Genomic DNA, 54875 nt, shown 5'->3' on the forward strand with positions numbered 1-54875 from the left:
GAATCCGGGTCTGGCCATGACAGGCTCCTAGCCGATGTTGGACAACTTGAGCAGGTGACGCAGGTCGTCCAGCACGTGCTTGCCATTGACCTTGGCGTCGTAACGCAACACCAGGTTGCCGTGCGGGTCGACGATCCACAGTTGCGGGCCAAGCTCACCGACCTTGTTCAGGTAGCGCTGGGCATCCAGCGGGTAGCGTTGCAACTGCGGGTACTCACGGCCGAGCAGCGCCTGGTAGTCAGCGCTCAACGGCTGCGCGGCAGCCAGCGCATGGCTGGCACGGCCGGCATCACGGCCCAGGCCAACTTGTATCTGCCGGGCCAGGTACACCAGGCGCTGGCAATCTTCGGCGCAGGCCTCGGGCGTGCTGACCAAGACTTGCCAGCGCGCGTCCTGGCCATCGATGCCGATATCGCTGCGGCTCTCGCCGTTGCCGATCATCGCGCCGTGGTAGCTGCGGCCGTCTGGCACCCAGAACTTGAGCTTGTACATGCTGGTGGCCAGGATCATCGGGCCGAGCACTACCAGCAGAATCAGAATCAGCTGCAAACGCCCGCGGGTTCTGGGCTTGCTGCGTTCAGGCACGTCCAGTGGACGGGTGGCGGCGGCCATGGTGGTTCTCCTTTTTGTTGTTGTGCCAGCCAAAGTAGAGGTAAAGCAGCACCAGCGCGGTGGCCAATGCAAACCACTGCACCGCATAGCCCAGGTGCTTTTCCGGCCCCAGTGCGACGACCGGCCAACCCAGGCGATAGCTGGCCGGCCCGGGCTCCAGGCGCAGCTCATGGGCGTAGCCTTCGCGGCCCAATTGCTGCCACAGCTGGGCGGCATCGATGGCCGTCAGCAAGTGCGGCCATTGGCCGCCGGCGGGGTCCGGGTGCAGCTGGAAGGTGCTGCCCGGCGCTACATACACCGACGCGTCCAGCGCCAGCGGCTGCGCCGGGGTGGCGAAGTGCACCGGCACGCGGCGGTCCGGCCACGGCAACCAGCCGCGGTTGACCAGCAACCACAGCCCACTGACCTGGTCATGGAAGGGCTGCAACAGCTCGACGCCGGCCTCGCCGTCGCGCATTCGGTTATCCAGCAGCAGGCTGTGTTCACCATCGAAACGGCCGTACAGGTGCACACGGCGGTAGGCGGCATCGTCGCGTTGCTGCAACTGGGCAGTGGAGAGCGGCGTGTCGAGGCTGCGCTCGGCATAGGTCGCCAGCAGCGCGCGCTTTTCGTCGGCGCGGCCCAATTGCCAGCAGCCAAGCGCGATCAACCCCGGTAGCAGCGCAAGCACCACCAGGGTCGGGACCCAACCTGGGCGAAACGGCCTCACAGGCGCCTCGCTATACTTATCCACATCACCGCATCCCCCCGGAGAAGCGCCATGCTCAAGGCCGCGATTGTCCTGATGCTGTTGGCCACGGTTGCCAGCCTGTTCAGTGGCCTGGTGTTCCTGGTCAAGGACGACGAAAACTCGACCCGCTTGCTGAAGGCACTGACCGTGCGCGTGACCCTGGCGGCCCTGACCATCGGCCTGGTGGCCTACGGCTTCATCAGTGGCCAGCTGGTGTCACACGCCCCCTTCTGAACCTGTATCGCCTTGACTGGCCTGCACATGTGTCAAAGCACATACACAAAGATGAACAGCCCCACCCACACCACATCGACGAAGTGCCAGTACCAGCTGGCCGCCTCGAAGCCGAAGTGTTTGTCGGGGTTGAAGTGCCCGCGCAGGATGCGCACGAACATCACGATCAAGATGATCGTGCCCAGCGTCACGTGGGCGCCGTGGAAGCCGGTGAGCATGAAGAAGGTCGCGCCGTAGATCCCCGAGCCCAACGTCAGCCCCAGCTTGGTATAGGCCTCGTGGTACTCGTAGGCCTGCAGCGTGATGAAGCTGATGCCCAGCGCGATGGTCAGCGCCATCCACAGTTTCAGCGCACCCCGGTGGTCACGCCGCAAGGCATGGTGGGCAATGGTGATGGTCACACTGGAGCTCACCAGCAAAATGGTGTTGATCAACGGCAAGTGCCAAGGGTCGATGACTTCCTTGGGCGGCGGGAACAGTTTCGGGTCAGGCGTGTGCAGCAGCGGCCAGGCAAACTCGAAGCTGGGCCACAGCATGTGCGCAACGCCTTTGGCCCCTTCACCGCCCAGCCAAGGCCCGGCCAGTACGCGGACGTAGAACAGCGCGCCAAAAAAGGCCAGGAAGAACATCACCTCGGAAAAGATGAACCAGCTCATGCCCCAGCGGAACGAACGGTCCAGCTGCGGGCTGTACAGCCCGCCACGGCTTTCTTTCACCACCGCCCCGAACCAGCCGAACAGCATGTAGGCCAGGCACAGCGCGCCGACGAAGAAAATCAACGGCCCATGGGAGTCGGGGTGCCCGGCTTTCATGTCGTTGAACCAGGTGCCAAGGCCGAACACCGTGATGAACATGCCGACCGTCGCGATGATCGGCCACTTGCTCTGCGCCGGAACGTAGTAGTGCTCATGACTTGCCATTGCTGTTCTCCTTCCCTTAACGGGCGCCCTGAACGTCCTGGGCCGCAACATGCGCGACCGGCGGGTGGCGAGCGGTGATGTCGAACAAGGTGTAAGCCAGTGTCAGGTGCTTCACGCTGGCCGGCAGATCGCGGTCGACGATGAAGCGCACCGGCATCTCGATGCGTTCGCCGGGCTGCAGCACCTGCTGGGTAAAGCAGAAGCACTCGGTCTTGTGGAAGTACGCCGCGGCCTCGGCCGGGGTGATGCTGGGTATCGCCTGGGCGCTCATCGGCCGGTCGGTCGGGTTGCGCGCGACGAAGATCATCTGGTTGACCGCACCTGGGTTCACGTCGATCTGGTCGGCCGTGGAGTAGAAATCCCAGACCATGTCGCTGGCGTTGGTCGACATGAACTGCACCCGTACCGAGCGCGACGGGTCGCTGACCTGGCTGCCTTCGTACTGGCCGCCGGTCTTGCCATTGATGCCAAAGGCCTTGCACATCACGTCGTAGATCGGCACCAGGGCGAAACCGAAGGCGAACATCACCACCGTCAGCATCAGCAGGCGCATGACCAGGCGTTTGAGCGACAGGCCGTTCATGGCTATTTCACGTCCGGTGGCGTCTGGAAGGTGTGGTAAGGCGCAGGCGAGGGGATCGACCACTCCAGGCCCTCGGCACCGTCCCAGGGTTTGGCCAGCGCCGGGGCGCCGCCGCGGATGCACTTGATGACGATGAACAGGAAGAAGATCTGCGTGGCACCGAACATGAACGCGCCGATCGAGGAGACCATGTTGAAGTCGGCGAACTGCAGGTTGTAGTCCGGAATACGCCGCGGCATGCCCGCCAAGCCCACGAAGTGCATGGGGAAGAAGGCCATGTTCATGCCGACGAACGACAGCCAGAAGTGCAGCTTGCCGAGGGTTTCGTCATACATGTGGCCGGTCCATTTCGGCAGCCAGTAGTAGGCCGAGGCGAAGATGCCGAAGATCGCCCCAGGCACCAGCACGTAGTGGAAGTGCGCGACCACGAAGTACGTGTCGTGGTACTGGAAGTCGGCAGGCGCGATGGCCAGCATCAACCCGGAGAACCCGCCGATGGTGAACAGGATGACGAAGGCGATGGCGAACAGCATCGGCGTCTCGAAGGTCAGCGACCCTTCCCACATGGTGCTGACCCAGTTGAACACCTTCACCCCGGTCGGCACGGCAATGAGCATGGTGGCGTACATGAAGAACAGCTCGCCCACCACCGGGATGCCGACCACGAACATGTGGTGCGCCCAGACGATGAACGACAGGAAGGCGATCGCCCCCGTGGCATAGACCATCGAGGTGTAGCCGAACAGCGGCTTGCGCGAGAACGCCGGGATGATCGAGCTGACCGCGCCGAACGCCGGCAGGATCATGATGTACACCTCGGGGTGGCCGAAGAACCAGAACACGTGCTGGAACAGCACCGGGTCACCGCCACCCGCGGCGCTGAAGAAGCTGGTGCCGAAGTGGATGTCCATCAGCATCATGGTCACCACACCAGCCAGCACCGGCATCACGGCAATCAGCAGGAACGCGGTGATCAGCCAGGTCCAGACGAACAGCGGCATTTTCATCAAGGTCATGCCGGGGGCGCGCAGGTTGAGGATGGTGGCAATGACGTTGATTGCGCCCATGATCGAGCTGATGCCCATCAGGTGGATGGCAAAGATGAAGAAGGTCACGCTGGCCGGGGCATAGGTGGTCGACAGTGGCGCGTAGAAGGTCCAGCCGAAGTTCGGCCCGCCGCCGGGGCTGAACAAGGTCGAAACCAGCAGCAGGAAGGCCGCAGGCAACAGCCAGAAGCTGAAGTTGTTCATCCGCGGCAGGGCCATGTCCGGCGCGCCAATCATCAGCGGGATCATCCAGTTGGCCAGGCCGACGAAGGCTGGCATCACCGCACCGAACACCATGATCAGCCCGTGCATGGTGGTCATCTGGTTGAAGAACGCTGGCTCAACGATCTGCAGCCCCGGCTGGAACAGCTCGGCGCGGATCACCATGGCGAACGAGCCACCGAGCAGGAACATCATGAAGGCGAACCACAGGTACATCGTGCCGATGTCCTTGTGGTTGGTGGTCAGCACCCAGCGCATCAGGCCCTTGGCCGGGCCGTGGGCATGCTCATGGCCGTGGGCGTGGTCGTCGATCACTGCACTCATGTCCTGTCTCCTGCAATCCATTGATTGCCGCGAGTAACCCGGTTCATTGCGCTTCTGCCTGCTTGAGCGCCAGCACATCCTTCGGCGTGACCATGTCGCCCTTGTTGTTGCCCCAGGCGTTGCGCTCGTAAGTGACCACGGCGGCAATGTCGACTTCCGAGAGCTGCTTGCCGAACGCGGCCATGGCCGTGCCGGGCTTGCCGTGGAAGACGATGCTCAGGTGGCCTTCCTTCGGCCCGGTGGCAATCTTCGAGCCCTTGAGGGCCGGGAACATCGGCGGCAGGCCCTGGCCTTCGGCCTGGTGACAGGCCACGCAGGTGGTGTGGTAGACCTTGTCGCCGCGCTCGACCAGCTCTTCGAGGGTCCACTCCTTGCTGGTCAGCTCCTTGAGTTTGGCCGCCTCGGCCTTGCGTTCGCCAAGCCAAGTGTCGTAATCGGCCTTGGACTTGACCTCGACCACCACCGGCATGAAGCCGTGGTCCTTGCCGCACAGTTCGGTGCACTGGCCGCGGTAGATGCCGGGCTTCTCGATGCGCGTCCAGGCCTCGTTGACGAAGCCTGGGATGGCATCACGCTTGACCGCGAACGCCGGCACCCACCAGGAATGGATCACGTCGGCCGCAGTTACCAGAAAGCGCACTTTCGCACCCACCGGCAGCACCAGCGGCTGGTCGACTTCGAGCAGGTAGTGCTCGTCCTTGGGGGCCTTGTTGTGAATCTGATCGGCGGGGGTGGCCAGGTTGCTGAAGAACTCCACGTCCTGGCCCAAGTACTTGTAGTGCCACTTCCACTGGTAGCCGGTGACCTGGATGTCGATGTCCGACTCACTGGCGTCGTAGATGTCGATCAGGGTCTTGGTCGCGGGGATGGCCATGGCCACCAGGATCAGGAACGGCACCACGGTCCACATGATTTCGACCCAGGTGTGCTCGTGAAAATGCGCTGCCTGTTGGCCTGTGGAACGGCGGTGGACGACCATGGACCAGAACATCGCGCCGAACACCACGATGCCGATGATCACGCAGATCCAGAAGATGGTCATGTGCAGGTCGAAGACGGCGTTGGAGACTTCCGTCGCCCCCGGGTGCATGTTGACGGTCCAGGCGGCGTTGGCCTGTCCGAAAACCGTCCACAACAGGAGGCCCATCCAGACATGTGGATGTCGCATCATTGCGGGTTCCCCTTCTAATTCTTGTAGTCCCGAAGGCGTGGCCTGCGGCAAGAGGGAACGGCGGTCAAGACTGCCTGGCTTCGACGACCGAGCCCCTGCAAAAGCAGACGGGCCTCATCAACGAATCACGTTCAACGGGAGTATAGACAGCGACCAATGGCACGCAATGCAGCCTGTGAAATGAACTTCACGAAATTGCCCAATGCCCTGAAAACCGCGCGCTTGATAGGATATGGCGCAATAGTGGCATACCGATATGCCAGAGCAAGCACACGTTTGCGCGGTTTATAACAAATACGTCTTAGGTATTCTGTATACCGAGCTAATTTAGTGTCTTCCGTTTGACACGTAATGTCCCTGGAGTTGTCATGAACATCGCTGCTGTACGCGAGCAGATTAGCCAAGCCCATCAACACGAACTTGAAACCGGCCAACTGAAAGAACGTCTAGAGCTACAACTGCCGCACTTGCACCCCTCGATCCAGCTACCTGAGCAGGACGCCCAGGGTAGTTTGGCGCGTTTCGTCAGCGCCTACATCGACCAGGTTCCAGAGCTGCTGGAGGCTGCCCACGAGGTAGCCCGCGAAGCGGGGATCGAGTCGCAGATCAAACCGGTACTGAAAATTGCCGAAGCGTATTTCCAGCAGCCGCCCACGGTAATGCAAGGGCATGTCGGGCTGGATTGCCTGCTGGACGAGGCCTACCTGGCGCATCGCCTGGTGGAGGAGGTCAACGACCTGTACATCCGCCACTTCAAGCAGCCGTTGATTCCGTTCGACACCACGATGGCCAACCTGATTGCCCATCAGCTGATCGGCGAGACCTTCGCCAACCAGCTCGATGAAGTGGTACATCATTCGGTCGACGAGATGCTCAATGACGAGAGCTTTGCGGTGGAATCGGTGGAGGCTTATCGCGAGAAACTGAGCAGCCCGGAAACCGGCAACGCCTGGAAGCGTTGGCCGTGCCTGTCGCGTCAGCTGGGTGTGGAGCTGGGCCAGCCTGCCTGATACTCCTGTCCCGGCCTCTTCGCGGGGCAAGCCCGCTCCCACAAAGTGGATTGCATACCCACGGTGGGAGCGGGCTTGCCCCGCGAAGAGGCCGGCTCAGGCAACACAACAACTAAATACTAAGCCCCAACCCCCGCCGTCGTCCGCAGCCGCCCCTCGATGCGCCGCTTCAAGCGCCGCTGCTCGATCAACAAGCGCGACCCATTGGCTGCATTGCTCCGGCCCCAGTCCTCAAGCAGTTCCAGGCACGAGTGGTCGATATAGCTGAGGTTACCCAACGGCACATGCAAGGTGGTCCCCGCCGGCACCGTGTCCAGCACCTGGGTCAACGCCGGCACCTTGAGGAAGGTCGCAGCACCACTCAGGCGCAGTTCCATGTGCCCAGGCTTGCCCAGGCTCACCAGGTTGATTTTCAACCGCGCCGCCTTGAAGGCCAGCTTGAGCAAGGTCAAGGCAAAGCCCAGCAGTACGCCGGTCAGCAGGTCGGTGAAAATGATCGCCAAGGCCGTCGCCGCATAGGTGAACATCGGCATGCGGCCATACCGGCCCAACCCACGAAACGCCTTGAAGTCCACCAGCTTGATGCCGGTAAACACCAGCACACCCGCCAAGCTCGCCACCGGGATCTGCTGCAGCACACTGCTCAACACCACGACAAACGCCAACAGCCACAAGCCATGGAAAATCGCCGAGGCTCGGGTCTGTGCGCCGGCCTGGACATTCGCCGAGCTGCGCACGATCACCCCGGTCATCGGCAGGGCGCCGAGCACACCGCACAGCATGTTGCCGATGCCTTGGGCGGACAGTTCGCGGTCGAAGTCCGAGCGCTGGCCGCTGTGCATACGGTCCACCGCGGCAGCCGACAACAGGGTCTCGGCACTGGCAATGAACGCCAGGGCGAATGCCGCCACCAGCAAGGTCGGGTCGGCCAGGTTCATCAGGTCATCCAGGCGGATCCAGTCGATGGCCTCGGAAAGGTCTGCCGGCACCTGCACCCGGTTCACCGGCAGCGCCAGCCACAGGCTGATAGCGGTCATCGCTGCTACGCCCAGCAAGGCACCGGGCACGAACCGCAGCTGTTGCGGCCGCAAGCGCTCCCAGCCCCACATGATGGCGATGGTACCCAGCCCAAGTGCACCGGCTTGCCAGCCGGCCCCCGCGCTTTCCAATGGCAGGGCTGCGGCCAGGGTTGCCGGAAACGCCAGCAGGTTCTGCATGCCCGAAGGCTGCGGCGCCGTGTCGAACATCACATGCACCTGCGACAGCACGATCAGCACACCAATACCCGCCAGCATGCCGTACACCACGGCCGGTGCCGTGACGCGGAACCAGCAGCCCAGGCGCAAGCGCCCCGCCAGCAATTGCAACAGCCCGGTCAGCAGCAGGATCGGCCCGAGCATGGCCACGCCGTGCTGGCGCACCAACTCGAACACCAGCACCGCCAAGCCGGCGGCAGGGCCACTGACCTGCAGCGGCGAGCCCGCCAGGAAGCCCACCACGACGCCACCGATAATGCCGGTGATCAGGCCCTTGGCAGGCGGCATCCCCGAGGCGATGGCGATGCCCATGCACAAGGGCAGGGCGACCAGAAATACCACCACCGACGCCAACAACTCTCGCGGCAAGGCCGCTTTCAACTGTGTCATGTTCACCGTGTTTCTCCATTTGTCTGTTGCACGGCCATTCCTCTGGCCGTGAGCACGTTGGCCCCTGAAAGACGCGCAGGCGCGGGCCGCCAGCGAGCATGCCGGCAAGGCAATCAGGGAATTCAAGGCAGCCGAAGGCCGCGCCACACCCCTACAGGGTGCAGCCGGCTATCAAGGTTCTAGCGGTGGAAGGGTCGCTTAGTAGCGGCCTCTCGGGGTAGCGCAGGGGATCGGCTCGCCCGCAGCCAGGGGCAGGAAGCTGTCGCTGGCAGCGTCATAGGCTTCGATCTTGCTGGTCTCGATGTCGTAGACCCAACCATGGATATACAACTCACCCGCCGCCAGGCGCGAGGCGACCGAGGGGTGAGTGCGCAGGTGATGCAGCTGGGCGATGACGTTTTCTTTGGTCAGCACCTGCATGGTCTCGTGCTCGCTGCCGCAGGAGCAGTTGTTCTCGACCACGGTGCGTGCCACTTCGGCATGGCGCAGCCAGGCGGAAACCGTCGGCATCTTGGTCAGCGATTGCGGGTTGAGTACCGCACGCATCGCGCCGCAGTCCGAGTGGCCGCAGACGATGATGTGGTGTACACCCAGTGCCAGTACCGCGTATTCGATGGCGCTGGAGACGCCGCCGTTCATCTGACCATACGGGGGCACCACGTTGCCGACGTTACGGGTCACGAACAGGTCGCCTGGCGAGCTTTGGGTAATCAGCTCGGGGACGATGCGCGAGTCGGCACAGGTGATGAACATGGCGCGTGGCGTTTGCGCGGTGGCGAGCTTCTTGAACAGCTCTTGCTGCTCGGGGAAGACGTCATGGTGAAAGCGCAGAAAGCCGTCGACGATGTGCTTCAGGGCGGCATCGGCGCTCTCGGCGGGTACATCCGGAACGACCTTGGATGGGTCCTTGACGGGCATGATTCATCCTCTTGACGGTGTGAAGGTAAGTCCATTTTACCGGTGAAAGATTCAGGCTATGCAGGGATTTAGATGACGCGCACAGGCCACAGATCACAGTCTTCGTTGACTGATTGCCTACGCTAGCGGGGAAAACTTAACTGAAACTTAATTCGGAGGCTCTAGAACAGGCGTTCCAGATAGGTAAGGCGGGATTTGAATAATAGCAAAAAAACATCAATTGCCTAGTACCATTACTGTAATTATTCACTTGGATTAGTGGTACTAGGGTTACCTGTAGGAGCAGCCTTGTGCTGCGAAGAGGCCAGTAGCCTGCAATGGATGTTTGGTGCGGCTACCGGCCTCTTCGCAGCGCAAGGCTGCTCCTACAACGGCTCGATCGAGCGGCTGGGTTACAACGGCGTTTTTCGCCAAACCAGCCAAGGCTCGACCACCTCGTCCAATTGCGCTTGCGGCACGGCCCCGAAATAACGGCCATCGAACGACAAGCGGCTGTAATCGGAGAGCATCAGCACCTCGTCGCTGCCCAAGCGGAAGTGCGCCAACGGTGGCTGCGGCATGGGGCGGCCACTGGGGTCTTGCTGCAACGGCTGGCTACGCACCTGCAACTGCCCGTTGACCCTGACCCCCTCGGCAGTGATCTGCACGTCGTCACCCGATACCGCGACCAGCCGCTTGAGCAGGTGCATGTATCCCCCAGGGCAGGTTCCCCCAGCCAGGTAGCCGCGCGCGTGCGCTAGCTGAAACACAGCCTCCTGCGGCGGGCAAAACATCACCAGGTCGCCTTTTTCCGGTGCCTTGTCGACCACCCAGTAAATGCCCGGCGGAAAACTGCTGGTGACGTTGAGCCGCGCGCCGCCCCACAGCACCAGCGGCACTGCGCAAAACGCCAGAATGGCCACGACAGCGGCCACGCTCAACGGCCGTTTCATGCCGGCAACTCGATGGTGCGGTCGCTTTCACGCGGTGCCGGCACCTTGGCGCGGGCCAAGAAGACCGGGTCCTGGAAGTACAGCGGTTGCTTGCCATAAAACGCCGGGTAGCCTGCGCAATACACCACCATGTCGCCGGCTTCCTGGATATTGCCCTGGCCATCCTTGCGTGGGCCTGGCATGCGCAGGGCCTCGTCGGTGGTCAGCAGCGGTCGCTGCACTTCCTGAAGGGTGCGCGACACCTGGCCCAGCAATGCGCTGGAACGTCGCCCGCTGGTGGTCACCTGCTCTTTGACGATGGTGGTCTGCCCGGTGAGCTTGGACAGGTGCTCCGCCGTTTCCACCCGGTTTGGCGGGTAGGCGTTCTGGATGTGGCAGTTGGAGGTGATGCTCTCGTTCTGCCCGTAGAACTCCTGCAACTGCGACAAATCTTGGATGATCAGGTAGCACTTGATGCCATAACCGGCCACGAAAGCCAGCGACTCCTGCATGATGTCCAGCTTGCCCAGGCTCGGGAACTCGTCGAGCATCATCAGCAGCCGGTGCTTGTAGTGCGCCTTGGGCCGGCCGTCCTCGAAGTCCATCTTGTCGGCCAGCAAGCGCACGATCATGTTCACCAGGATGCGCACCAAGGGGCGCAAGCGCGCCTTGTCGTTGGGCTGGGTGATGATGAACAGGCTGACCGGGTCGTCGTGGTTCATCAGGTCGCGGATCTTGAACTCTGAGCGGCTCACGTTGCGCGCCACGATCGGGTCACGGAACAGCGACAGGTACGATTTGGCGGTCGACAGCACCGAGCCGGCCTCTTCGGCAGGCCGGTCGAGCATGTCGCGTGCAGCCGACCCCACCAGCGGGTGGTTTTCGCCATCGAGGTGGCCGTAATGGGTCATTTCCGCCCACAGCTCGCTGATTGGCCGCGACGGGTCGGCGAGCATGGCGTCCAGCGCCGGCAGGCTGGCGACACCACCCTCGTCCTGCGAGCGGTAGCACAGGTGCAGGATGCAACCCACCAGCATCGCCTGCGAGGTCTTCTGCCAGTGGTCGTTGAGGCCCTTGCCGTCCGGGTCGACGATCAGCGTGGCCAAGTTCTGCACATCGCCCACTTCAAACTCAGTGCCCAGGCGGATTTCTTCCAGCGGGTTCCAGCCCACGCAGCCATTGGCGGTGGCCGGCTCGAAACGCAATACCCGGTTGCCGGCATGCTGCTGACGCCAGCCAGCGGTGAGCGCCCAGAGTTCGCCCTTGAGGTCGGTGATCACCGCGCTGTGCTTCCACGACAGCAACGTCGGAATCACCAGGCCAACGCCCTTGCCGCTGCGCGTCGGGGCGAAGGTGAGGATGTGCTCCGGGCCGTTGTGGCGCAGGTAATGCAGCTTGTTGCGCTTGTCCAGCCAGGCGCCTACGTACACGCCATCATCAGCCAACAGGCCGGCGCTCTCGATATCCTTGCGCTCGCCCCAACGCGCAGAGCCATGAAGGAACTGATTGGCCTTGGAGCTGTTGCTGCTGATCATGCGGATCACGACCATCGCCATCATGCCGACGCCGCTGACCAGAACCCCCAGGGACCCGGCGCGCAGCAGGGTGTCCTGGTACTGATCGGACCAGTTGGCGGCCCACACCAGAATCATCCATGGGGCGTAGACGCCATTCAGGTTGGCCCCCAACGCCGCATGGTTATTGAACAGGTAGGCGAAGTACTGGGTGGCAGTAGCCAGGCCGGCCAGCAGGCAGAAAATGGCCAGGATGGCCTGCCCCGTGTTGCCGCCACTGCGCTGGCCGCCGCGGATCTGCGGGCCCACAGCGTTGTTATGTTTCATGGGTTCGCTCCGTGAACGAAAGGATGGGATAGGGAAGGTGCTGGTTCATGGCGAGGTTGTGCGCGAACGCCCGATGTCCTGGGCCTGGGTACGCCGCTGCGCCTCAGAAAGCGTGCGCTCGGCCTGACGCTGCAAGCTCCATTGCTCGACCAGCTCTGGCTGCTCGGCGCGCAGTTGGCGCACCGCCAACTCCTCGATGCGTGGGGTGTACAGGCCCATGCCGTGGTGCAGCTCCTGCACCCGCTCCAGGCGGCCTTGCAACTGCTGCAGCCGCGCCTGGCAACGCTGGTTGCCCTGCTCCCAGGCGGCGCGGGTGGAGGGCAGGGCCAGCCAGCCCGGGCGCGAGGCCTGGTTCTGCTGCAATTGCGCCTGTTGGCGGTCCAGCATGGCCTCCAGGCGCTGCTCCAGGGCCCCGGCCTGCTCGGCCTTTTGCTCGACGCATTCGCCAAGGGCCTGGTTGTAGCGTGCTTGCACCGGGCTGGCGTCCAGCAGCGCGGTCTGCTCGGCGGCCAGCGCCTGAGCTTGCGCCTCCAATGCCTGCCCGGCATCGTCGAGCGGCGGCTTGGGCGGTTTAGGCTCGTTCATGGGCATCTGCTTCATATCAGGAAGAGGTATCCGGCCTTGGCCATTGGGATGCGAATCAGCCACAGCGCCAGCAGGTGCAGCGGGTAATAGGCGTAGAACAGCCAGCGCCAGCGCGGCAGGTCAGGCCTGACCCAGCGGGCGGCCAGCAGCACCGGCAACGCGGCCAGCGCCCAGGCATTGCCGTTGATCGGCGTTAACGCCGCAAGTGCAAGCACGGCCCCCACAGCAGCCAGCAGGTTCGGGCGCCGCACGTACCACCCCACACACAGCCCCAGCAGCACGGCCGGCCACCAGAATTCGACCCAGGCACCGCCCACGACCACCACCAGTAACGCCAGCCCCCAGAACAGCGGCCGCCCTTGCGCAGCACGGTCGCAGGCCTCGGTCGCCAGGGTAATCACCAGCAACGTGAAGAGGATGTTCAGCGGGTAGCCGCCGTACAGCAGCCCCCCGAGGGCAATGAACGGCGGCGTCGCCAACACCCCGAATAGAAACAGGCGCAGCGCAGTGCGCCGGTAAGCTCCATTTTCCACTGTTCCCGGCCGCGCCAGGTTGTACGCCAGCACGACCACGAACAGCGGCATCGCCAAGCGCCCTGCCTCGAACAGGTAAGGCAGGGTCTCGTTGAACAGGTACTTGTTCACGTGGTCGCCGGTCATCAGCAACAGCGCCAGCCACTTCAGCGCTTCCACCGTACCGTCGGCGAGTTGCAGGCGCGGCATCGAAATCACCGACGCATGGCCTGGGAAAGCCCGGTATCGAGCTCCAGCTTCGGCGCCACATCACGGGCCAGGTCGCCGATGCCTTTCTCGTGGACAATCGCCGTGCTCTTGCCTACCTGGAAGTTGCGGCTCGGGTCGACGTCACGGCGGTCATGAATGACGAACTGGTCGGTCTGGCCGACCTTCTGCAGGATGTGGTGCTCGTCCATGTCGACGACCATCCCGCTGACGGCCTTGCGCCCACTCTCCGAGGCTTCACCGATGCTGGCCGACGGGTTCAGGCCGCGGGCTTTGTCTTCCATGGCCTTGAACGAGTCGCTGCGCTGCTGGGCCTGCGGGTCTTGCTGCTGGCCCTGCTTGGCGCCCTCAGGGACTGGCACCGCTTGCAGGTTCAGGCTCTCGATATAACCAGCGCTGGGCCGTGAAGCCTTAAGCTCGCCAGACAGCGTAGCCACTTGCTGCTGTGAAGTGGCGGCCCTTTCCGACATGAGCTCGGCATACAGCCCTTTGCCCTCTTCTATCGCCTGCTCGCGCGTGTCAATGCCCAGGAAGCGTTTCGAAGCGGACAAGGCATCTTGCCCCAGCGATTTAAGACGATCACCGATCCCCTCAACGGCTCTGGAAACGCTGTTGCGGCTAAGCCGATCATCGTTCTCGAAGATTACCCCGCGGCCATTGGTCTCGTGATCGAAGGGGCGAGCCTGGCGGTCAAAGACGTTGATCATGCCGCGTTCCATCGGGAAGGGCATATTGTCCACTGTCTGGAACGAGCCATCCGCGTTGCGGCTGAACGCGTTCTCACCCTTCAACAGGCGCGAGTCGATGAGCGCTTGCTCAACTTTCTCCGGGCTTTTGATCAACGTGTTGTACTGCTCGATGCGCTGAACATCCTCCTGCTGCATCGGCTTCATTTCTATACCGGCCGACTGCAGGCGATCGTGCATCACCGCCAATGGCCCGGCTGCCAGCACATCGTCCTTGTAACCACCGCCGACCTGCGAATGCGCGCCGGCAAACTTCAACTCCTCGATGCGCGAGTTGTCGTCGTTACGCAGGGCACTGGTCAGGGGGAACGTGTCGCGGTACTCGTTCATCGCCACCAGGTGGGTGGTCGAATCGATGTTCTTGCTGATCTCCAGGTTCTTGCCCAGATGGGTATCGGTATTCGACAAACCGTCAGTGGCGACCGTGTCGAAGATACCCAGCTTGTTGACGTGCGCCTGGCCTGGGGGAATCAAGTATTCCCCGGTCGCTTTGCCCTGGTCATCGAGTTTGGGGACGCCACGTTCGATGAACTCGTTGGCCAAGGCGCGGGACTGCGATGCACCGCGGCTGAAGCCGACAATGTTGACGTCGATCTGCTGGTCCGGGTACTTGTTGTGAAAGGCCACGATGGAGTCGTAGGCCTGGTCGATACGCTCCTGGGCACCCCGGCCGGTTGCGCCTTCGAGCAGCGAACGCCCGCTGGTACTGGATTGGCTGCCAACACCATCGAAGTAGATCTTCTCCGATTGGCCGGAGCGCTCCTTGGCGTCGTACTGCTGCGGTTCATGCCCCGAATTGCGCGCCAGGTTGGTACCTTTGGCGGTGTCCAGGTCATACAGGCGGGCAACGTTGGTCTGCGTGCCTTCAGGTGTATTCAGGTCTTTATTGTTACCGGTGCCGTCGAAGTACACCGTAAAACGCATTGCATCGCTCATTTCATATCCCTATGGATCATCCCGCCGCCAGGACAGGACGAACGCTCCAAGACATTCTCGAACCCGTATCAGGCACCCGGTTTGTTTAGGGTCACGATCAGATCGTGGACACCATCACCGGCGCTTCGGGTGTAGCGTTCGAAGAATGCTTCGCCCAAGTTCAAGAGTGGGGACCCTCGCAGCGACTGCCCGGCAGCACGGATCGCCAAAGCACCAAAGCTTTCGCCCATGGCGGCAACACTCTTGGTGCGGTCAGCGGGATTGTCGTAAGGCTTCTGGTACCAGGTCGAAATCTGATACTCGACGTTCTGCGCCTCCAGTGCCTCATTGAGGTGTTTGGCCAGCGCGAAGAGCGACTCCTTGATCAGGGTGGGGTCAATTCCCTCAGCCTTCATCACCGCTTCTACAGGTAGGGCAGCAGCGCCAATCAAGTCCTCATGGGTATAACCCTTCATCGGCGGGAACACGCCTTCGGGGAGTTTCATGCCCGGGGTGTAGGGCTGGTACTGGCCTTGATTGTCTTGCATGGAAAGCTCCTTGGCTTGAAGTTCAGAAGAGGTGGCAGGCAGGAGCATGCAGGCTCCCAGCACGAGGGGTACGAGCGCGCCAAGGCGCAGCCGCGGCCAGAGGCGGCTGGGGCGGCGCGATGCCTTGTCGGTAACGGGGGTGCCCATACCGAGAGTGGGTAGGTTCAATCTTTCTCTCCTTGCATCCGCCTCGCGGCGGGTCCCTGTATCGTTTCGAGATGCGGCTACTGTGACCAGCGAATCCATCATTTGCTCCCCATCACCAGCCCACGTGGCACGTAGGCTGACGTGCCCACGGGTTGCGGCATGACCGGCTGCTGCACGACAGCCGCCTTCACCGCCTGCGCGGTGTCGACCACTGCCACGGACGCCTCGGCCGGTGCGCCGGAGAATACCGCGCTCTGCGCCACCTGCTGGGTGGCAAAGCGGGCATCCAGCCAATCGGCCCAGTAGACGGCGCGGCGCATGATCTGTTGGCGGTAGCGCGCATTGATGGCGGGGGTGCGCGAGTGGTAATTCGCCACCCGCGTCCACAAGTCGCCGCGGTCATTGCGCACGTGGCCACGGATGCGCCAAGCGGCCAGCTCATAGGAGTAGCAGCCGCCTTGCTCGACATCCTCAGGGGTGATGCCGTAGCGCGAGAGTTCGCGCAGGTAGGCGGTATTGAACTGCATGGGGCCGACGTCGTAGGTGCCATTGTGGTTGCGCACCCACTGGCCAGGCTTGCCACCTTCCTGGCCGGACACGGCCAGGACGATGTTCACCGGCAGCTCGTATTTGACCGCCGCCATGATCGAGCAGGCGATGGGTTCGCTCAAGGCCGGGGGCGGAACGTCAGCGACGAATGGCATCGTGGCGCGCCTCAGATGACCTTGCCGAACTTGTTATTGATCGACTTGGTCTTTCCCGAGTCGGCGGCCTCGCATTTGTCGAGGAAGGACTGGCGAGCGTCCGAGGTCTGGCTCAGTTTGATCTTGCCCTTCTTCTTTTTGACGATGCTGAAGTAGTCATTGACCGGGCCACTGCAGTTATCGACCACACCCGCCCCCTTGAGCTTGCCCCACATGCACAGCACAGTGGCGCAGGGGTCTTTGGCCTGGGCGGGCAGGGTGACGGCGAAACTGGCGGCTAGCACGGCGGCTGGAAGAACCTTTGCAATTTTCATGAGCACTCCTTGTTCAAGTCCTGTCCTGTTTGCTTTCGCTGAAGTTTTTCACTTCAGCATCGGGTTCGAAGTCACGGCTGGGCGATCGGGTGTCCAAGTTCGAACGGCTGCTGGAACCGGGATCGGAGATTTCATTGGCAATGCGCCCGGCAAGCGACTTGTCGATGCGGGACTGCGCAACCCGCCCCACGCCAGAGGCCAGGTTGGCGCCCATTTGCAGGGCTACGCGGCCTGCTGATGCCATCTTGCTGGATGCTGCGTTGCTGCCCCCCTCTGCAGTGCCACCCTTGCCACCGGTGGCACCCGTGCCACCCTGTGAACCCGAACTGCCCTCGGCAGATCCGCCGCCGCCGGCTGATGCCGCCTCTGCAGCGCCAGAGCCGGAGCCCCCTGCTGAAGATGACTCTGATGCCCCACCCGCGCCAGATGCGCCGGATGCCCCCTCGGACGAACCGCCACCGGAAGATGCACCGGATGATTCAGCACCTGACGATGATTCAGAGGATCCACCCCGAGAGGACGATTCGCCTCCCGCAGACGAGGCCGCCTGGGCAAGGCCTGATGAGGCCGAAGATGCCGAGGAGGCCAAGCCCATTACCGAGCCGAGCGGGCTGGCACCGCCATTGGAGCTGCCGCCGCCAGTGCTCCCTCCACTTGAGCTACTGGGTGACCCCAGCATCCCCGTCATACGCGACGCGATATCCCCACCGGCGGAGGCCGTCGACTGCGCGCCCTTGAAAGCGGAATGCAAGGCCTGCGCGGCGCCCATCAGGTTCGCCCCACCCGTCATCATCGCCGAGGCGCTCTTGCCCATCATCGACGCAGCGGTGGTTGCAGCCCCCACTACGGCGCCAGCACTGAAGTTGCCGATGCCGGTAGAAGCACTTCCGGCGCCGCCCACCAGGGCTGCAATCATCGGCGGTATCTTGTTCACCAGTATCAACAGCAGCACCGAGGTCACCATCATGACCGCGAGTTCCTGCACGGCAACTTTGTCACTGATACGGGCGGCAAAGGTCTGGATAAAGCTCTTGCCAATCGCAACCAACAGCACCATGGCGAACAGTTGCGCGCCAAGCCCCAGTACTGCGCGGAAGTAGTTAAGCGCCATATCAGACGTCCAGCGTGAGCCGCCAAAGCCCAAGAAGAACACCCCCGCGTACAGCAGGAACCAGCTTGATGCCAACAGCACCAGCAGGTTGATAGACACGATGGCCAGCACCAGCAAAATACCAATGGCCATGAACTCCATCGTCAGCTGGCGGCCCATTTGGTGCCAGCTCAGTTTGCTGGTTGCCTTGACGGTCTTGTCATAAAGCTCGAACCCCAGGTCGACGATGGAGGACGGCTTCAGCTCGGTATTGCCGATGTGCCCCGCAGTGGCGCCGAGTTGGCTCATCGACTTGACGATGCTGTCGGCGATTTTCAGCCCGCCCATCGCGTTCTGCAGCAACCACCAATACAACCCAAACACCACCATGAAACGGATGAGTTCGGAAAAGAACTCGCCGATGTCGGCTTTTTTCATCAGCAACATGCCGAACGTCCAGACCATGGAGATGGACGCCAGGGCAAAGAACAGCCGCGTTGCAGCGCCTTGGATCGCTGGCAACCAGGTGCTGGTGGCGCTATGGAACCTCTCAAGCACCTCATCCATGACACCTGAGCTGCCTAACTGCCCTGTCGCCGCATGGGCAAGCGTCGGAGTTGCGAGGCAAACAGCAACCAGCAGTACACTCAGGAACAGTTCCCGACGCGTGCCAATCATGTGCGTAATCCCACCTTAGTATTTGCCTTCCGGGCTTTTCTCAAACTTCCACTCGGTCATTTCCTGCGCCGCGTTGAAGCTTCTGCACCCGTCGATGAATTCGTTTCGATTGGCCTCTTTAGAGAGGCTCGACAGGTTCTTTTCATAGGTGCCTTTGGCGCAGTTTTCGGCCGTTGGCTCAGGGACTTTTTCCTCGGAACAACCGGCCAGGTTGAACAGCACGCCCACGGCGATGGCGAGTTGCAGAATTTTGCTCTTCATGGTGCTTTCCTCAGTATTTGCCTTCAGGGCTTTTTTCGTATTCCCACGTCGTGACGCGTCTTGCCTGGGCCTCACCGCGGGCCTTTTCATCCAACTCAGCCGCCGCGCGGTTGGCAGTCGCAGACTGCTCAGCCAGCATCAGGCTGCGCAACTGCAGTAGTTGGTTGGTCTGTTGACTGGCCAACTGGTTGGCATATTGAATCGCCTTGACCTGACCATCTGCCGTGCTGGCCGCTTGCTGAAGGCGCTCCAGCTGCCTGGAATCGGCCTGCAAGTTCTCTTGTTGCTGCTTGATGCTTTTGAACAACGCATCGTTAGCCGTTTTTTGCGATTCGGAGGCCATTGCTTCATGCTCGGCGAGCTCCGCCTGGTCCTCCTCGGTGCAGGTGCCGAGGCCGAAGCAGGGTGAGCTTTTGTAGTAACTGGTGTCGCGGTACTTGCTCAGGTACGAATCAAGGCTCCCCGCCTGAGTCGTGTAGTAATTGATCATGCTCTGGGCTTCCATCAACTTGTTGATGGTCGAATTGGCCTGGTCCCAGATATAGGCAGCCGGTGCGGCCGTGTTCTTCAACATATTCTCGTACTGGTCGAGCTGCTTCTTGTACTGCAACGCCTGGGTCGTGTACTGCTCGATCTGTGTTTTGTATTCTTCGATCTGCTTGGCCGTCTGGGCAATGTTCTCGGCTACCCCCAGCTGGCTGATGCCCGCGTGTATCCCGTCCACAACAGGGATACCGGCATGCGCCTGCAGGGTGAACCCCAGACCGGCCAGCAGCGCAATGGTGGGTTTCAACAAGGCCGTGTGCTTCATGTTGCTCTCCTTGGCAAATGGTTCAGTAATCGAAGGACTGGTAAGGCTTCGAGAACGTCAGGTCCTTGGTCACCATCACGTTGAAGCGATAGCCCGGACGGATTTCGAGGGTTGGCGCGATGTTCAGGTTCTTCGAAATCATCTGCGCGGTCACCTCGCCCAACTGCTGGCCGAGCGCCTCGCTCATGGCGCTGCTGGCGGTCTCACGGTCACTGCTGTCACTGCTGGCACGGTCCTGGCTGAGGCTGATGCCGGCGACGATGCCGGACATCAACAAGGCCGAGCCGAAGATCCGTACATAGTGGTTGTTGACCTGATCGTTGAAGCCGGAATAGCCGGCGCTGTCGCTACCCGGCATCGAACCGATGTCCATCGCCTTGCCATCCGGGAAGATGATGCGCTGCCAGGCGACCAGTACCCGCGACTGGCCATAGGCCACGCTGCTGGAGTAGGAACCGACCAGGCGCGAGCCCTGTGGCAACAGCAAGTGCTTGCCGGTAGCGGTGTCGTACACAGCCTGCGCGACCTGAGCGATGATCTGCCCAGGCAACTCGGAGTTGATACCGGCAATCATCGTGGCAGGGATCACGTAGCCCGCGCGCAGCTCGTAAGGGCTACGGGGTGATTCCATGGTCACGTCCATCTTCCAGCGGTCGCTGTTCTCCGTGGTGCCGAACTGGTTGTAGTCCTTGCCAGCGTTGCTGGCGGCTTGCACCAGGAACGGCGAATCGCCCTGCGCACCGCCGCCACCGCCCCCGCCTGAGCTGATCGCCTTCAACTCGGCCATGCGCGCCTTGTAGGCTGCGGTCGGGTCACTGCGCGAGGCCTCTTGCATACGCTGGCGTGCGGCAGCGATGCGGGCCAAGGCGTCCTGCTGGCTGGACGGGGCGCCGGCAGCGCCGAGGCTTGAGCCAGCGCTGCGCGGGGCCTCTACCCGGACGGTACTCTGCGCCCGGACGGCCTCCTGGAACTGCTGCATCTTCATTTGGCGGATGCGTTCCAGTTCTTCACCGTTGACGCTCGGCGGCATCTCGCGCGGCGGCATAGGCGGGGCATCGAGGTTGCTCGGGCGTACCACCTGCAAGCTGGCGGGCTGCGGTGCGGGCGTGTCGTCCAGAGTCGGCATGGCCGGCGGCTCAACTTTACTGGGGATGATCCCATCTTGGTCCATGCCATTGATCTGCTGGGCAAACATGCTGCTGTTGCCGGCTTTTTCCGCTTTCTTTTCCTCAGGCTTGTCCTGCTCTTCGGCACGATCGGCCGCCACCAGCAGCATGATCAGCAGAAACACCATGGCGGCGGCGCCAATCAGATAAATCGGCCAGTTGTTGACCCGACGCACACCGCTGTTGCGATGCAGTTTGCCGGGCGATGCGTCCGGCGACATGACATCGTTCTTGCTACTCATCACACGTCACTCCTTGCGTACCCAGGCCCCGGCGGCCAGCACCTGGCCGTTCTGCACCGCGTAAACACGGCTCAAGGACTCACGCCCGACCAGCAGGGTGACCCGATAGAGGTCGCTGTCCTTGGGCGCATCGACGATGTAGTTGACCTGCAGCGGCGCAACCGTACGCGCCGTTGCGGGTACCGGCTGAGCCTTAGGGTCAAATTCCTGTACCGAGAAACCGGAGGCGCGCAATGCGCTGACCAGGGATACGCCGTAGCCGTCAGTGGTTTCCTGGGCGATACGCAAGCGCGTGCGGGCCGGCGCGTGCACGACTGCCAGTTGGCGCGCGGTGGCGCTCGCCAGCTGCTGATTGATCGCCGGCGTGGTTCGGTCGGCAAAGTTGCCGTAGGGCCCGTGAGCACAACCCGCCAGCCACAGGCAAACGAAGGGTGCGGTCCATGCGCGCATCGTTATTTACCCCTCTGGATGGTGACGCGGTCCTGCGACTTGCCGACGCCAGCAATCAGGATGGCCTTGTCGAATACGGTGTCGACGATGTAGCGGTCGCCCTGAACCCGGTAGTTGACCATCACGGTCTCATCATCCTTGAACCAGCCACCGTCCTTGCGCACGACCACCAGGGCCGGCGCTTCGGTCTGGCCCATGGTGCGTGGCATCTGGATGATGGTCTTGCTGCCGTCGTTGTACACACGCACCGGCTTCCAGGAGGTTTCACCGCTGACGCTGTAGTCGAAGTTCAGGTTGCCCAGGTATTCGCCGGTCTCCGGGATGGTCGCCTTGCGGCGCTCGGTGGTTTCGCGGTTCTTGATCAGGTTCCACTTCGCCAGCGCTTCTTCCGGGTAGGTGAAGGCGACTTGCGGCATGTATTCGGTACGGTGCGAACGCAGCTTGAAGTGGTAGGTGCGGCGGTTGGTGGTGACCACCAACGAGGTCTCCAGGCCCACATCCATCGGTTTGATGATCAGGTGCTGGACTTCGCTCTCGCCCACGCCGGTAATCGCCGGCTCGACTGTCCAGCGCGCGGTGTCGCCGAGGTTGATCGAGTTGACCTGCTCACCCGCCTGCAAGGCGATGTCGCAGACCTGCAGCACGGCGCAGACGATGCTCGGCTGCTGGGCGCCGAAAATGAAACGTGCGGTGCCGTCACCGCCATCCACTGGCTTGATGCCGGTGGCACTGGCTTGCTGCCAGCGCTGGGAAATCGCCAGTGCGGCCTTCTCCTGCGCGGTCAGGGTCGGGTTGGCATCGGAAAAGTACAGATCGGCGGCGCTGGTGCCCGGCGCAGCCTGCGCGAACGCGGGCAAAGCCGCCGCCAGCATGGCGCAAAGGTAACGGTTCATGGTCGATCCTTCAGAGTTGCTTGGACCAAGAGAAGTCACGGACGTAGGTCCCGATCGGGTTCATCCGTACTTGCTCCTCGCTGGTCTGGGTAGTGGGTTCGGCGGTGTAGGTGGTGACCAGGGCGCGCCAGGTGGCCTTGCCCTTGAGCATGCCCTGGCGGTCACGGGTGACTTCTTCCCAATCCACCTGCCAGGTCTCCGGGGTCTGCTGCATGACCGAACGGATATCGACACTGACGGTTTCTTCGGCGGCACGTACGAACGGGCTGGCCTCCTTGCTGCCGTTGAGCCACTCGTTCATTTTCTGGGTCGCCGGGTCATTCGGCCCAAGCAGGGCGTATAGCCGGAAAATGGACTTGCGCAGCAGTGCGACGTCGGGGGTGACCGTGCGCGCATCGGCGATAAAGGACGCTATCTGCGACTTGATGACCCGCAGGTCGACCGGCACCGCGACCTGCGCAGGCGCTACAGCCATTGGCTGGCCAAGCTTGTCGACCTCCACCACGTAGGGCACGAACTTCGACTGGCTGCCGATGTGAATGATGCCGCCGACACCGGCGAGGGCGACCATCATCGAGAGGATACCCACCACCTGCCAGGACTGGCGGGAGGTCACCAAACTGCCGACATGGTCATTCCAGGTGCGGCGGGCCGTCAGGTACGGATTGTCGAGGACGGCGCCCTGGGGCGTCTCTGCTTTGGCGGTAGCATTGGCGGGACGCTTGAAAATGAGTCCCTTGATGCTGTCTGCGAGGTTCATGCGGCGACTCCATAATCATTCAGTCTCAGGCCCCTGGCAGCCAGCCATTCCGCCACCCAGGCATTGCCATATTTGGCTTCCAGGCGCTTGATGGCAGCCACGGACTCTTTGTCGGAAGAGCCGACGAAAGCCAGGGCCAGTGGGCCCAGCGCCAGGTCGTAAAGGCGTCGGCCGTTTTCCGACACGTAGTAGTACTGGCGCTTGGGAATAGCGGTGGCCAAAATCTCGATCTGCCGGGCGTTGAGGCCCATGCGGCGATAAAGGGCAGCGGTGTCCTCGTCGCGGGCATAGACATTGGGCAGGAAGATCTTGGTAGCGGTGGACTCGACGATGACGTCGAGAATCCCCGAGTTCGCCGCGTCCGACAGGCTCTGGGTGGCCATCAGCACCAGGCAGTTGGCCTTACGCAGTACCTTGAGCCACTCACGGATCTTCTCGCGGAAGACCGGGTGGCCGAGCATCAGCCAGGCTTCGTCGAGGATGATCACCGCCGGCTGGCCTTTGAGCGCGCATTCGATGCGGCGGAACAGATACAGCAGTACCGGCAGGGCGTACTTGTCGCCCAGGTTCATCAGCTCTTCGATCTCGAACACGGTGAAGTCGGAGAGCGACAGGCCATCTTCCTCGGCATCGAGCAAGTGCCCCATGGTGCCGTCGACCGTGTACTGGCGCAGGGTCTCGCGCACGGCTTCGTCCTGCACGATGATGCAGAACTCAGACAGGGTGCGGGAGCCGTCGCGGAACATGGTCATCACCGCGTGGCCGATTTCGTTGCGCTGCGCTGCAGTGGTTTCAAGGCCATTGAGCGCCAGCACGGTATCCAGCCACTCCATCGCCCAGGCGCGATCACCTTTGGTTTCGAGGAACTGCAACGGGCAGAAGGCCAACTGTTCGTCGTCTGCCGCCACGGTGAAGTGGCGCCCGGAGCGGCCATTGCTTTCGGCGCGAATACCGGCCGCCAGCGGGTACATCGACATGCCCTTGTCGAAGGCGAAGATCGACATGCCCCGATAGCGGCGCAGTTGTGCGGCGATCAGCGCCAGGTGGGTCGACTTGCCCGCACCGGTCGGGCCGAACATGAAGGTATGCCCCAGATCGCGTACATGCAGATTCAGGCGGAATGGCGTGGCACCACTGGTCACGCAATGCATCAAGGCTGGCGACAGCGGCGGGTAGAGCGGGCAGGGCGCATCGGCGCTGCCGGTCCAGATGCTGCTGGTGGGCAGCAGGTCGGCCAGGTTCAAGGTGTTGATCAGCGGGCGACGCACGTTCTCTACGCCGTGGCCCGGCAGGCTGCCCAGGTAGGCGTCGAGGGTGTTGATGGTCTCGATGCGGGCGGCGAAGCCCAGGCGCTCGATGGCCTTCTCGACACTACGTGCGGACTCTTCGACACGCACACGGTCTTCGCCCATCAGTACCACCACGCTGGTGTAGTAACCCTGCGCAACCAGGCCGCTGTTGACCTCGGCGATGGCATCGGCCGCGTCCTGCACCATGGCCAGGGCATCCTGGTCGATGTTGCTGTTGTTGGTGTTGAATACCTGGTCGAAGAAGCCACGGACTTTCTGCTTCCACTTCTTGCGGTACTTTTCCAGGTGCTGCACCGCTTCATGGGTATCCATGAAAATAAAGCGGCTGGACCACCGGTACTCGCAGGGCAACTCGGCCAGCGCCGAGAGAATGCCGGGTGCCGACTCCAGCGGGAACCCTTCGATGGCCACCACCTGAATGAAGTTGCGGCCGATCTTCGGCACCACGCCGCCCCAGAGCTCCTTGCCACCGATGACAGCATCCAGGTACATCGGGTTGCTCGGCAGCAAGACGGGCTGGCTCACGCCGGTGACACAGAACTGCACCCAGCTGAGCAAGTCGTCATGGGTGATGTGCGCGCCTTCCTCGGTGATTTGACGGTTACCCTTCAGGCGGGTCAGCTTAAGCACTGCGGCCAGGCTGCCCTCGACGCTCAAGCAGTCGCGCTTGAATTGCTCGATCAAGTTGCGCGTGCGCAGCTTGGCGTCCGGTGGCGCGGTGTCGTCGTCGAACATCAGTTCGACGAACTTCTGCTGGGCCAGCATCGGCGGGAAATAGGTGAGGCTCAGTACGAAGTAGCCTTCGTACATGGTCCCCAACGACTCGAAGTAGGCGCGGCGCTCTTCGTCCATGGCTTCGGTCAGGCTGTCAGCGAAGTGTGAGACGCCTTGGGCGGAGTAGTTCGCCGCCGGGCGGCGAACCGCATCCACGTGGATCATCCAACCGTTGCCCAAGCCAGCCAAGGCTTGGTTGATCCGCAGCGAAACCAGTTCACGCTGGGCGTCGGTGCTGCTGGCGTTGTCGTCACCCCGGTAAAGCCAGGCGGCCATAAAGGCGCCGTTCTTGCCCACGATCACCCCGTCGTCGACCATCGCCGCGTGGTTCAGCAGGTCGGACAACCCGGCCTCTGTCGAACGGTGCTTCTTCAGCTTGAGCTCCGCATCCACCTGCAGCAGACGCTGGATCAGCAGCAGCACCAGCAGAGCACCGAGGGCTGCGATGGCGTACGCAATACCTTCGATCATTTGTATTGACTTCCCTGACTTGGAGGATTGTCCCTGAACGGTGTGCTACGCGCCGGGTAGTAAGGCTTGTAGCGGCGGTGACGAAGGTAGACGTGGCGCATTTTGGAGTCGGACTTGGCCATTACGCGGAAGACGAACAGCGAGCCGAACCAGAGCACCAGGCCCACAACGGTTGCCCGTACTTCCTGGGCGCTGAAAATCAGCGCGAAGGCGAGCAACCCGGAGAACATCACCAGCTCGCGATCCCCGCCCATGAACAGGTTGTCCCGGTTGCCGGCCCGCCGGATGGGAATCGTGCGCAGTGCCATACTTCAGACCTGACCCTGTACCAGGCTGTGCTGAGGCAGCAGCTGTGCCAGCTCGGCGCTGGAGGTGAAGAAGCTCTGCATGATGTTGTTGGCACCCACGATCAGCGCCATTACCAGCACGAGGAAGATCAGGCTACGGAAGAAACCGTTGAGGTCGCCGCCGAAGATGAGCACACCACCAGCTACCACGATGCCAATGATCGACAGGGCAAACGCTACCGGGCCGGTCACCGATTTACGCAGGTTTTCCAGCCAGCTTTCATAGGGCAAACCGCCGCCGGTGCCAGCCGCAAAGGCATTCTCCGGCGCAACCATCACCGCCAGCAGCAGGAAGCTGAAGGCCAGGTAGCCAAACGTTTGGGCATTGAAACGGAACAGCGAAGTGTTGGCGTGCATGTGCAGTGTTTTCCTTAAAGATTGCGCATGATGTAGCGGCCGTTGTCGTACCCGGAAACCTCGAGGATTTCCTGAATGCGGCGGCCTTCTGGGGTTCTGGCGATGGAGATGACGACGTGAACCGCTTCGCCAATTAGCGGTTCGATTTCGGCCGGGGCCGATTTATTGCGGGAAACCAGGGATTTGAGGCGGGTCAGCCCCTCGCTGGCGCTGTTGGCGTGCAACGTCGCCGCGCCGCCAGGGTGGCCGGTGTTCCAGGCATCGATCAGGTCGAGCGCTTCTTCACCGCGCACCTCGCCCACCAGGATGCGATCCGGGCGCATGCGCAGGGAGGTCTTGAGCAAGTGGGTCATGCTCACATCGACGGTGGTGTGGTACTGCACGAAGTTCTTGGCCGCGCACTGGATCTCGCCGGTGTCTTCGATGATGAAGACCCGCTCGCTGGGGAACTCCACGACCATTTCGTTGATGACGGCGTTGACCAGGGTGGTCTTGCCGGTACCTGTACCGCCGATGACCAGGATGTTGCGGTGATCGCGGATGGCGCGCTTGATGGCGTCGCACTGGATCGGAGTCATGATCCCCGATTCGACATATTGGTCCAGGGTGTAGATGGCCACCGCCTTCTTACGGATGGCAAAGGTGGCCGCACGCACCACGGGCGGCAGTTGGCCGGCGAAGCGAGAACCGTCCAGCGGCCACTCGCCCTCGAGCAACGGCTTGCTGCGGGTCACTTCCTTGCCGTGGAAGCCGGCCACGGTCTTGATGATGGACTCGGCCTGGGCCGGGCGCAGGTCGCCGATGTGCCTCATCGGCTTGCCCAACTGCTCCAGCCAGAGTTTGCCGTCGCCATTGCACATCAGCTCAACGGTCTGCGGATCGTTGAGTGCATCGATGATGAGGGGGCCGGCATCGCGCTCCAGTTTCTTTTTGGCGCGCTCTTTCAGGCTGGCAGTTTCTGCGATTTCCACACTTGATCGTCCATGAAAATAGATACCACCCCAAGGTCTTGGGGAGGGCACTCCAAATATTTTTCTCGTGCAGTTCTTTGAACTAATGGCGAAGTGGAATGTCACCGCCCGCGAACTAACCTGCAATTGCAGAATTTGTTCGTGTTATGCGAGCCACTTCACAAGGGCGCGCAGGTTACCCGGCAACAATTACTAACGAAAGAGTCGATCTCTTACAGCTTTGTAAGCTTTCTCTTACACGCTTGGGACTAACGTCCCATTGACTAGTCAGACAGGAATGGCTGCAGGCACCGTAAAATCTGGGCTTAACAGAACATCTATATTAATTTGATATTTAAGTGCCACTATCTTTGCCAGTATTAAATGGCTTGAAAAATTTGACAGAGTTCACACTTGCACGCGACGTATTCTTACGTAAACGCTGGCAGGGAAAGTTAATCCAGTATGAATATAGGCCCGGCAGGCACCGCAACTTCACCGGCTCCGCTGAAGTGCCACTGAGTAATGGCAATTAGATGCCACTTTGATATCTAGTGTGCCACTTCGGCGTTACTGTCGGGCATTCAGAACAATGTCAACTGGCCACCAGGCGGGCAGAATTTCGAGCAATCGAGCGCCTGTGCTTCGCGCCCTTCGAATGCCAGTTTGCGCATGGCTTTGGCGAACCGCTGCGCCAGCAGCTCGGCGAAAATGCCCTCGCCACGCATGCGTGCACCAAAGCGACTGTCATACAGTTCACCGCCGCGGCTCTGGCGAATCAGGCTCAACACATGGGCCGCACGCTGGGGGTAGTGGTCCTGCAACCACTGCTCGAACAGCGGTGCCACTTCCAGCGGCAAGCGCAACATCATGTAGGCAGCGCTTTGCGCACCGGCCTCCTTGGCGGCCTCCAGCAAGCGCTCCAGTTCACTGTCGTTGATCATCGGTATCATCGGCGAACACAAGACCCCCACCGGCACACCCGCCTCGCGCAACACCCGGATCGCCCGCAACCTCGCCTTGGGCGATGCCGCACGTGGCTCAAGCACCCGCTTGAGGTCGTCGTCCAGCGTCGTCAGGCTGATCATCACCCGCACCAGCCGCTGGCTGGCCATCTCGGACAACAGGTCGAGGTCACGCAGCACCAGTGACCCTTTGGTGACGATGGTCACCGGGTGGCGGAAGCGCAGCAGCACTTCAAGCAAGCGCCGGGTCAGCAGGTGGTCACGCTCGATGGGCTGGTAAGGGTCGGTGTTCGAGCCCAGGTTGATCGGCGCGCAAACGTAGCCCGGTTTGCTCAACTGCTGTTCGAGCACGTCGGCAGCATTGGTCTTGGCGATCAGCTTGGTCTCGAAATCCAGGCCTGGGGACAGGTCCCAATACGCGTGCGAGGGGCGGGCATAGCAGTAGATACAACCATGCTCGCAACCTCGATAGGGGTTGATGGACCGGTCGAAGGGCAGGTCGGGCGAGGTGTTGCGGCTGATGACGGTCTTGGCGGTTTCGACCCGCACCTCGGTGCCTTGGGTCAGCGGTACTTCCTGGTACCAGCCGTCATCCTCCGCAACCGAATGGTTCGGGGCAAAGCGATTGTGTGGGTTATGCGCCGTGCCACGGCCTTTTTGCGGTGCTGGAGGAATCATCATCCATCCCTATACTGTATCCATATACAGTATAGGTGGTATGCGGTTTATTCCAGCGCCTCTGGTCAGGTCAGGCCGTACCAACGTGCATAGGCGGCATGGCTGGGCAGGCGCCCGAGGAAGGCTTCGATGCCATCACGCAGCGGCTGCGAGGCACCGGGTTCGAACAGAGTCTCTTGCAGCGCGCGCCCCGTTTCACGGTCGAGCAAGCCGTGTGCTTCGAAACGCGTGAACAGGTCGAAGGCATGCACGTCTGCCCACAGGTAGGCGTAACAACCGGCATCGTCGCCTTTGACCAACCGATCGAAAGCCTGTGCGGGGCGCTCGAAATCCTCCAACGGCCAATATCCGCACCGCTCACGGGCTTCTGCGAGTCGTCTGGCGAGGGATGTGCCATCTCGCAGGGCGCTGTGCAGGTCGAGGTCAAACAGGGCCATGCTCAGGTCCAGGCCAATGGTCTCGATACCTTGCTGCTTGAACTGGCTCAAAAACGCCTCGGCCTGGGCCTTGCTCAACTCACTGCCATCTGCCCGAGGCGCTGCGATGCTAGTCAGGTAAGGCGCGTTCCACACCCAACGCTCAAACAGTCTACCGATCAGCGCAATGCCATCCGTGCCCAGTGGCGTCACCATGGACATGAAGTGGGTAGGGGTACGGACCAGCAACTGGTAAAGGGCGAGGCCAAACTCGTGGTACAGCTTGCGAAGCGACAGGTGATCCAACAGCGGCTCAGCGCCGGCCAGTGCTGCCGGGATATCGCTGTAAACCACTACCACTGCCGGCTGGAAAATACCCTCGGCATTCACCCGTCGAGTGCGCAGGGGGTCGGTAGCAACTGAAGCGCCGAACTTGCCCTCATGCTGCACAGCGTCCAGATAGAAATACCCCACCAACGCATGGTCCTGCCACACTTCGAATGCTTGCACGCTGCAATGCCAGGTCGGCAATTGCGTCAACCGCAGGTCGAGCGCGAACAGATGCTGTGCCAGGTCACTCAATGCCGCGACTACCGCGCTCAGGGGGAAGTGCTGGCTAAACGCTTCGCTAGGCAACCTCGCTTTCGGCTTGCTGTTCAGGTAACTGACATCCCACGGTCGAACAACTCCCATACCCTGCGCAGCAGCCTGCTGCTCCAGGTGCGAACGCCATTGCAGCATCGCCGGGCGCACCGCCTCTGCCAGACGCTGTAGAAAAACGCGAACCTGAATGACCGAGCCTGCGCTCTTTTCCAACAGGGTCAATTCTGAGTGATTAGCCAGGCCAAGCAGGCGCGCCCTTTCGTCCCGGAGTTCGACAAGCCGCAGCAGATGGGTAGCATTGTCCTGCGCAACGTCTTCGCTCACACCAATAGTATGGATTTCATGGTAAAGGTCTTTACGCAGCGAGCGATCATGCGCGTGCTGCAGCACCGCCTCGATGATGACCTTGTCATGATCAATCACCCAGCCCTGCACGCCAGCTTTATCGGCACGTGCCGCCAACTGGTCGCGCAGTGTTTGAGGAAGGCCGTCCAGTTCGGCCTCGCTCGTGATCAACAACCCTGGCCACGTGATGTTATCCGCAAACGACCGGCACGCTGCCGCGATCTGCGCCTCCAACTCAACCAGACGGGCCTTGTCGGTCGCGGCTAATGCAGCGCCTGCGGTAACGAACATGTCGAGGTGCCAACGCAAGGTTGCGCGCTTTGAAGCATCCAGGTTTACCCCATTGCCGCTGCTGGCCAGGCGTGCATACAACGCTTGCAACCTGCTGTCGCCAAATCGCTGAGCGTTACGTGCACTCACCTTGCTGTGACAGTCGAAAATCGCCTTGTCCCAGCCCTTCTTACCCATGAGCGGGTAAACGGCATAACACACAGCCCACAACTGGGCATCCAGCTCGTCCACCGCCAGTACCAGGTCATCCCAAGTTGGCCGTGCTTGCTGATGCTCGATAATGCGCGCGATACCTTGTTCATGCGCCAGAAGCACTTGCTCGACAGCCTCGAGGATGTGCTCCCGTGTTATCAACGGGTAGTCGACGGGGATGTTGCCGCCTTGAAGGAGTGGATTGTCCATGAATACTCGCCTTACTGACTGGGTTGAGTGGGCGAGTATTCATGGCGGTCGGGCCGGCAGTGGCCTAACTATTCACCACTCCATTAGCTGCGCAAGCCTGGTTGACGCGGTTATCTGACCAGCCCGTACCACCGCAGGTAGGCGGCATGGCTGGGCAGGCGTCCGAGGAAGGCTTCGATGCCATCACGCAGGGGCTGCGAGGCACCGGGTTCGAACAGTGTCTCTTGCAGCGCGCGCCCCGTTTCGCGGTCGAGCAAACCGCGCGCTTCGAAGCGCGTGAACAGGTCGAAGGCATGCACGTCTGCCCACAGGTAGGCGTAAAAGCCGGCATCGTAGCCAGTGACCAAGTGATCGAAGGCATGCGCGGGGTGTTCGAAATCCGCCAAAGGCCAGTAGCCGCAAAGGCCGCGGGCTTGCTGCAGGCGCTGCTCAAGCGTTCTGCCGTCATGGGGCGCGCCGTGCAGGTCGAGGTCGAACAGCGCCAGGCTCAGGTCGCGGCCGATTTCCTCGATGCCTTCTTGCTTGAACTGGCTCAGGTATGCCTCAGCCTGGGCCTCGCTCAGCGCACTGCCATCTTCACGCTGCGCCGCGATACCCGCCAGGTAACGCGCATCCCACACCCAGCGCTCCAGCAGCTTGCCGAACAGCTCCACGCCGTCATTGCCCAGCTCGGTCACATTGGACATGACGTGGTTGGTGGTGCGCACCAGCAAGTGGTGCAGGGCATGGCCGAACTCGTGGTACAGCTTGCGCAGCGACAGGTGATCGAGCAACGGCTCGGCGCCCGCCAGTGCGGCGGGGATATCGCTGTTCACCACCACCACCGCAGGCTGGTAGATGCCCTCGGCATCAATGCGCCGGTTACGCACATAGGTGGTGAACACGGCGTCGGGCTGTTTGCCAGTGTGTTGCACCGCGTCCAGGTAAAGCAGGCCTATGTGGGCGTGGTCCTGCCAGACCTCGAAGCTTTGCACGCTGTCGTCCCAGGCAGCCAGCTGCCTGGGACGCAGGTCGAGCGCAAACAATTGCCGGGCCAGGCCAGTCAAGGCCGTGACCACTGCACTCAACGGGAAGTAATCACGAAAGGCCTCATTGGCGCTGGCGTCGCCCGCTGTGGCCTGTAGATAGCTGATGTCCCAAGGCTGAACATGCCCCAGGTTTTGCGCCGTCGCCTGCTGTTGAAGCTTCGTGCGCCACTGCGCCATTGCCGGCTTCACTGCCGCTGCCAGGCCCTGGAGAAAATCGCCTACCTCGCTGAGCGACCCGGCGCTCTTGCTGCGCAGGCTCAGTTCGACGTGGTTGGCAGCACCCAACAGGCGGGCTTTTTCGTCCAGGCATTCTGCCAGTTGCTGCAGATGGGTGCCGTTATCCTGCGCCAGATCGGTACTGACGCCACGGGTATGAAACGCGCGGTAGAGCCGTTCACGCAAGGGGCGATGGGCCGCCTGGCGCAGCACGGCCTCGGTGGACGCGCTTTCGCAGGCGACCAGCCAGCCTTGCTCGCCGGCTTCCTCAGCGCGCACCGCCAGCTCCTCACGCAGCCTGGGTGGCAGGCCACGCAGTTCGTCTTCATCATCGACCAGCAGCCCTGGCCGGTCGAGGTTGCCTAAGAACGCTTGGTGCAGGTTGCCGATCTGCGTCTGTAACTCGACCAGGCGCGCCTTGTCGGCTTCGCCGAGCGCAACGCCACTGCTGGCGAACTTGTCCAGGTGCCAACTCAGGGTGGCGCGCTGCTGCGCAACCAAGTTCATGCCATGGGCACTGCTGGCCAAGCGTGCGTAGAGTGCCTGTAGGCGGGCGTTGATTAATTTTTGATCGAAGCGTGCGACCGCTCGGGCGTAGAAGCCCATAATCGCCTCGCCCCAGCTCGGCGCCTTACCCATCAGTGGCATGACGGCATAGAGCACCGCCAGCAATTGCGCATCCAGCTCATCGACTGCCAACACCAGGTCATCCCAAGTGGGCAGCGCCTGTTGCCGTTCGATGATGCGGGCGATGCCTTGTTCGTGCGCCTGCAGCACATGATCGAATGCCGCCTGCATGTTCTGCAAAGTGATCGCGGAATAATCGACGGGGGTCTTGCTGCCTTGCAGGAGAGGATTGTCCATGACGCATCGCCTTGCTCAGTGGGGGAGCGGGCGAGCATGCCTACCTGGCAGGGCGGTAGAGGCTTGATTATCTACCACCCGGCCAGGTAGGCCGGCCTTATTCGGCCGGTTTCTTCAGCTTCGGATTGGGGAAGAACTGCACGGTCTGCACCTTCGCCGGCGCCGGCTTGGGCGCCAGGTGGTTGACCCGCGTGCCGAGCTCCGAAGGCACCGACAGCCCTTGTTCATTCAGGGTATCGGTGAAGCCGCAGGCCACGCATTCGCGGTGCGGCACGCCATCTTCGTTCCACATCATCAGCTTGTCGGGCTCGCTGCACGCCGGGCAGACCGCCCCGGCGATAAAGCGCTTCTTGGTCTTGTTCACAACTACCTCACTCATGCCGCCGCGTCCTCGCTCAGCCCGCAGTGGCGCAGCAATGCATCAATGGAAGGCTCACGGCCACGGAAGTCGACGAACAGCACCATCGGCTCACGCGAACCACCCCGCGCCAAGATCGCCTCGCGGAAGGCACGGCCAGTCTCGGCATTCAGCACGCCTTCTTCCTCAAAGCGCGAGAACGCGTCGGCCGACAGCACCTCAGCCCACTTGTAGCTGTAGTAGCCCGCGGCATAACCGCCCGCGAAGATGTGCGCGAAGCTGTTGGGGAAACGGTTGTACGCCGGTGGGCGCATCACTGTCACCTCGTCGCGCACGCCTTCGAGCACGTCCAGCACGCTGCGGCCATCGCCGTGGGTGGCGTGCAGCTCGAAGTCGAACAACGAGAATTCCAGCTGGCGCACCATCATCATGCCCGACTGGAAGTTCTTCGCCGCCAGCATCTTGTCCAGCAGGTCTTGGGGCAGGGCAGCGCCCGTTTCGTAATGGCCGGAGATCAGCGCCAGGCCTTCCGGCTCCCAGCACCAGTTCTCCATGAACTGGCTCGGCAACTCGACCGCGTCCCAGGCCACGCCATTGATGCCAGACACACCGGCATGTTCGATACGGGTCAGCAGGTGGTGCAGACCGTGGCCGAACTCGTGGAACAGGGTGGTGACTTCATCGTGGGTCAACAGCGCAGGCTTGCCGGGCGCGGCAGGGGTGAAGTTGCACACCAGGTTGGCCACCGGGCTCTGCAGCGCGCCTTCAACGGTGCGGCGACGGTCACGGGCGCCGTCCATCCAGGCGCCACCGCGCTTGTTGGCGCGGGCATAGAGGTCGAAGAAGAAGCGACCGACGTGTTGGCCGTTTTCCTTGATTTCGAACAGGCGTACATCCGGGTGCCAGCTGTCGAAGCCTTTGAGCTCGGCAATTTCGATGCCGTACAGGCGCTGAACGATGCTGAACAGGCCCGACAGCACCTTGTCGATCGGGAAGTAGGCACGCAGGGTTTCCTGCGACACGCTGTAGCGTTGCTCGCGCAGCTTCTCGCCAAAGTAACCGGCATCCCAGCTGGACAGCTGCGGGCAGCCCTGCTCGGCAGCGTAAGCCTTGAGCTGCTCCAGGTCCTGGGCAGCGAACGGCTTGGAGCGTTTGGCCAGGTCACGCAGGAAGCTCAGCACCTGGTCGCTGGACTCGGCCATCTTGGTGGCCAGGCTCAGCTCGGCGTAGTTCGAGTAGCCCAGCAGCTTGGCCAGTTCCTGACGCAGGTCGAGGATTTCCTGCATCACCGGGCCATTGTCGAACTGGCCGGCATTAGGGCCTTGGTCCGAGGCGCGGGTGCAGTAGGCGGCATACAGCTCTTCGCGCAGGGCGCGGTCGCTGGCGTAGGTCATCACCGCGTAATAGCTGGGGAATTCCAGGGTGATCAGCCAGCCGTCGAGGTCTTTGGCCTGGGCCGCGGCCGCCATCTGCGCCTTGGCCGAATCGGTCAGGCCGTCCAGCACGGCTTCGTCGGTGACGTGCTTGGTCCAGGCTTGGGTGGCATCGAGCAGCTGGTTGGAGAACCGGCTGCCCAGCTCGCTGAGCTTGCTCTGCACTTCGGCATAGCGCTGCTGCTTGTCGGCCGGCAGGTCGATGCCCGACAGGCGGAAGTCGCGCAGGGCATGTTCAAGGATGGTCTTCTGCGCCACGTCGAAACTCGCCGCTTCCGGGCTGTTGACCACCGCCTGGTAGGCTTCGAACAGCGCACGGTTCTGGCCCAGTTCGGTAGAGTAGGCGCTCAGCGCTGGCAGGCAAGACTCGTAGGCCTCGCGCAATTCCTTGCTGTTGCACACGGCATTGAGGTGGCTGACTGGGCTCCAGGCAGCGCCCAGGCGGTCATTCAGTTCGTCCATGGCCAGCACCAGGCCAGCCCAGGTAGGGTTCTTGCCCTGCTTTTCGAGGATATCGGCAATGGCTTTGCGGTTGTCGGCCAGGATCTCTTCGATCGCCGGCAGCACGTGTTCGGCGCGGATCGCCGAGAAGGGCGGCAGATCGTAGGGCTGCAGAAGCGGGTTGGTCGCACTCACGGTTTGGATACCTTGGCAGAAGAAACACTAGACCATCTTAATTACAATCGACGCCGACCGCAGCAGGCAGCCTGCCTATCGGCACAGATGAGAGACCCTATCATGGCCATTCGAAGCTTCCAGCAACACACTCCAAAAGTTGCACCACGGGCCTTCGTCGACCGCTCGGCGGTGGTGTTGGGTGACGTGGAGATTGGCGAAGACAGCTCGGTCTGGCCATTGACTGTAGTACGCGGCGACATGCACCGCATCCGCATCGGCGCACGCACCAGCGTGCAGGACGGCAGCGTGCTGCACATCACCCATGCCGGCCCGTTCAACCCGGATGGCTTCCCGCTGATCATCGGCGATGAAGTGACCATCGGTCACAAGGTGATGCTGCATGGCTGTACCCTGGGCAACCGGATTCTGGTCGGCATGGGCAGCACCATCATGGACGGCGCCATCGTCGAGGACGAAGTGATCATCGGCGCCGGCAGCCTGGTACCGCCCGGCAAGCGCCTGGAGAGCGGCTTCCTGTATGTGGGCAGCCCGGTAAAACAGGCCCGGCCGCTGACCGACAAAGAACGCGCGTTCTTCCCGTACAGCGCCAGCAATTACGTCAAGCTCAAGGACCAGCACCTGGCCGAAGGCTACGACCAACCAGAATGACTTGAGTGGAATCGCTTACATGCACCAGCAGAACATCCTCTTCGACCTTGATGGCACCCTGACCGACCCGCGGTTGGGAATCACCCGCTCCATCCAGTACGCCTTGGCCAAACTGGGCATCGATGAACCCGACCTGGCCCGCCTCGAACACTTCATCGGCCCGCCCTTGCTGCAGGCGTTCATGCAGTTCTACGGCTTTGACGAAGCTAAAGCGTGGGAGGCGGTCAATTTTTATCGCGAGCGTTTCCGCGTCACTGGCCTGTACGAAAACCAGGTGTTCGAGGGCGTACCGGAGCTGCTCGAGGCCCTCAATGGCCAAGGGCGCACACTGTATGTGGCCACGTCCAAGCCTTGGGAATTCGCCCGCGAGATTGCTCGACACTTTGCGTTCGACCATCACTTCAAGGTGATTTATGGCAGTGAGCTGGACGGCACCCGTACCAACAAGGTCGAGTTGATTCGTCACTTGCTCGACGAGGAAGGGCTGGACCCGGCGCAAACGCTGATGATCGGCGATCGCAAGCACGACCTGATCGGGGCCCGCAGCAATGGGCTGCAGGCGGTGGCGGTGGGGTATGGGTTTGGTAGCGAAGAAGAGTTGACGGCCCAAGCGCCGGCGTTTCATTTCGCTACGTTGGCCGAGATGCATCGGGCCTTCATTAACGCCTGATAATGATTGGGGCTGCTTTGCAGCCCATTCGCAGGGCAAGCCCGCTCCCACAAGTTTTGCACTGCCATTCATAGCGATGCGGTACCCGTGGGAGCGGGCTTGCCCCGCGAATGGGCCGCACAGCGGCCCCAACATCTCATTGGGTAACCACAAACCGCGCCAACGCCGCCTTACGCGCTTCAACCGGCAACCGCCCAAGCGCCTCAACGCGCTCATAAAAACGCCCCCAATCCCCACCAACCTCACCAAACACCGCCGCAAACGCCGGCACCCATTGGTCATACAGCCCAAACGGCAGCAGCTTGGCATTGCTCATCGGCCCATACATCCAGGCGTCATATCGCGTGTCGCCCGCCCACTGGCTATCACGCACAGCTCGGTACTCGCGCCGCAACCGCTCGAACTCCGCCTGCTTCGCCACACGCTTGTGCGCGTCATCCAGCGGCCCGGCATACATCACCTGGAGCCGTTCACGGCTGGCCAGCACCAGCCGAATGAACTGGTCACGCTGCTGCGCCTGATCATCCTCGATCGCTGCAAGCCCACGCGCTGCGCGCCATTGCCGCGATCCCTCCTGCTCGACGAAGGTGGCAAACGATTCGTTGAACGCCGTGTCGTCCTGCACATAAAAGCGCTGATGGGCCAACTCATGGAAAATCAACGACGCCAACCGCTCATCCCCCCAGCCAACCATCGACGACAACAACGGGTCGTCGAACCAGCCCAGGGTCGAATACGCCTCGACGCCGCCCACATACACATCCATACCCGTCTGGCGCATCAACGCCGCCGCGCCCCGCGCCGCCCCCTGGCGGTAATAGCCGCGATAGGCCACGCAGCCGGCAATCGGGAAGCAATGCGTGACCGGCTGCAACGACAGTTCAGGCGTGGCGAATACATTCCATACCACGTAGGGGCGCCCCAGGTCGGCGTAAACCCGGTAGCTGCGGTTGTCCGGCAGTTTCAGCTGCTGGCTGGCGAATACACGGGCCTGTTCGGCATGCTGCAGCCGCGCACGTAACTGCGGGCTGCTGGCCGGGTCTGCTAGCACCTTTTCCACCGGCTGACGCGCGCGCAGTAGCTGCCATTGGCCTTCTGCTAACTGGCCGTAATAGCCGACGCTGCTGCAACCGTTCAGCAGAACGGCCGCCAACACGGGAACAAAACAGGTGAAAAGGCGGTCGAGTGGCCCAGGGCCTGAGCGCTGCAAAAGAAAAAGTCGAAGCATCTGGGACTGTCTGACTCGCTCATGGCCAATTCGCTCCAAGACTATCTCGCCAGGGGGGAGTTTCGCCATGCGTCCATTGTTTGCCGCCAGCACACTCATGCTGTTATCTGCGTGCTCCACCCTGCCGGACCCGGATCCGAACCAGGCCTGGGTCGACCTCACCCCCGTGGACGAGACGTCGCTGCACGCCGTGCAGGTGGACGAACGCGACTGGGCTGACACACGCTATTTCGAAGTCGCCCCCGGCAGCCACGAACTGACTGTGCGCTACCAGTTCCCGGTCACCCCGAGCAATATCGGCCCGGTCAACGAGCCGCTGTGGCGCGATTGCCAGCTCAACCTCACCTTCAAGGACTTCAGCGCCGGCCAGCGCTACCAGCTGCAGGCGGGCAGCATTGGCTTCCGCCCCTGGATCAAACTTTATGACCACCAGCAAAAACTGGTGGGCCAAGGCCTGCCAGCGGGCTGTCAGCGCACCTGAACCTCGCAAACGGCGCTATGCTTGTAACGTGTGAATCGCAAGTGGGAGTTTTGCCATGCGCCAGCCCATGATGCTGATCGCCCTCAGTGCACTGGGGGCTTGCGCCAGCCCCTTGCCGCCCGTCGACCCCAAGCAGGCCTGGGTCGAGCTTTCTACCATTACCCCCGGCAGGGTCCTCATGGCCGACCGCCTCGACGGTCAGCGGCTGGAAGATGGCCGTTACTTCCAGGTAACGCCTGGCAAGCACGAGCTGGTGGTGCGTTTCGATTATGAGATTTACGGCGGGGGCATCATGTCCCAGCCGAGGGACCGTACCTGTTATCTGACGGTGCGCTATGACAATTTCAAAGCCGGCGAACGCTATCGCCTGGAGGCCCGGGCGCCCGTGATGGAGCCGCAGGTGCTGCTGTACGACGCTAGCCGCAAGGTGCTGGTGAACGAACCCAGCAACGTGTTTTGCATTCCGTGACGTTGGGGCCGCTTTGCGCCCCTTTCGCGGCGCAAGGCCGCTCCCACAGTCAGTCATGTACCTGTAGGAGCGGCCTTGCGTCGCGAAGGGCCGCAAGGTGGCCCCAGCATTCAGACGCTACCGGTCGTTCTTCTGGTAGATGATCTTCTTGGTGCCACCTTCGCAGCTACCCACGACCATGTTCGGGTCCTTGACCTCGCTGTTGGGCACGATTTCCAGGGTGTAGGACGGTACGCCCTGGGCCTGGATCTTGGCCTCGATCTCGGCTTTCAATTCTTCGCACGGTTTCACTGCCGCCAGCGTAGAGGTGGCGAGCAGGGAGGCCAACACGGCGATTGCTACGCGGATCATGGAACGGCTCCTGAAAGGGCAGTCGTGCTGCCATTGCTGGTTAGACTACAGCAAACCGCCCTCGTTGCGCCGCCTAGCCCACCAGCGAGGCATCCAGGCTGATGGTGGCGTTGAGCACCTTCGACACCGGGCAACCGGCCTTGGCCTTGTTGGCGATTTCAAGGAACTGCGCCTCGCTCGCGCCCGGCACCTTGGCCTTCAGGATCAGGTGCACAGCAGTGATGGCAAAGCCGTCGGCCTGCTTGTCCAGCGTCACCTCGGCAATGGTATCGATGCGGTCCGCAGTCAGCCCAGCTTCGCCCAGCATCATCGACAGCGCCATCGAGAAGCAACCGGCATGGGCAGCGCCGATCAGCTCTTCCGGGTTGGTGCCGGGCGAGCCTTCGAAACGGGTATTGAAGCCATACGGGTTCTGCTTGAGCGCGCCGCTTTCAGTGGAAAGCAAGCCTTTGCCGTCCTTCAGGCCGCCTTGCCAGATCGCCGATGCTGTCTTTTTCATGATGCCTCCTGGTCGCTACGTTTACATATCTTGGGGGTGACATGCTTAAGGGTTCAGAGGTCAGCTACCTACGGCAAGTTCAGATCAATCTGACCGCAAGCATTGAATCCACCGAATGTGCCCATACAGAGTTCATAAGGCCTCTGGCCAACCACGTTCAAGGAGGCTCCGATGACGCAGCTGCGTGACCTGAAAATTTCCACCCTCGACCTCGTGCCCGTGCGCGCCGATGGCGGGCCGGCGCAGTCGCTGCGTAACTCGCTGGACCTTGCACAGCACGCGGAACGCTTCGGCTACAACCGCTTCTGGGTCGCCGAGCACCACAACATGGATGGCATTGCCAGTTCCGCGACCTCGGTGTTGCTCGGCTACCTGGCGGGCGGTACCTCGACCATTCGTGTCGGTTCCGGTGGCGTGATGCTGCCCAACCACGCGCCGCTGGTGATCGCCGAACAGTTCGGCACCTTGGCCAGCCTGTACCCAGGCCGCATCGACCTGGGCCTGGGCCGCGCCCCTGGTTCCGACCAGATGACCGCCCGGGCCCTGCGCCGCGAGCGCTCCGGCAGTGCGGATGACTTCCCCGATGACGTCGAAGAGCTGTCGCGCTACCTCGGCCCGCGCACCGATGATCAAAAAGTGATCGCCGTGCCAGGGCATGACACCGAGGTGCCAATGTGGCTGCTCGGCTCAAGCCTGTTCAGTGCGCAGTTGGCCGGCATGCGCGGTATGCCCTATGCGTTCGCCTCGCATTTTGCGCCGCGCTACATGCACGAAGCGATTCGCGTCTATCGCAACCATTTCAAACCCTCCACCACGCTGGACAAGCCCTATGTGATGCTCGGTATTCCGATGGTGGTGGCCGACACCGACGAGCAGGCCGAGTACCTGGCCACGTCGGTGTACCAGCGCATTCTTGCCCTGATTCGCGGGCAGAGCCTGATGCAACGTCCGCCCGTGCCAAGCATGGATGGGCTGTGGCTACCCCACGAGCGCGATGCGGTGATGAGCTTCCTCGGCCTGGCGATGATTGGCAGCCCGCAGAAGGTGCGGGCCAACGTCGAGGTGTTGCTGGAACAGACCGGCGCGGATGAGCTGATCTTCACTTGCGACTTGTATGAGCATGCGGACCGGGTCAGGTCCTATGAATTGATGGCGCAGGCCTTGAAGACTGCGTAGCCGCGCGTTGCGGGTAACCCGCCCCACACGCCGTGGAGGCGGGCATGCCCGCGAATGGGGCGCCGTTCAGCCGCGCCGGTAGACAATCTCCTTTGTGCCACCTTCACAGCTGCCGATAACCTTGCCCGCTGGTTCGCCTTTCTTGACGATCTCCAGCTTGTAGCCTTTTACATGCTTGGCATCCAGCTTGGCGGCAATCTCGGCCTTCAGCTCTTCACACGGCTTGCCCGCCGCCAGCGCACCACCCGCCAGTGCCATCAGGCCCGCCGCCAGAATCAGTTTCTTCATCGATCGCTTTCCTTGTACAGATGAAAATCAAAGAGGGCGCCGGCAACGGCGCCCCCTCTCTATTACCCCATCTTGCCGGCGCCAGCTAGCCCGGTACTGCTTCAGCTATTGGCAATCCGAAACCCAACCTTGAGCGTGACCTGAAAGTGCGCAGCCTTGTTGTCATGGATATGACCCCGGGTGTCGATCACTTCGAACCATTCCAGGTGCTTGATGCTCTTGCCCGCTTCGGCCAGGGCATTGTTGATCGCGTCCTCGATGCTGGTGGGCGACGACCCAACCAGTTCGATCTTCTTGTACGTGTGATGATCGGACATGTGCACTCTCCTTGGATGACGGTGAAATTGAGCCTAGCAGCGCAGGCCTGGTTTACCTGCGAGCCGTCGCCAGGGATGAAAGTTCGATCGCACTTTCACCGCGCGGTGCAGTCGCAATCCTTACAGCCCATCCCCGAAGGAGAGTCAACATGCACCGCAACTCGCTGCGTAAAACATCCCTGGAAAGCATGGAAGCCGAGATCGAAAGCCTTCTGAAATCGCTGGAAAACCTCAAACACGATGCCTCGGAGGAGTCCCAGAAGTCGGTGAAGGCAATCCGCAGCAACGCCGAGAGCGCACTCAAACATTCGCGCAGCCTGCTGAGCGACGCCTACGAGGAAGTGAAGACCCGCACTCGCCAAACCGGCATCGCCACCCGTGACTACGCCCAGGAGCACCCCATCACCACCGCCGGGGTAGCCGTGGGTGCCTTGGGCCTGCTGGCGGCATGGCTGCTGTACAAGCGCAATTAAGCGATCTGCAGCCGCAACTCCTGGCGCAGCCATTGCGCCAGTTGCTCGGCGCGCCCATCCGCGGCGCGCCGTGGCACCCACAGCGCCAGCGCGGCGTGCGTGGGTGAAAAACCCCAAGGGGCCGCCAACCTCCCAGCCCGCAGATCATCCGCCACCAACTGCTGCGGCGCGATCGCGACACCCAGCCCGGCCACTGCGGCCTCCAGCAGGTAGTACAGGTGTTCGAAGGCCTGGCCGAACGGCAATGCGCCCGGCTCGAGCCCATGCTGCGCCGCCCACGCAGGCCACGCCTGCGGGCGTGAGGTGGTATGCAGCAGCGACTCGCCCAGCAAAGCCAGGGGCGCCGCGCCGCGCAAACGCTCGAAGCCGGCGAAGTGGGGGCTGAGCACAGGCCCGATGCGTTCTTCGGCCAACACGTGCACCTGCATGTCCGCCGGCCACGGTGGCTCGGCAAACACCAGCAAGGCGTCCAGGCCTGGGCGCCGGGGGTCCAGGTCGCCTTCCCCGGCAGACAAGTGCAGGCGCAGCTCCGGCAGGTCGGCCTTGAGCCGCCCGAGCCTGGGGATGAACCACCGCGCCAGCAGGCTGCCGGAACAGCCAAGGACGAACGGCGCCTCGCTGTTATCCCGGCTCAACTCGGCACACACGCCCCGCAACCTGTCGAATGCCTCGCCACTGGCATCGCGCAGGCGCATGCCGGCATCTGTGAGTTTGATGCCACGCCCATCCTTGACGAACAGGGCAATGCCCAAGTGCTCTTCAAGCACTTTGATCTGCCGGCTGACCGCGCCGTGCGTCACATGCAGCGCTTCGGCCGCCTGGCTGACGCTGTTAAGCCGGGCAGTCGCCTCGAAGGCCCTAAGGGCATTGAGCGGGGGAAGGTCCTGGGCCATTGTCTTGTGAGTTTTCCTGACAGGTTTGCGCAATCTTATCGGTTTTCAGACGGGCGTTGCGTGGTTAGAGTAAAGCCCATCACTCATTCATTACGCCTTGGAGCGCCCCATGACCCAGACTCAATACCGCCCTGGCCCAGACGCCAACGGCCTGTTCGGCTCGTTCGGCGGCCGCTACGTGGCAGAAACCCTGATGCCACTGGTACTGGACCTGGCCCGCGAATACGAAGCCGCCAAGGCCGACCCGAAGTTTCTCGAAGAGCTGGCGTACTTCCAGCGCGACTACATCGGCCGCCCGAACCCGCTGTACTTCGCCGAGCGCCTGACCGAGCACTGTGGCGGGGCAAAAATCTTCTTCAAGCGTGAAGAGCTCAACCACACCGGCGCGCACAAGGTGAACAACTGCATCGGCCAGGTGCTGCTGGCCAAGCGCATGGGCAAAAAACGTCTGATCGCCGAAACCGGTGCCGGCATGCACGGCGTGGCCACCGCCACCGTCGCCGCCCGCTTCGGCCTGCCTTGTGTCATCTACATGGGCGCCACCGACATCGAGCGCCAGCAGGCCAACGTGTTCCGCATGAAGCTGCTGGGCGCCGAAATCGTCCCGGTCACCGCCGGTACCGGCACCCTGAAAGACGCCATGAACGAGGCCCTGCGCGACTGGGTCACCAACGTCGAAGACACCTTCTACCTGATCGGCACCGTCGCCGGCCCGCACCCGTACCCGGCCATGGTCCGCGACTTCCAGTCGATCATCGGCAAGGAAACCCGTGCCCAGTTGCAAGAGAAGGAAGGGCGCCTGCCCGACAGCCTGGTGGCCTGCGTCGGTGGCGGCTCCAACGCCATGGGCCTGTTCCACGAATTCCTTGAAGAGCCAAGCGTGCAGATCATCGGCGTCGAAGCCGGCGGCCACGGCGTGCACACCGACAAACACGCCGCCAGCCTGAACGGCGGCGTACCCGGCGTGCTGCACGGCAACCGCACCTACCTGCTGCAGGACGCTGACGGCCAGATCACCGACGCCCACTCGATTTCCGCCGGCCTCGACTACCCGGGCATCGGCCCAGAGCACGCTTACCTGCATGAAGTGAAGCGCGTCGAGTACGTCAGCATCACCGACGACGAAGCCCTTGATGCGTTCCACGCCACCTGTCGCCTGGAAGGCATCATCCCGGCCCTGGAAAGCTCCCACGCCCTGGCCGAGGCGATCAAGCGCGCACCGAACCTGCCCAAGGACCACCTGATGGTCGTGTGCCTGTCCGGGCGCGGCGACAAAGACATGCAAACCGTGATGAACCACATGGCCGCCCAGGAGAAACAGGCATGAGCCGTCTTGAACAACGCTTCGCCGCACTCAAGGCCGAAGGCCGTTCGGCACTGGTCACCTTCGTTACCGCGGGCGACCCGGGCTATGACGCTTCGCTGCGCATCCTCAAGGGCCTGCCGGAAGCCGGCGCCGACGTGATCGAGCTGGGCATGCCGTTCACCGACCCGATGGCCGATGGCGTGGCCATTCAGCTAGCGACCCTGCGTGCACTGGAAGCCGGCCAGACCTTGGCCAAGACCCTGCAGATGGTTCGTGAATTCCGCGTGGGCAACCAAGCCACGCCGATCGTGCTGATGGGTTACTACAACCCGATCCACCGCTTTGGCGTGGAAAAGTTCGTGGCAGAAGCCAAGGAAGCCGGCGTCGATGGCCTGATCATCGTCGACCTGCCGCCCGAGCATGATGCCGAGCTGGCCACCCCGGCTCAGGCCTCGGGCATCGACTTCATCCGCCTGACCACCCCGACCACCGACGACGCACGCCTGCCGCGTGTGCTGGAGCGCAGCTCCGGGTTCGTCTATTACGTGTCCGTCGCCGGTGTGACCGGCGCGGGCTCGGCAACCACCGAGCACGTGACCGAAGCCATCGCCCGCCTGCGTCGGCATACCGACCTGCCGATCAGCGTTGGTTTTGGCATTCGTACCCCGGAGCAGGCTGCGAACATCGCCCGCCTCGCCGATGGTGTGGTGGTGGGGTCGGCGCTGGTCGACAAGATCGCTCATGCCAAGGATGCCGATCAGGCCGTCAATGATGTGCTGAGCCTGTGCTCGGCGTTGGCTGAAGGGGTACGCGGCGCTCGACGCTGATTGGCGTTGCATTCTTCGCGGGGCAAGCCCGCTCCCACAGGTTCACTGCAATCTGTCAGAAAGCACTCGACCTGTGGGAGCGGGCTTGCCCCGCGAATGGCCGCATAGCGGCCCCCATCTAGCCGCCAAAAATCGACAGCTTCAGCGGCCGCACAGCCCCCATCCAAATCGCATGATCCCGGTGATCCGCCAGCTCATCCCCGGTCAGCGGGTGCAGAAACACCACCAACCCCTTGCGGTACAGCGCCAGCCACGGTAACACCACCCCCACCACTTCAGGCCCGAACGCCAGCTGGCAACTCCAGTCCGGATGCGGCCCCACGGGTTGCTGGTGCATGCGCCCCATGGTCACGGGGAACAGCCGCGCCGCCTCCTCACACAGTTCTCGCGCCTGCTCGAGGGTCGATGCGTCGTAGTACACGTGGGCGTGATAGCCCTTGATCCTTTGCACGATAACTCCTGATTGCGGTCAAACCATCACCCCCTGCAAAGGAAGTGATGCAGTGAAAAACGCCGAAACCCCAGTATTCAAGCTGGTCCTGTTCGGGGCCGAGTCCAGCCTTGGCAGTGCGCTGATTACCGAACTGCTGTCACGCCAGCACGAAGTGACCGCCGTGGTCGATGACCTCAACCGCCATGCGCCACGCCCTGGCCTGCATTTCAAGATAGGCGGGCTGGCGAGTGCCGACCAGGCGGAGCAGGGTGCCGCAGGCGGCTCGGCGGTAGTTGCCTTGGTGTCAGCCTTGGCACCCGGTGACCTGCCTGCGCAATGGCAAATGAGCGAAGCGCTGGTGGCCGGGCTTGCGCGTACGACTATACGCCGGCTGTTGCTGGTGGGCGATTTCGATGTGCTGGACAGGCCAGGCGATTACACCGATGAAGCGCGCGAAGGCGTGGACCAGGTTGTCGATGGGTTGCAGCGCAGCGCGTTGCACTGGACCCTGATCAATGCACCCCAGACGTTGGTCGACCTGGAGAGGGTAGCGGCGGGGATGGCCGATATGCTGGACCTAGGGTTGCATCGGGGCGAGCATTTGAACTTCGTGGTCTAGATTTTGGGGCCGCTTCGCAGCCCATCGCAGGCAAGCCAGCTCCTACAGGGGGACCGCGCACTTCTGTAGGAGCTGGCTTGCCTGCGATGGGCTGCACAGCAGCCCCAAAATCTCACCCCCCCCGCTCATCCTCCAGCCAATCGACAAACCGCTCAATCAGCGCCCCACGCCGCTTGCGCGGTGGCAAAACCGCATAATACCCGCGTTCCGAGCGCAAACTGCCCTCCAAAGGCCGGCACAGCAGCCCCTGTTCAACCAGCCCATCGACCAGGTGCCCCCAGCCAATCGCTACCCCTTGCCCGGCAATCGCCGCCTGGATCAACAAGGTGTAATTATCAAAACGCAACTGCCCCGGTGGCGGTGGGCTGTCTACGCCAAACCCACGAAACACACCCGCCCAATCAAACCAACGGCTGGCCTGCTCACCGCGCAGGTGAAGCAACGGCAAACGCTGCAAAGCCACGGCTGACAAGGGTTTGCCATGAGTCAGGCGGGGGCTGCAGACGGGGAATACCTCCTCATCGAACAACCACCGGCTCTCGCCTTGATGGAAACGCCCATCACCAAACAGCACCGCCACATCGATATCCGGCCGCAGCATCGCCTGGCTGCGCTCACCCGTTACCAAGCTCACATCCACCTGTGGATAAGCTTCATGAAAGCGTTGCAACCGGGGCATAAGCCAGAACGCCGCAAAGGCGAAGTCGGTCGCCACCTGAAGCACCTCGCGCTGGCCTCGCCCGCTGACCAAGGCAAGCCCATCGTCCATGGCCTGTAGCCCTTGGTGCACCTGTTCGAACAGCAACTGGCCGGCCTCGGTCAGCGCAATGCCCCGGTAGATCCGGTCGAACAGCCGGGTACCCAGCTGGGCCTCCAGGCGCTTCACCTGCTGGCTCACGGCGGGCTGCGTGGTCCCCAGCTCAAGCGCTGCGGCCGTAAAGCCGCGCAACCGCGCTGCGGCCTCGAACACACGCAGGGTATCCAACGACAGCTCGCCAAGGCGCTCAAACATAAGCTCAGCTAATCCCAGTCATTGCCCGCCATGGGCTTTACCCATGTTATCCACAGTCGCATCTTGGTAGGCAAGCGGTTCGCATAACCTTCAACGATGGAAGCCAACCATGACGCGCCCGAATATCCTGTTCATCATGGCCGACCAGATGGCCGCGCCCGTGCTGCCGATCTACGCCCCTTCGCCCATCCAGATGCCAAACCTCGCCCGCCTCGCCGACCAGGCGGTGGTGTTCGACTCGGCGTACTGCAACAGCCCGCTGTGCGCACCGTCGCGCTTCACCCTGGTCAGCGGCCAGTTGCCCAGCCGTATTGGCGCTTACGATAACGCCGCTGACTTCCCCGCCGATGTGCCCACCTACGCCCATTACCTGCGCCGTCTCGGCTACCGCACTGCGCTGTCGGGCAAGATGCACTTCTGCGGCCCAGACCAGTTGCACGGCTACGAAGAACGCCTGACCAGCGATATCTACCCCGCCGATTACGGCTGGGCCGTGAACTGGGACGCCCCGGACGCGCGCCCGAGCTGGTACCACAACATGTCGTCGGTGCTGCAGGCCGGCCCATGCGTGCGCACCAACCAGCTGGATTTCGACGAGGAGGTGGTGTTCAAAGCCCGCCAGTACCTCTACGACCATGTGCGCGAAAACGATGGCCGGCCGTTTTGCCTGACCGTGTCGATGACTCACCCCCACGACCCGTACACCATTCCCAAGCGCTACTGGGATCGCTATGAGGGTGTGGATATCCCAATGCCCAGCGCCGAGTTTGACCAGCGCGAGCAAGACCCGCACTCGCAGCGCCTGCTCAAGGTCTACGACCTGTGGAACAAGCCCCTGCCTGTGGACAAGATCCGCGATGCCCGCCGCGCCTACTTTGGCGCCTGCAGCTACATCGACGACAACCTTGGCCAGTTGCTGCAAACCCTTGAGGAATGCGGCTTGGCGGAGGACACGTTGATCGTGTTCTCCGGCGACCACGGCGACATGCTTGGCGAGCGCGGCCTTTGGTACAAGATGCACTGGTTCGAAATGTCGGCGCGCGTGCCACTGCTGATCCACGCCCCCAAACGCTTTGCCGCCGCGCGCGTGAGTGCGTCGGTCTCCACCTGCGACCTGCTGCCGACCCTGGTCGAACTGGCCGGCGGTGCCGTGGACACGTCCCTGCATCTGGACGGCCGCTCGCTGCTGGGCCACCTGCAAGGGCAGGGTGGCCACGACGAGGTCATTGGCGAATACATGGCCGAAGGCACGGTCGGCCCGCTGATGATGATCCGCCGTGGCCCGTACAAGTTCGTGTACAGCGAAGACGACCCCTGGCTACTCTATGACCTGAGTCGCGACCCGCACGAGCGGGAGAACCTCGCCAGCAGCCCCGACCATCAGGCGCTGCTGCAGGCATTTGCCGATGAAGCCCGGCAGCGTTGGGACATCCCCACCCTGCGCCAACAGGTCCTGGCCAGCCAGCGCCGCCGCCGCCTGGTGGCCGAAGCCCTGGCCATCGGCAAGCTGAAAAGCTGGGACCACCAACCGTTGGTGGACGCCAGCCAACAGTACATGCGCAACCACATCGATCTCGACGACCTCGAGCGCAAGGCCCGTTATCCACAGCCCGCCCCTCTGGATTGAGAAGAGAGTTCGCCATGCAAAAAATCTCCGCCGCCGTGCTTGCCCTGGCCCTCGGCCTGGGCGCTGCCACGGCTCACGCCGACGACGCGCAATGCAGCACCGTGAAGATGGCCGACCCCGGCTGGAGCGATATCGCCACCACCAACGCCATCGCCCGCCTGCTGCTGGAAAGCCTCGGCTACCAAGTAAAAATCGACAGCCTGGCCGTGCCGATCATCTATGGCGGCCTCAAGGACGGGCGCGTCGATGCCTTCCTCGGCAACTGGATGCCGGCGCACCAGGGGTTTCATGACAAGTTCATCGCCAATGGTGATGTGCAGCAGTTGTCGCGCAACCTTGAAGGCACCGAGTTCACCCTCGCGGTGCCCGACTATGTGTGGAACGCCGGGGTCAAAGACTTCGCCGACCTGCAAAAGCACGCGGACCAGTTCGACAAGAAACTGTATGGGATCGGCGCTGGCGCGCCTGCCAACCTGTCGCTGAAAGAAATCATCGATCAGAACCAGTTCGACCTCGGCCAGTGGAAGCTGGTGGAGTCGAGTGAGCAGGCGATGCTTGCGCAAGTGGACCGTGCCGTGAAGAAGCAGCAATTCATCACCTTCCTTGGCTGGACACCGCACCCGATGAACGTGAAGCTGAAGATGCACTACCTCACGGGTGGGGAAAAGTGGTTTGGCAGCAAGGGCCAGGTCTATACCCTGACCCGCAAAGGTTATGCACAGGCATGCCCGAATACAGCGAAGCTGCTGGGCAACCTGACATTTACCCTGGACATGGAAAACAGCATCATGGCCGAGGTTGTGGATAAGAAAGTGAGCTTCGATGAAGCAGCCAAGGCTTGGGTGAAGGCGCATCCCGAAGTACTGGAAGGGTGGTTGGCTGGGGTCAGCACCCAGTCCGGTGGCGATGCCCTCGCGGCCGTCAAAGACAAACTCTGATCAACCGCACGCTGCAATCCCCTGTGGGAGCGGGCTTGCCCGCGAATACCGGCGAAGCCGGTGCCATGCACCGCGGTGGCTTCTTCGCGGGCAAGCCCGCTCCCACAGAGGCACAGCGCAACTTCAGGAATGTGGATAACCCATGCACCGCCTCATCCAGCTGCTGCCTTTCCTTGCCTGGCTCCCCCGCCAATCGGGCCGCAGCCTGCGCCAGGACCTGCTGGTCGGCCTGAGCGGTGCCATCCTTGCCCTGCCGCAATCCATCGCCTACGCCCTGATCGCCGGCCTGCCCGCCGAATACGGCCTGTTCGCCGCCATCGTCCCGGTGCTCATCGCCTGCTTGTGGGGGTCTTCCTGGCACCTGATCTGCGGCCCGACCGCAGCCATCTCGATCGTCCTCTACGCCAGCGTCAGCCCCCTGGCGGTGCCGGGCAGCGCCGACTACATCACGCTGGTCCTGCTGCTGACATTGCTCGCCGGCATCTTCCAGCTCTTGCTCGGCCTGCTGCGCTTCGGCGCACTGGTCAATTTCGTCTCCCACTCGGTGGTGCTCGGCTTCACCCTGGGCGCCGCCATCGTCATCGCCCTCGGCCAGTTACCCAACCTGTTGGGCATGGACTTGCCAAGCCAGGCCACGGCGTTGAAAACCGTGCAAGACCTGGCCAGCCACGCCGGGGAGGTCGACCTGCCGTCGCTGATACTGGGGCTGACCACGGTGCTGATCGGCATGGCCTTCAAGCTCTGGCGGCCCCGCTGGCCGAGCCTGTTGATAAGCCTGGTCGTGGTCAGTTTGCTGGCCTGGTCACTGCCTGGCTTTTTTGGCCATGTGCCGCGGGTACCTGCCTTCACTGGCCAATTGCCCCCGTTGAGCCCACTGCCGCTACTGGACGTGGAGCTGATGCTGCGGCTGCTGCCGACGGCGGTGGCGGTGGGCATGCTCGGCCTGGTCACCAGCCTGTCGATTGCCCGGTCGCTGTCTGCGCGCTCTGAACAGCTGATCGACGCCGACCAGGAGATCCGCGCCCAGGGCCTGTCGAACATCGTCGGCGCGTTCTTCTCCGGTTACCTGTCATCAGGCTCTTTCACCCGTTCGGGCTTAAGTTATGACGCCGGCGCCCGCTCACCGCTGGCCGGGGTGTTCTCGGCCCTGTGGGTCGCGCTGTTTGCCGTCGCAGGGGCAGGGCTGATCGCCCACCTGCCGATCCCGGCGATGGCGGGCAGCATCCTGCTGATCTGTTGGGGGTTGGTGGATCACCGTGGCATTCGGGCGCTGTTCAGGGTCAGCCGCTCGGAGTTCCTGGTCATGGCCCTGACCGCCGCCGCGACCTTGCTGCTGGAGCTACAGACCGCGATCTATGCCGGGGTGCTGGCTTCGCTGTTCTTTTACCTCAAACGCACGTCCCGGCCACGGGTGCAGCAGAGCCGCGAAGGGCAGGCTGACGTGCTGCGGGTGGGCGGGTCGATCTTCTTTGGCGCGGCGCACTACCTGCAGGTGCGCTTGCAGCGCTGCCAGGGGCCGCATGTGGTGATCGATGCGCGGCAGGTGAATTTTATCGATTATTCGGGTGTGGATATGTTGCACCGAGAGGCACGGCGGTTACGGCGAGCAGGGGGGAGTTTGACCTTGCAGCGGGCGCGGCCGCAGGTGGTCGAGGAATTGCAGAAGTTGGAAGGGGTGGATTTGTGTCCCATCAGGTTTGAAGAGTGAGGTTGGGTTGAGATCTTGGGGCTGCTTTGCAGCCCATCGCAGGCAAGCCAGCTCCTACAAGTACAGCGCCAACCTCGGGCCTTGCGATATCCCTGTAGGAGCTGGCTTGCCTGCGATGGGCCGCGAAGCGGCCCCGACAGCGTCAACCCCGAGCAAGCTGTCGGCGCAGTTCAGCCAACACCGGCGCCGTATCCGGCCTCACGCCACGCCAGATAAAGAACGCCTCAGCCGCCTGCTCAGCCAGCATCCCCAGCCCATCCAGCACCTTGGCCGCACCTAGGTTGGTAGCCCATTGGCAAAACGGCGTCGGCTCCTTGCCGTACATCATGTCGTAGCAAACCGTGCGCCCCGCCTCGACCAGGCTGTCGGCAATCGGCGGCATCTCGCCCGCCAGGCTCGCCGAGGTGGCGTTGATGATGACGTCCACCGGCTCCTGCAGCCAGCTGAACCCGCTGGCCACCACCGGCCCCAACTCAGCGAACTCACGCGCCAGTTGCTCGGCCTTTTCAACCGTGCGGTTGGCGATCACCAGCGACTGCGGATCGTGCGCCAGAATCGGCTCCAGCACCCCACGCACCGCACCGCCCGCACCCAAAATGAGGATCCGCTTACCCGCCAGCTCAACCCCAGCATTCACCGTCAGGTCGCGCACCAGGCCAGCACCGTCAGTGTTGTCCCCCCGCAGCGAGCCATCCGCCAGCTTGCTCAGGGTATTCACCGCACCCGCCCGCTGGGCACGTGGGGTCAGGCTGTCGCACAGGCGGTAGGCTTCTTCCTTGAACGGCACCGTGACATTGCCGCCACTGCCTTGCTTGAAGAAACCGCGGGCACAATCGCTGAACTCGTCCAGCGGCGCCAGCAGGGTGGCGTATTCCAGGTCCTGGCCGGTCTGCTCGGCGAACAGGCGGTGGATCAGCGGCGACTTGCTGTGGCCAATGGGGTTACCGAAAACGACGTACTGGTCCATGGGGGCTCCTCGGTTATCCACAGGTTTACTGGGCGAGCCAGTCGCGGTCTTGCAGGAAGTACTCGGTCAGGCGCGCTTCTTCGCTGCCAGGCGCGGCTTTCCAGTCGTAGCCCCAGCGGACCTGCGGCGGCAGCGACATAAGGATCGACTCGGTACGCCCACCTGATTGCAGGCCGAACAAGGTGCCACGGTCGTAGACCAAGTTGAACTCCACGTAGCGACCGCGACGGTACTCTTGGAACTCGCGCTGCTCGGCGGTATAGGGCGTGTCCTTGCGGCGTTGGACGATCGGCAGGTAGGCCTCGACAAAGGCATCGCCAATGGCACGGATGAAAGCAAAGCAGGTGTCGAAGTCCCACTCGTTCAGGTCGTCGAAGAACAGCCCGCCAATGCCGCGTGGTTCGCCACGGTGCTTGAGGTGGAAGTAGCGGTCGCACCAGGCTTTGTAGCGCGGGTACACGTCAGCGCCGAATGGCGCGCAGGCCTGCTCGGCCACACGGTGCCAGTGGATGCAGTCTTCTTCGTTGCCGTAGTACGGGGTCAGGTCGAAACCGCCGCCGAACCACCACACCGCCTCTTCGCCTTCTTTTTCGGCGATGAAGAAGCGCACATTGGCGTGGGACGTCGGCACGTGCGGGTTGTGCGGGTGGATCACCAGCGACACCCCCAGGGCCTCGAAACCACGGCCCGCCAGCTCGGGGCGGTGGGCGCTGGCCGACGGTGGCAGGCCGGCACCGAACACGTGGGAGAAGTTGACCCCGCCTTTCTCGATCACATTACCCTCACCGATCACCCGCGTGCGGCCCCCGCCACCGGCTTCACGCGTCCAGGCGTCCTCGACAAAGCGGGCGCCGCCGTCCTCACGTTCAAGGGCGGAGCAGATGCGGTCTTGCAGGTCGAGCAGGTAGGCTTTCACGGCCTCGGTGCGGCTGGTCATCGGGTCACCTGGAGCGGGCAGAGAAGAATTCGCCGCGTAGCATACCACCGGCGGCTGACGCGCCGCAGTTGACGGCGATCAAGCAAAGGCGTCCGATAGAGGGCTGTTACCAATCCCGACAACAGGAGTGCGAGATGGCCAAGCGTATCCAGTTCAGCCAGCATGGCGGCCCGGAAGTTCTGCAGCTTGTAGAGTTCGACCCCGCCCCACCTGGGCCACAGCAGGTCCGCGTGCGTAACCAGGCGATTGGCCTGAACTTCATCGACACCTATTTCCGCAGCGGCTTGTACGCACCGCCATCCTTGCCTTCCGGGCTCGGCACCGAGGCCGCTGGTGTGGTCGACGCCGTGGGTGAGGGCGTCACCCGCCTGAAAGTCGGCGACCGGGTTGCCCATGCCGGCGGCCCGCTGGGTGCCTACAGCGAAGTGCATACGCTGCCCGAAGCCAACCTGGTCAAACTGCCGGATAACATCAGCTTTGAGCAGGCAGCGGCGGTGATGCTCAAAGGCCTGACCGTGCAGTACCTGCTCAAGCAGACTTATGCGGTGCAACCGGGCGAAGTGATCCTGTTCCATGCCGCTGCCGGTGGCGTGGGTTCGCTGGCCTGCCAATGGGCCAAGGCGCTGGGGGCCAAGTTGATCGGTACCGTCAGCTCCGCTGAGAAGGCCGAGCGGGCGAAGGCGCTGGGGGCATGGGAAACCATCGACTACAGCCATGAAGATGTGGCCAAGCGCGTACTGGAGTTGACCGACGGCAAGAAATGCCCGGTGGTGTACGACGGCGTGGGGGCCGATACCTGGCTGACCTCGCTGGACTGCCTGCAGCCGCGTGGGTTGATGGTGAGCTTTGGCAATGCTTCGGGCGCGGTGAGCGGGGTGAACCTGGGGATTCTGGCGCAGAAGGGCTCGCTGTATGTCACCCGCCCGACCCTGGCGAGCTATGCCAACAATGCCGAGAACACCCAGGCCATGGCCGATGACCTGTTTGCGATGATTGCGAGTGGGAAGCTGGTTGTGGATATCCAGCAGCGGTATCCGCTGAGTGAGGCAGCCAAGGCGCAGGCGGAACTGTCGGCTCGACGGACTGTGGGGTCGACTGTTTTGTTGCCTTGATTTAGGTACGCGATCGCATCGGGGCGGGCAGGTGCTTGGCTTGAGAATTTCAGCGCCTGTGAAATCGAGCGCCGCCCGCGCGGCGCTTCGCGGGGCAAGCCCGCTCCCACAAGGAGGTGTATTGGCGCTTGGCAATTTAGCCCGGCCGAACGACTTCGCCCGTCGCCAGGTTGCGAATCACACTTGGGTTCTTCCGCCCGCCCAACGCCCCGCCCAGTACCAGGTCCAGCT

General features: G+C 62.5%; 59 protein-coding genes (2 of these 59 running past the window's edge). 15 read left to right on the forward strand and 44 right to left on the reverse strand.

The features are described 5' to 3' along the window. The 3 genes in view from HU750_RS09980 to HU750_RS09990 are tightly spaced (at most 9 nt apart) and all read right to left on the reverse strand, a layout consistent with a single transcriptional unit that may run on beyond the window. On the reverse strand, nt 1–18 hold the 5' end (the start) of the coding sequence (locus tag HU750_RS09980; protein ID WP_027591989.1) for a COX15/CtaA family protein. 1056 nt of this gene lie to the left of the window's left edge; 18 of the gene's 1074 nt are visible here — the first part of the coding sequence; it begins with the start codon at nt 16–18; the stop codon falls past the left edge of the window. 9 nt (nt 19–27) lie between these two features. After that, nucleotides 28–612, reverse strand: coding sequence for a PA_0111/PP_0108 family redox-active disulfide protein (locus HU750_RS09985; protein ID WP_027591990.1), 585 nt, complete (start codon nt 610–612; stop codon nt 28–30). Then, nucleotides 578–1321, reverse strand: a complete 744-nt coding sequence (locus tag HU750_RS09990; RefSeq protein WP_186679418.1) for an SURF1 family cytochrome oxidase biogenesis protein — start codon at nt 1319–1321, stop codon at nt 578–580. The genes HU750_RS09985 and HU750_RS09990 overlap by 35 nt, the downstream gene beginning before the upstream one ends. A 51-nt stretch (nt 1322–1372) precedes the next feature. Here HU750_RS09990 and HU750_RS09995 point away from each other — a divergent pair, with 51 nt between their 5' ends. Further along, nucleotides 1373–1576 carry a twin transmembrane helix small protein gene (locus tag HU750_RS09995; protein WP_027591992.1) on the forward strand — a complete coding sequence of 68 codons (204 nt, stop codon included), beginning with the start codon at nt 1373–1375 and terminating at the stop codon, nt 1574–1576. 32 nt (nt 1577–1608) lie between these two features. Here the strand turns inward: HU750_RS09995 and HU750_RS10000 are convergent, their stop codons facing one another. The 4 genes from HU750_RS10000 to coxB are packed head-to-tail and all read right to left on the reverse strand — an operon-like array spanning nt 1609 to nt 5842. Next, nucleotides 1609–2496 (reverse strand): cytochrome c oxidase subunit 3, encoded by an 888-nt coding sequence (locus HU750_RS10000; RefSeq protein WP_027591993.1) that lies wholly within the window; start codon nt 2494–2496, stop codon nt 1609–1611. A 16-nt stretch (nt 2497–2512) separates the two neighbouring features. Beyond that, entirely contained in the window at nt 2513–3079 is a 567-nt protein-coding gene (locus HU750_RS10005; RefSeq protein ID WP_027591994.1) for a cytochrome c oxidase assembly protein, read from the reverse strand. A 2-nt stretch (nt 3080–3081) separates the two neighbouring features. After that, a complete protein-coding gene (ctaD, locus tag HU750_RS10010; RefSeq protein ID WP_186679168.1) occupies nt 3082–4671 on the reverse strand; it encodes a cytochrome c oxidase subunit I in 1590 nt (529 codons plus the stop codon). 43 nt (nt 4672–4714) lie between these two features. After that, nucleotides 4715–5842, reverse strand: a complete 1128-nt coding sequence (gene coxB, locus HU750_RS10015; RefSeq protein ID WP_085272114.1) for a cytochrome c oxidase subunit II — start codon at nt 5840–5842, stop codon at nt 4715–4717. A gap of 368 nt (nt 5843–6210) precedes the next feature. Between coxB and HU750_RS10020 the strand changes: the two genes are divergently transcribed. After that, on the forward strand, nt 6211–6852 hold the full coding sequence (locus tag HU750_RS10020; RefSeq protein ID WP_027591997.1) for a hypothetical protein: 642 nt from the start codon (nt 6211–6213) through the stop codon (nt 6850–6852). Between the two features lie 119 nt (nt 6853–6971). On the opposite strand, the gene HU750_RS10025 is transcribed toward HU750_RS10020, so the two are convergent. The 26 genes from HU750_RS10025 to prlC all read right to left on the reverse strand — a co-directional run bounded on the left by HU750_RS10025 (nt 6972) and on the right by prlC (nt 35662). Further along, entirely contained in the window at nt 6972–8498 is a 1527-nt protein-coding gene (locus tag HU750_RS10025) for a SulP family inorganic anion transporter (protein ID WP_186679420.1), read from the reverse strand. A gap of 198 nt (nt 8499–8696) precedes the next feature. Next, nucleotides 8697–9416, reverse strand: coding sequence for a carbonic anhydrase (locus HU750_RS10030; protein ID WP_099452544.1), 720 nt, complete (start codon nt 9414–9416; stop codon nt 8697–8699). A gap of 392 nt (nt 9417–9808) precedes the next feature. After that, nucleotides 9809–10348: a conjugative transfer signal peptidase TraF gene (gene traF / locus HU750_RS10035; RefSeq protein WP_186679170.1), complete on the reverse strand. Its 540-nt coding sequence runs from the start codon at nt 10346–10348 to the stop codon at nt 9809–9811. Beyond that, nucleotides 10345–12168, reverse strand: coding sequence for a type IV secretory system conjugative DNA transfer family protein (locus tag HU750_RS10040; protein WP_027592001.1), 1824 nt, complete (start codon nt 12166–12168; stop codon nt 10345–10347). The genes traF and HU750_RS10040 overlap by 4 nt, the downstream gene beginning before the upstream one ends. 45 nt (nt 12169–12213) lie before the next feature. Then, a complete protein-coding gene (locus tag HU750_RS10045) occupies nt 12214–12753 on the reverse strand; it encodes an IncP plasmid survival protein KfrC family protein (RefSeq protein WP_186679173.1) in 540 nt (179 codons plus the stop codon). Nucleotides 12754–12764: 11 nt separating this feature from the next. Further along, the gene (locus tag HU750_RS10050; protein ID WP_027592002.1) at nt 12765–13475 is read right to left on the reverse strand and encodes a TraX family protein; all 711 of its coding nucleotides are present in this window, start codon (nt 13473–13475) and stop codon (nt 12765–12767) included. 5 nt (nt 13476–13480) lie between these two features. After that, the gene (locus HU750_RS10055) at nt 13481–15175 is read right to left on the reverse strand and encodes a phospholipase effector Tle1 domain-containing protein (protein ID WP_186679175.1); all 1695 of its coding nucleotides are present in this window, start codon (nt 15173–15175) and stop codon (nt 13481–13483) included. Nucleotides 15176–15243: 68 nt separating this feature from the next. After that, nucleotides 15244–15870, reverse strand: coding sequence for a hypothetical protein (locus tag HU750_RS10060; protein WP_186679177.1), 627 nt, complete (start codon nt 15868–15870; stop codon nt 15244–15246). Between the two features lie 77 nt (nt 15871–15947). Beyond that, a complete protein-coding gene (locus HU750_RS10065; RefSeq protein ID WP_027592004.1) occupies nt 15948–16553 on the reverse strand; it encodes a lysozyme family protein in 606 nt (201 codons plus the stop codon). Nucleotides 16554–16564: 11 nt separating this feature from the next. Further along, a complete protein-coding gene (locus HU750_RS10070) occupies nt 16565–16867 on the reverse strand; it encodes a TrbM/KikA/MpfK family conjugal transfer protein (protein WP_186679179.1) in 303 nt (100 codons plus the stop codon). A 13-nt stretch (nt 16868–16880) separates the two neighbouring features. Continuing rightward, a complete protein-coding gene (gene trbL / locus HU750_RS10075; RefSeq protein WP_186679186.1) occupies nt 16881–18635 on the reverse strand; it encodes a P-type conjugative transfer protein TrbL in 1755 nt (584 codons plus the stop codon). Nucleotides 18636–18650: 15 nt separating this feature from the next. Beyond that, nucleotides 18651–18896: an entry exclusion lipoprotein TrbK gene (gene trbK, locus HU750_RS10080; RefSeq protein ID WP_186679188.1), complete on the reverse strand. Its 246-nt coding sequence runs from the start codon at nt 18894–18896 to the stop codon at nt 18651–18653. Between the two features lie 10 nt (nt 18897–18906). Further along, entirely contained in the window at nt 18907–19707 is an 801-nt protein-coding gene (trbJ, locus tag HU750_RS10085) for a P-type conjugative transfer protein TrbJ (RefSeq protein WP_186679189.1), read from the reverse strand. A 22-nt stretch (nt 19708–19729) separates the two neighbouring features. Continuing rightward, a complete protein-coding gene (locus HU750_RS10090) occupies nt 19730–21115 on the reverse strand; it encodes a TrbI/VirB10 family protein (protein WP_186679190.1) in 1386 nt (461 codons plus the stop codon). A gap of 6 nt (nt 21116–21121) precedes the next feature. Continuing rightward, entirely contained in the window at nt 21122–21565 is a 444-nt protein-coding gene (locus HU750_RS10095) for a conjugal transfer lipoprotein TrbH (RefSeq protein ID WP_186679192.1), read from the reverse strand. A 2-nt stretch (nt 21566–21567) separates the two neighbouring features. Next, nucleotides 21568–22458, reverse strand: a complete 891-nt coding sequence (gene trbG, locus HU750_RS10100; RefSeq protein ID WP_186679206.1) for a P-type conjugative transfer protein TrbG — start codon at nt 22456–22458, stop codon at nt 21568–21570. Between the two features lie 10 nt (nt 22459–22468). Further along, complete coding sequence (locus HU750_RS10105; protein ID WP_186679210.1) at nt 22469–23218, reverse strand: conjugal transfer protein TrbF; 750 nt, start codon at nt 23216–23218, stop codon at nt 22469–22471. Beyond that, on the reverse strand, nt 23215–25773 hold the full coding sequence (locus HU750_RS10110; protein WP_186679213.1) for a VirB4 family type IV secretion/conjugal transfer ATPase: 2559 nt from the start codon (nt 25771–25773) through the stop codon (nt 23215–23217). The genes HU750_RS10105 and HU750_RS10110 overlap by 4 nt, the downstream gene beginning before the upstream one ends. Then, a complete protein-coding gene (locus HU750_RS10115) occupies nt 25770–26081 on the reverse strand; it encodes a conjugal transfer protein TrbD (RefSeq protein ID WP_186679215.1) in 312 nt (103 codons plus the stop codon). Before HU750_RS10115 ends, HU750_RS10110 begins: the two co-directional genes overlap by 4 nt. Nucleotides 26082–26084: 3 nt before the next feature. Further along, nucleotides 26085–26477: a TrbC/VirB2 family protein gene (locus HU750_RS10120; protein ID WP_186679219.1), complete on the reverse strand. Its 393-nt coding sequence runs from the start codon at nt 26475–26477 to the stop codon at nt 26085–26087. Nucleotides 26478–26491: 14 nt separating this feature from the next. After that, on the reverse strand, nt 26492–27448 hold the full coding sequence (gene trbB, locus HU750_RS10125) for a P-type conjugative transfer ATPase TrbB (protein ID WP_027592016.1): 957 nt from the start codon (nt 27446–27448) through the stop codon (nt 26492–26494). A 563-nt stretch (nt 27449–28011) separates the two neighbouring features. Next, nucleotides 28012–29070 carry a PA0069 family radical SAM protein gene (locus HU750_RS10130; RefSeq protein ID WP_186679222.1) on the reverse strand — a complete coding sequence of 353 codons (1059 nt, stop codon included), beginning with the start codon at nt 29068–29070 and terminating at the stop codon, nt 28012–28014. A 65-nt stretch (nt 29071–29135) separates the two neighbouring features. Then, entirely contained in the window at nt 29136–31127 is a 1992-nt protein-coding gene (locus HU750_RS10135) for a M3 family metallopeptidase (RefSeq protein WP_186679225.1), read from the reverse strand. Nucleotides 31128–31237: 110 nt separating this feature from the next. Continuing rightward, nucleotides 31238–33235, reverse strand: a complete 1998-nt coding sequence (locus HU750_RS10140) for a M3 family metallopeptidase (RefSeq protein ID WP_186679228.1) — start codon at nt 33233–33235, stop codon at nt 31238–31240. A gap of 97 nt (nt 33236–33332) precedes the next feature. Beyond that, nucleotides 33333–33614, reverse strand: coding sequence for a YheV family putative zinc ribbon protein (locus HU750_RS10145; RefSeq protein WP_027592019.1), 282 nt, complete (start codon nt 33612–33614; stop codon nt 33333–33335). Continuing rightward, nucleotides 33611–35662: an oligopeptidase A gene (prlC, locus tag HU750_RS10150; RefSeq protein ID WP_186679230.1), complete on the reverse strand. Its 2052-nt coding sequence runs from the start codon at nt 35660–35662 to the stop codon at nt 33611–33613. Before prlC ends, HU750_RS10145 begins: the two co-directional genes overlap by 4 nt. Nucleotides 35663–35764: 102 nt before the next feature. Here prlC and HU750_RS10155 point away from each other — a divergent pair, with 102 nt between their 5' ends. Both HU750_RS10155 and HU750_RS10160 read left to right on the forward strand, forming a co-directional pair. Next, nucleotides 35765–36313 (forward strand): gamma carbonic anhydrase family protein, encoded by a 549-nt coding sequence (locus HU750_RS10155; RefSeq protein WP_027592021.1) that lies wholly within the window; start codon nt 35765–35767, stop codon nt 36311–36313. 19 nt (nt 36314–36332) lie between these two features. Then, nucleotides 36333–36983 carry an HAD family hydrolase gene (locus HU750_RS10160; RefSeq protein WP_186679232.1) on the forward strand — a complete coding sequence of 217 codons (651 nt, stop codon included), beginning with the start codon at nt 36333–36335 and terminating at the stop codon, nt 36981–36983. Between the two features lie 136 nt (nt 36984–37119). Here the strand turns inward: HU750_RS10160 and HU750_RS10165 are convergent, their stop codons facing one another. Continuing rightward, complete coding sequence (locus tag HU750_RS10165; protein WP_186679422.1) at nt 37120–38193, reverse strand: aminopeptidase; 1074 nt, start codon at nt 38191–38193, stop codon at nt 37120–37122. An 85-nt stretch (nt 38194–38278) separates the two neighbouring features. Between HU750_RS10165 and HU750_RS10170 the strand changes: the two genes are divergently transcribed. After that, nucleotides 38279–38692, forward strand: a complete 414-nt coding sequence (locus HU750_RS10170; RefSeq protein WP_027592024.1) for a PA0061/PA0062 family lipoprotein — start codon at nt 38279–38281, stop codon at nt 38690–38692. A gap of 55 nt (nt 38693–38747) precedes the next feature. Then, complete coding sequence (locus HU750_RS10175; RefSeq protein WP_099452524.1) at nt 38748–39161, forward strand: PA0061/PA0062 family lipoprotein; 414 nt, start codon at nt 38748–38750, stop codon at nt 39159–39161. Nucleotides 39162–39278: 117 nt separating this feature from the next. Here the strand turns inward: HU750_RS10175 and HU750_RS10180 are convergent, their stop codons facing one another. Both HU750_RS10180 and HU750_RS10185 read right to left on the reverse strand, forming a co-directional pair. Next, a complete protein-coding gene (locus HU750_RS10180) occupies nt 39279–39512 on the reverse strand; it encodes a DUF1161 domain-containing protein (RefSeq protein WP_027592026.1) in 234 nt (77 codons plus the stop codon). Nucleotides 39513–39585: 73 nt separating this feature from the next. Next, nucleotides 39586–40011, reverse strand: a complete 426-nt coding sequence (locus HU750_RS10185; RefSeq protein ID WP_027592027.1) for an OsmC family protein — start codon at nt 40009–40011, stop codon at nt 39586–39588. 171 nt (nt 40012–40182) lie between these two features. Between HU750_RS10185 and HU750_RS10190 the strand changes: the two genes are divergently transcribed. Further along, entirely contained in the window at nt 40183–41187 is a 1005-nt protein-coding gene (locus tag HU750_RS10190; RefSeq protein WP_186679234.1) for an LLM class flavin-dependent oxidoreductase, read from the forward strand. A gap of 66 nt (nt 41188–41253) precedes the next feature. Here HU750_RS10190 and HU750_RS10195 read toward each other — a convergent pair whose 3' ends face one another. Both HU750_RS10195 and HU750_RS10200 read right to left on the reverse strand, forming a co-directional pair. After that, the gene (locus HU750_RS10195; protein ID WP_186679239.1) at nt 41254–41475 is read right to left on the reverse strand and encodes a DUF1161 domain-containing protein; all 222 of its coding nucleotides are present in this window, start codon (nt 41473–41475) and stop codon (nt 41254–41256) included. A 101-nt stretch (nt 41476–41576) separates the two neighbouring features. After that, the gene (locus HU750_RS10200; protein WP_027592030.1) at nt 41577–41792 is read right to left on the reverse strand and encodes a dodecin; all 216 of its coding nucleotides are present in this window, start codon (nt 41790–41792) and stop codon (nt 41577–41579) included. 149 nt (nt 41793–41941) lie between these two features. Between HU750_RS10200 and HU750_RS10205 the strand changes: the two genes are divergently transcribed. Next, the gene (locus HU750_RS10205; RefSeq protein ID WP_027592031.1) at nt 41942–42265 is read left to right on the forward strand and encodes an ElaB/YgaM/YqjD family protein; all 324 of its coding nucleotides are present in this window, start codon (nt 41942–41944) and stop codon (nt 42263–42265) included. Here HU750_RS10205 and HU750_RS10210 read toward each other — a convergent pair. Then, nucleotides 42262–43158, reverse strand: a complete 897-nt coding sequence (locus HU750_RS10210) for a LysR family transcriptional regulator (RefSeq protein ID WP_186679241.1) — start codon at nt 43156–43158, stop codon at nt 42262–42264. The genes HU750_RS10205 and HU750_RS10210 overlap by 4 nt on opposite strands. Nucleotides 43159–43267: 109 nt before the next feature. On the opposite strand from HU750_RS10210, the gene trpB reads away from it, so the two are divergent. Further along, a complete protein-coding gene (gene trpB / locus HU750_RS10215) occupies nt 43268–44485 on the forward strand; it encodes a tryptophan synthase subunit beta (protein WP_027592033.1) in 1218 nt (405 codons plus the stop codon). Further along, on the forward strand, nt 44482–45291 hold the full coding sequence (gene trpA / locus HU750_RS10220; RefSeq protein WP_186679243.1) for a tryptophan synthase subunit alpha: 810 nt from the start codon (nt 44482–44484) through the stop codon (nt 45289–45291). The genes trpB and trpA overlap by 4 nt, the downstream gene beginning before the upstream one ends. 118 nt (nt 45292–45409) lie before the next feature. Here trpA and HU750_RS10225 read toward each other — a convergent pair whose 3' ends face one another. Then, nucleotides 45410–45742 carry a DOPA 4,5-dioxygenase family protein gene (locus HU750_RS10225; protein ID WP_027592035.1) on the reverse strand — a complete coding sequence of 111 codons (333 nt, stop codon included), beginning with the start codon at nt 45740–45742 and terminating at the stop codon, nt 45410–45412. 52 nt (nt 45743–45794) lie between these two features. Between HU750_RS10225 and HU750_RS10230 the strand changes: the two genes are divergently transcribed. Beyond that, nucleotides 45795–46343, forward strand: a complete 549-nt coding sequence (locus tag HU750_RS10230; protein ID WP_099452520.1) for an NAD(P)H-binding protein — start codon at nt 45795–45797, stop codon at nt 46341–46343. A 112-nt stretch (nt 46344–46455) separates the two neighbouring features. On the opposite strand, the gene HU750_RS10235 is transcribed toward HU750_RS10230, so the two are convergent. After that, on the reverse strand, nt 46456–47355 hold the full coding sequence (locus HU750_RS10235) for a choline sulfate utilization transcriptional regulator (RefSeq protein ID WP_186679245.1): 900 nt from the start codon (nt 47353–47355) through the stop codon (nt 46456–46458). A 109-nt stretch (nt 47356–47464) separates the two neighbouring features. Here HU750_RS10235 and betC point away from each other — a divergent pair, with 109 nt between their 5' ends. The 3 genes from betC (at nt 47465) to HU750_RS10250 (ending at nt 51628) form a co-directional block, all read left to right on the forward strand. After that, nucleotides 47465–48982 (forward strand): choline-sulfatase, encoded by a 1518-nt coding sequence (gene betC / locus HU750_RS10240; RefSeq protein WP_186679246.1) that lies wholly within the window; start codon nt 47465–47467, stop codon nt 48980–48982. A gap of 14 nt (nt 48983–48996) precedes the next feature. After that, nucleotides 48997–49920, forward strand: a complete 924-nt coding sequence (gene choX, locus HU750_RS10245; protein WP_186679250.1) for a choline ABC transporter substrate-binding protein — start codon at nt 48997–48999, stop codon at nt 49918–49920. Between the two features lie 142 nt (nt 49921–50062). Then, nucleotides 50063–51628 carry a SulP family inorganic anion transporter gene (locus HU750_RS10250; RefSeq protein WP_186679253.1) on the forward strand — a complete coding sequence of 522 codons (1566 nt, stop codon included), beginning with the start codon at nt 50063–50065 and terminating at the stop codon, nt 51626–51628. A gap of 142 nt (nt 51629–51770) precedes the next feature. Here the strand turns inward: HU750_RS10250 and aroE are convergent, their stop codons facing one another. Beyond that, entirely contained in the window at nt 51771–52595 is an 825-nt protein-coding gene (gene aroE, locus HU750_RS10255; RefSeq protein WP_027592041.1) for a shikimate dehydrogenase, read from the reverse strand. Between the two features lie 25 nt (nt 52596–52620). Continuing rightward, nucleotides 52621–53532 carry an oxygen-dependent coproporphyrinogen oxidase gene (hemF, locus tag HU750_RS10260; RefSeq protein ID WP_186679255.1) on the reverse strand — a complete coding sequence of 304 codons (912 nt, stop codon included), beginning with the start codon at nt 53530–53532 and terminating at the stop codon, nt 52621–52623. 134 nt (nt 53533–53666) lie between these two features. On the opposite strand from hemF, the gene HU750_RS10265 reads away from it, so the two are divergent. Next, complete coding sequence (locus HU750_RS10265) at nt 53667–54644, forward strand: NADPH:quinone reductase (RefSeq protein ID WP_186679257.1); 978 nt, start codon at nt 53667–53669, stop codon at nt 54642–54644. Between the two features lie 136 nt (nt 54645–54780). Here the strand turns inward: HU750_RS10265 and tsaC are convergent, their stop codons facing one another. Next, on the reverse strand, nt 54781–54875 hold the end of the coding sequence (gene tsaC, locus HU750_RS10270) for an L-threonylcarbamoyladenylate synthase type 1 TsaC (protein WP_027592045.1). 463 nt of this gene lie beyond the right edge of the window; only the last 95 of its 558 coding nucleotides appear in the window; its start codon lies beyond the right edge, outside the window; the stop codon is at nt 54781–54783.

The sequence above is a fragment of the Pseudomonas sp. SWRI50 genome (assembly GCF_014269095.1).
GTDB classification, from domain to species: Bacteria; Pseudomonadota; Gammaproteobacteria; order Pseudomonadales; family Pseudomonadaceae; genus Aquipseudomonas; species Aquipseudomonas kermanshahensis.

What these genes read in the sequence shown, in the direction of transcription:
- trbK (WP_186679188.1), bottom strand. Translation starts at nt 18,896, where the DNA reads ATGAAGAGCAAAATTCTGCAACTCGCCATCGCCGTGGGCGTGCTGTTC.
- choX (WP_186679250.1), top strand. Translation starts at nt 48,997, where the DNA reads ATGCAAAAAATCTCCGCCGCCGTGCTTGCCCTGGCCCTCGGCCTGGGC.
- HU750_RS10045 (WP_186679173.1), bottom strand. Translation starts at nt 12,753, where the DNA reads ATGAACGAGCCTAAACCGCCCAAGCCGCCGCTCGACGATGCCGGGCAG.
- HU750_RS10135 (WP_186679225.1), bottom strand. Translation starts at nt 31,127, where the DNA reads ATGGACAATCCACTCCTTCAAGGCGGCAACATCCCCGTCGACTACCCG.
- HU750_RS10170 (WP_027592024.1), top strand. Translation starts at nt 38,279, where the DNA reads ATGCGTCCATTGTTTGCCGCCAGCACACTCATGCTGTTATCTGCGTGC.
- HU750_RS10145 (WP_027592019.1), bottom strand. Translation starts at nt 33,614, where the DNA reads ATGAGTGAGGTAGTTGTGAACAAGACCAAGAAGCGCTTTATCGCCGGG.
- HU750_RS10265 (WP_186679257.1), top strand. Translation starts at nt 53,667, where the DNA reads ATGGCCAAGCGTATCCAGTTCAGCCAGCATGGCGGCCCGGAAGTTCTG.
- HU750_RS10185 (WP_027592027.1), bottom strand. Translation starts at nt 40,011, where the DNA reads ATGAAAAAGACAGCATCGGCGATCTGGCAAGGCGGCCTGAAGGACGGC.
- HU750_RS10050 (WP_027592002.1), bottom strand. Translation starts at nt 13,475, where the DNA reads ATGCCGCGCCTGCAACTCGCCGACGGTACGGTGGAAGCGCTGAAGTGG.
- traF (WP_186679170.1), bottom strand. Translation starts at nt 10,348, where the DNA reads ATGAAACGGCCGTTGAGCGTGGCCGCTGTCGTGGCCATTCTGGCGTTT.
- HU750_RS10090 (WP_186679190.1), bottom strand. Translation starts at nt 21,115, where the DNA reads ATGAGTAGCAAGAACGATGTCATGTCGCCGGACGCATCGCCCGGCAAA.
- HU750_RS10155 (WP_027592021.1), top strand. Translation starts at nt 35,765, where the DNA reads ATGGCCATTCGAAGCTTCCAGCAACACACTCCAAAAGTTGCACCACGG.
- HU750_RS09995 (WP_027591992.1), top strand. Translation starts at nt 1,373, where the DNA reads ATGCTCAAGGCCGCGATTGTCCTGATGCTGTTGGCCACGGTTGCCAGC.
- trpA (WP_186679243.1), top strand. Translation starts at nt 44,482, where the DNA reads ATGAGCCGTCTTGAACAACGCTTCGCCGCACTCAAGGCCGAAGGCCGT.
- HU750_RS10160 (WP_186679232.1), top strand. Translation starts at nt 36,333, where the DNA reads ATGCACCAGCAGAACATCCTCTTCGACCTTGATGGCACCCTGACCGAC.
- HU750_RS10065 (WP_027592004.1), bottom strand. Translation starts at nt 16,553, where the DNA reads ATGCCATTCGTCGCTGACGTTCCGCCCCCGGCCTTGAGCGAACCCATC.
- trbL (WP_186679186.1), bottom strand. Translation starts at nt 18,635, where the DNA reads ATGATTGGCACGCGTCGGGAACTGTTCCTGAGTGTACTGCTGGTTGCT.
- HU750_RS10235 (WP_186679245.1), bottom strand. Translation starts at nt 47,355, where the DNA reads ATGTTTGAGCGCCTTGGCGAGCTGTCGTTGGATACCCTGCGTGTGTTC.
- HU750_RS10195 (WP_186679239.1), bottom strand. Translation starts at nt 41,475, where the DNA reads ATGAAGAAACTGATTCTGGCGGCGGGCCTGATGGCACTGGCGGGTGGT.
- HU750_RS10180 (WP_027592026.1), bottom strand. Translation starts at nt 39,512, where the DNA reads ATGATCCGCGTAGCAATCGCCGTGTTGGCCTCCCTGCTCGCCACCTCT.
- HU750_RS10025 (WP_186679420.1), bottom strand. Translation starts at nt 8,498, where the DNA reads ATGACACAGTTGAAAGCGGCCTTGCCGCGAGAGTTGTTGGCGTCGGTG.
- HU750_RS10030 (WP_099452544.1), bottom strand. Translation starts at nt 9,416, where the DNA reads ATGCCCGTCAAGGACCCATCCAAGGTCGTTCCGGATGTACCCGCCGAG.
- HU750_RS10130 (WP_186679222.1), bottom strand. Translation starts at nt 29,070, where the DNA reads ATGATTCCTCCAGCACCGCAAAAAGGCCGTGGCACGGCGCATAACCCA.
- betC (WP_186679246.1), top strand. Translation starts at nt 47,465, where the DNA reads ATGACGCGCCCGAATATCCTGTTCATCATGGCCGACCAGATGGCCGCG.
- HU750_RS10055 (WP_186679175.1), bottom strand. Translation starts at nt 15,175, where the DNA reads ATGAGCGATGCAATGCGTTTTACGGTGTACTTCGACGGCACCGGTAAC.
- HU750_RS10200 (WP_027592030.1), bottom strand. Translation starts at nt 41,792, where the DNA reads ATGTCCGATCATCACACGTACAAGAAGATCGAACTGGTTGGGTCGTCG.
- HU750_RS10190 (WP_186679234.1), top strand. Translation starts at nt 40,183, where the DNA reads ATGACGCAGCTGCGTGACCTGAAAATTTCCACCCTCGACCTCGTGCCC.
- coxB (WP_085272114.1), bottom strand. Translation starts at nt 5,842, where the DNA reads ATGATGCGACATCCACATGTCTGGATGGGCCTCCTGTTGTGGACGGTT.
- hemF (WP_186679255.1), bottom strand. Translation starts at nt 53,532, where the DNA reads ATGACCAGCCGCACCGAGGCCGTGAAAGCCTACCTGCTCGACCTGCAA.
- aroE (WP_027592041.1), bottom strand. Translation starts at nt 52,595, where the DNA reads ATGGACCAGTACGTCGTTTTCGGTAACCCCATTGGCCACAGCAAGTCG.
- ctaD (WP_186679168.1), bottom strand. Translation starts at nt 4,671, where the DNA reads ATGAGTGCAGTGATCGACGACCACGCCCACGGCCATGAGCATGCCCAC.
- HU750_RS10140 (WP_186679228.1), bottom strand. Translation starts at nt 33,235, where the DNA reads ATGGACAATCCTCTCCTGCAAGGCAGCAAGACCCCCGTCGATTATTCC.
- trpB (WP_027592033.1), top strand. Translation starts at nt 43,268, where the DNA reads ATGACCCAGACTCAATACCGCCCTGGCCCAGACGCCAACGGCCTGTTC.
- HU750_RS10070 (WP_186679179.1), bottom strand. Translation starts at nt 16,867, where the DNA reads ATGAAAATTGCAAAGGTTCTTCCAGCCGCCGTGCTAGCCGCCAGTTTC.
- HU750_RS10095 (WP_186679192.1), bottom strand. Translation starts at nt 21,565, where the DNA reads ATGCGCGCATGGACCGCACCCTTCGTTTGCCTGTGGCTGGCGGGTTGT.
- HU750_RS09985 (WP_027591990.1), bottom strand. Translation starts at nt 612, where the DNA reads ATGGCCGCCGCCACCCGTCCACTGGACGTGCCTGAACGCAGCAAGCCC.
- HU750_RS10205 (WP_027592031.1), top strand. Translation starts at nt 41,942, where the DNA reads ATGCACCGCAACTCGCTGCGTAAAACATCCCTGGAAAGCATGGAAGCC.
- HU750_RS10020 (WP_027591997.1), top strand. Translation starts at nt 6,211, where the DNA reads ATGAACATCGCTGCTGTACGCGAGCAGATTAGCCAAGCCCATCAACAC.
- HU750_RS10105 (WP_186679210.1), bottom strand. Translation starts at nt 23,218, where the DNA reads ATGAACCTCGCAGACAGCATCAAGGGACTCATTTTCAAGCGTCCCGCC.
- trbJ (WP_186679189.1), bottom strand. Translation starts at nt 19,707, where the DNA reads ATGAAGCACACGGCCTTGTTGAAACCCACCATTGCGCTGCTGGCCGGT.
- HU750_RS10040 (WP_027592001.1), bottom strand. Translation starts at nt 12,168, where the DNA reads ATGAAACATAACAACGCTGTGGGCCCGCAGATCCGCGGCGGCCAGCGC.
- HU750_RS10210 (WP_186679241.1), bottom strand. Translation starts at nt 43,158, where the DNA reads ATGGCCCAGGACCTTCCCCCGCTCAATGCCCTTAGGGCCTTCGAGGCG.
- HU750_RS10175 (WP_099452524.1), top strand. Translation starts at nt 38,748, where the DNA reads ATGCGCCAGCCCATGATGCTGATCGCCCTCAGTGCACTGGGGGCTTGC.
- HU750_RS10115 (WP_186679215.1), bottom strand. Translation starts at nt 26,081, where the DNA reads ATGGCACTGCGCACGATTCCCATCCGGCGGGCCGGCAACCGGGACAAC.
- HU750_RS10005 (WP_027591994.1), bottom strand. Translation starts at nt 3,079, where the DNA reads ATGAACGGCCTGTCGCTCAAACGCCTGGTCATGCGCCTGCTGATGCTG.
- HU750_RS10110 (WP_186679213.1), bottom strand. Translation starts at nt 25,773, where the DNA reads ATGATCGAAGGTATTGCGTACGCCATCGCAGCCCTCGGTGCTCTGCTG.
- HU750_RS10120 (WP_186679219.1), bottom strand. Translation starts at nt 26,477, where the DNA reads ATGCACGCCAACACTTCGCTGTTCCGTTTCAATGCCCAAACGTTTGGC.
- HU750_RS10000 (WP_027591993.1), bottom strand. Translation starts at nt 2,496, where the DNA reads ATGGCAAGTCATGAGCACTACTACGTTCCGGCGCAGAGCAAGTGGCCG.
- trbG (WP_186679206.1), bottom strand. Translation starts at nt 22,458, where the DNA reads ATGAACCGTTACCTTTGCGCCATGCTGGCGGCGGCTTTGCCCGCGTTC.
- HU750_RS10250 (WP_186679253.1), top strand. Translation starts at nt 50,063, where the DNA reads ATGCACCGCCTCATCCAGCTGCTGCCTTTCCTTGCCTGGCTCCCCCGC.